The following is a 57,671-nucleotide window of genomic DNA, read 5'->3' on the forward strand; positions in this document are numbered from 1 at the left end:
GTCGCCTGATGGCGAAAAAATAGCTTTTGTGAGCGATCGCGAAAATGGAGCGAAAGATATTTTCGTCATGTCGTCGGATGGAGGTCCTGCACAAAGACTCACCACAAATTCGGCTTCCGAAAATTTGTTTACCTTTACTCCCGACGGTAAATATGTCGTATTTTCGGCACACTATCAAGATCCGGCCAAGAGTGCCATGTTTCCCACGGCGCGATTGACCGAATTATATAAAGTTTCGGTTGGAGGTGGCCGCCCTGAAATGATTGTTGCTTTTCCGGCAGACAAAATCAGTTTTCATCCATCCGGAAGAAAATTCCTTTATCAGGATATTAAGGGATTCGAGAACACTTGGCGAAAACACCACACTTCGGCGGTTACGCGCGATATCCTTCAGTACGATATCAGTTCGGGCAGCATTCAAAAACTGATAGATTGGCAAGGCGAAGATACTGATCCTGTTTATGGAAGCGATGGCAACACGTTTTATTTCTTGAGCGAGCGCAGCGGAACATTCAATGTGTTTAGTTCGTCGGTGTCCACTCCTTCTGCCGTTAAACAACTTACTCATTTCAATAATCATCCTGTGCGATTCCTTTCGGTTTCCGACAACGGTACACTTTGTTTTGGTTACGATGGCGAAATTTATAGGTTAACACCGGGTTCTGCCTCTCCGCAAAAGCTGCAGATCACCATCACGTCAGATGTCGACGAGCCTCCGCTCAAAAAACTCAGTTTTACGTCCGGAGCAACTTCGGCAGCTAATTCGCCGGATGGCAAGCAAATTGCTTTTACCGTCAGGGGCGATGTTTTTGTTACTTCGGCCGATTATGCTACCACCAAACAAATTTCACAATCGATTGCTGAAGAGGCCGATGTAGATTTTGGCGCCGATAATCGTTCGTTGGTATATTCGAGTTATCGCGATGGTCGGTGGAATGTGTATATTGCCCGAATCGCCCGTAAGGAAGAGCCCAATTTTCCGAATGCGACGCTTATTGACGAACAACCGCTTATCAAGAATGACGATTCGGAAAAGCAGCATCCCAAATTTTCTCCCGACGGAAAGGAAGTCGCTTTTGTTCAGGATCGTAAAAAGTTGATGGTATATAATCTCGAGTCGAAAAAAATTCGGCAAATCACCGACGGAACTTACCAGCAAGGAACCGACGGAAGTATAGATTACGAATGGTCGCCAGATGGCAAATGGTTTGTGATGGAATATGTTTCCAACAATCATTCGCCTTACACCAATATTGGTATTGTGAGTGCACAATCGGGTGGCGATATTTTTGATCTCACTCACAGCGGTTATACAAATCGAAATCCGCGATGGGTGATGGATGGTAACGCAATTCTTTTCAATTCGGAACAATACGGTATGCGTAATCATGCTTCTTGGGGTTCGATGGAAGATGTGATGATCGCTTTTGTCAATCGCGAAGCGTATAATAAGTTCAAAATGAGTAAGGAAGAGTACGAGCTCTTTACGGATGCCGAAAAGGAAGCCAAAAAAGCTTCGGAAAAAGAGGATGAAAAAGATAATGATTCGAAAAAGGCCAATGAAAAGCCCAAAGATATTGTCATGGAGTTCGAAAACATGGATCAGCGCATCGAACGTTTGACGCCTAATTCGTCGCGACTTGGCAGTGCCCTTATCAACAAGGATGCGACCAAACTTTATTACTTATCGGCTTTCGAAGACGATTATGATTTGTGGGTGCACGATTTGCGTGAGAAAACAACCAAACTGCTTTCAAAACTCAAAGGAGGTAATGCCTCGTTGAGTACCGATAAGGATCAAAAGATACTTTTTATTTTGGGAAGCAAGAAAATGCAGAAAATGGATTTTTCGGGCGAAAAATTAACGCCGATTGATTATAAAGCCGAAATGAAACTCGATCTGGACAAAGAACGAGAATTTATGTTCAATTATGTACAACGCGAAGAAAAGGAAAGGTTTTATAATGTCAACATGCACGGCGTGGATTGGGATAATCTAACGGCACACTATCGCAAATTTTTGCCCCATATCAACAACAATTACGATTTTTCGGAAATGTTGTCCGAATTGTTGGGCGAGCTCAATGTGTCGCACACCGGATCGGGTTATCGTGCTCCCGGAAGTGAAGATAAAACGGCAAATCTGGGACTTTTTGTAAGCAGTGACAATAACCTGAAGGGCTTAAAAATAGACGAAATACTCATCAATGGTCCCTTCGATACCTTTCTCTCGAAAGCCAAACCGGGTGATATTATCGAAAAAATAGACGGTCAGGAAATTCTTCCTCAGCAGGATTACTACCCTATGCTCGAAGGAAAGACCGGGAAAAACACGCTGATCTCACTTTATTCGCCTGCCACCGGCGAACGTTGGGATGAAGTCGTCAAGCCTATTTCATCCGCAGTGCAGGACAATCTGCTTTATGAACGCTGGGTGAAACAACGTGCCGACGAGGTGGATCGACTATCGAATGGCCGACTTGGATATGTGCATGTAGCCTCGATGGACGATGCAAGTTTCCGAAAAATTTATGCCGACGCGTTGGGCAAATATTATCAAAAAGAGGGCATCGTGATAGATATTCGTTACAACGGGGGAGGCCGATTGCACGAAGATTTGGAAGTATTTTTCAGTGGAAAGAAGTATCTTGATCAGGTGATACGCGATAAACAGTATTGCGAAATGCCCAGCCGCAGATGGAACAAGCCTTCTGTCATGCTCATCACCGAAGCCGATTATTCCAATGCTCACGGTACGCCCTGGGTATATAAACATCAAAATATCGGCAAACTGGTAGGCATGCCCGTCCCGGGAACCATGACTAGCGTAAATTGGGTAACACTGCAAGATCCGACACTTTATTTCGGTATTCCCGTTGTAGGTTATCGTACCGCACAAGGAACTTATCTCGAAAACAGTCAGCTCGAACCGGATGTCAAAGCGCCTCTCGATTTGAATAAGGTTGTCGGTGGCCAAGATACTCAACTTGAAGCCGCCGTTCGCGAATTACTGAAAGAGTTGTAGCTCGATCTGATAATAAAAAAAGTCCCTGCCAAATTTACAATCGGCAGGGGTTTTTATTTTGATATTTATGAAACTAAACATTTGGATAAAACTACAGCTGTATCGGAGTGCTCTGAACGATCTGTTTCAACTATTTTTCAATCAGTTGTTCGATGTAAATTCTGCTTTTTCGAGATTTGATGTATTGTTCCGCACTGTAAGCTTGGGAACGAGTTTGATATTCTTTCAAATAGACAAGATTCCACGGAATACCGGGTTTTGTATATGTGCTTCTACCGCTGTTGTGACGCTTCAATCGATCTTCCGGATTTCCGGTAGAACCCACGTAATATCTGTCCAATTTATTGGAATATAAAATATAAACGAAATACATGTGATGTTTTAAAATAAAAAAGGCCAAACACTTTACAGCGCTTGGTCTTCATTTTGTGGGCGTTAACGGATGGAGGGACGACATTCCGAGAATCGGAATTCGAACCGCCGCCTCCTCCGATGTATCGGAGTGCTCTGAACGATCTGTTTCAACTATTTTCAATCAGTTGTTCGATGTAAATTCTGCTTTTTCGAGATTTGATGTATTGTTCCGCACTGTAAGCTTGGGAACGAGTTTGATATTCTTTCAAATAAACAAGATTCCACGGAATACCCGGTTTCGTATATGTGCTTCTACCGCTGTTGTGACGCTTCAATCGATCTTCCAGATTTCCGGTAGAACCTACGTAATATCTGTCCAATTTATTGGAATATAAAATATAAACGAAATACATGTGATGTTTTAAAATAAAAAAGGCCAAACACTTTACAGCGCTTGGTCTTCATTTTGTGGGCGTTGACGGATGGAGGAACGACATTCCGAGAATCGGAATTCGAATCGCCGTCCCCTCCGATGTATCGGAGTGCTCTGAACGATCTGTTTTAACCATTTTCGATCAGTTGTTCGATGTAAATTCGGCTTTTTCGAGATTTGATGTATTGTTCCGCACTGTAAGCTTGGGAACGAGTTTGATATTCTTTCAAATAGACAAGATTCCACAGAATACCGGGTTTTGTATATGTGCTTCTACCGCTGTTGTGACGCTTCAATCGATCTTCCGGATTTCCGGTAGAACCCACGTAATACTTGTCCAATTTATTGGAATATAAAATATAAACGAAATACATGTGATGTTTTAAAATAAAAAAGGCCAAACACTTTACAGCGCTTGGTCTTCATTTTGTGGGCGTTGACGGATTCGAACCGCCGACCCTCTGCTTGTAAGGCAGATGCTCTGAACCAGCTGAGCTAAACGCCCGATTTATCTTTGCCTTTTGTTGCCCTCGCTTGGAGCATATTTTCCGGAAAAGCGATGCAAAGATAAGAGGTTTTTTTTTTCGATGCAAAAAAAATCAAATATTTTTCGTAAAATTTTTCAGAGACTATATTTATGATTAATTTTGTGGTTTGAAAAATGACTTGTATCGAACAGATTAACACGATTGAAGTAAAGTCATTCGAAATCGTTTACTATGTGAAGAATTTTTTTGGAAAATCGATTTTCTTCTTATCGTTTAATGTGCTTTTTTTAGATGAAACTTAACGAACTGAACGCTATATCTCCCATCGACGGCCGTTACAGAGAAAAAACCGACGAACTGTCGTCCTTTTTCTCTGAATTTGCGTTGATCAAATATCGGGTAATGGTAGAAGTGAAATACTTTATCGCCCTATACGAATTGAACCTGCCTCCATTGCAAGGGATGAACGAAGGAGATAAGACCCGATTGCACGAAATCATCGATAACTTCGACGAAAAAGATGCCCGGCGCATCAAGGATATCGAAAAGACGACCAATCACGACGTGAAAGCGGTAGAATATTTTCTGAAAGAAAAATTCGATACGTTGGGACTCTCTGCTTACAAGGAATTTATCCATTTTGGGCTCACTTCGCAGGATATCAACAATACGGCTTTCCCGATGATGTGGCGCGACGCACTTCAACAGGTTTATATTCCGCAACTCGAGGCTTTGGCTCAATTGCTCGAAAAATATGCCGAAGAGTGGAAAGATATTCCGATGCTGGCTCATACGCACGGACAGCCTGCATCACCCACCCGCTTGGGAAAGGAAATCGAGGTTTTTGCCTACCGCCTGCGAAATCAGATAGAGCCATTGAAGCACATTCCGGCAAAGGGAAAATTTGGAGGAGCAACGGGCAATTTTAATGCACATCACGTAGCTTATCCCGCTATCGACTGGGCAGCGTTTGCAAACAAATTTCTGGCCGAAAAACTGGATTTGAGTCGTGAAGCTTTTACCACACAAATATCCAACTACGATGCATTGTCCGCTTCGTGCGATGCTCTCAAGCGCATCAACACTATTCTTATCGACTTGTGTCGGGATATGTGGCAATACATTTCGATGGAATATTTCAAACAAAAAATCAAGGAAGGCGAAGTCGGTTCTTCGGCGATGCCTCACAAAGTGAATCCCATCGATTTTGAAAATGCCGAAGGCAATCTGGGAATGGCGAATGCCATGCTCGAACATCTGGCTGCCAAATTACCGGTGTCGCGCCTGCAACGCGACCTGACCGATTCAACCGTTATTCGCAATATTGGTATGCCTCTGGCTTATGGATTAATTGCGCTAAAAAGCACAACAAAAGGGCTCAATAAATTGTTATTAAACAGGGAAGCTATCGATCGCGACCTCGAAAACAATTGGGCGGTTGTTGCCGAAGGCATTCAAACGATTTTGCGGAGAGAAGGCTATCCCAAACCCTATGAAGCTTTGAAAGAACTGACGCGTACAAATCAACATGTTACCAAAGAGAGCATTTCGCAATTTATCGATACATTGAATGTTTCGGAAGATATTAAAAATGAATTGAAAGCTATTACGCCACAGAACTATACAGGAATTTAACGATAAATTCCGATTATTTTTTGAGTTTAAATATTAAAAAGGAAAAAGTTATTTATCACATCACAGCAGCAAATAATGCTGATTTATTGTTTTTAGGTTAAAGGAATTAATAACGCCGTGAGGTTTAAAAATTTTTGAGAAAAAAATGACAAACAACAACGAAGAACCGCGCCCAAGACGAATTTACAACAGCGCGAACAATGAGAGACACGTTTCTTCTAACAGACAAAATTACAACGACAGAAGAACACAAAACGACGGATCGGATGACAGTTATTCGAGCCGCGAAAGGGGATTTCGTCCATCTCCAAACGAATATCGTCCGAGATATTCGGGTGTCAACAACGAAAATGAAGAGGGAGCCAAAAAACGCCGCCCACGTGTCGGCGAAAGAATCAATCAGCCGGCAGGTCGCGATTATGCGAATAATAACAACCAAAACCGCTATTCAGGAAATGGAGGTTACCGCAATCAATCCACACAAGGGCAATACAAGAGTCAGGGGAATATTCCTCTCAAGAAAAAGAAAAAACCCTTCAAACAAATTAAGTATAAGGAAAACGCCGATCCCAATGCACCTATCCGTCTGAATAAATATTTGGCGAATGCCGGCGTATGCTCGCGACGCGAAGCCGACGAATTTATACAGGCAGGTGTGGTGAAAGTGAACGGACAGGTGGTTACGGAACTTGGAACCAAAATTACCCGTTCCGATGAAGTGATGTTTCATGATCAGCCGGTGAAGCTCGAAAGCAAGGTGTATGTGCTGCTCAACAAGCCCAAAGGGTTTGTGACCACAACCGACGATCCCGAAAATCGCAAAACCGTGATGGAGTTGGTGAAGAGTGCGTGCTCCGAAAGAATTTATCCGGTCGGCCGCCTCGACCGTTCAACCACCGGCGTACTGTTGCTCACAAATGATGGCGACTTGGCTTCGAAATTAACACATCCCAAATACGAAAAGCGTAAGATTTATCAGGTTTGGCTCGACAAACCGGTATCGATGGAGCACATGCAGGCTATAGCCGACGGCATCGAACTCGAGGATGGAGAAATTCATGCCGATGCCATCAGCTACGTTTCGGAAGAAGATCTCTCGCAGGTAGGTATCGAAATTCATTCCGGAAAAAACAGGGTTGTTCGACGCATTTTCGAGAAGCTCGGTTATCATGTTCTCAAACTCGATCGCGTATATTTTGCCGGATTAACCAAGAAAAATCTTGCTCGTGGCAAATGGCGCTACCTGACAGAAAAAGAAGTGAACATGCTCCGTATGGGAATTTTCGATTAAACTTTTGTTGCCAAGCCCGATAGTGATAGTCGGGCTTGGCACGCTATATTACACGATATGAAACAACTAAAAAGGACAAAGATTTCGGAAGCTCTAAAGCTCAACACATTCGGAAAAGAAATAAACGTTAAAGGTTGGGTGCGAACCCGCAGAGGAAACAAAAACGTGAGTTTTGTCGCTTTGAACGACGGATCGACCATTCAGAACATCCAAATTGTCATCGATAACGAAAAATTTGGCGAATCGTTTCTCAAACCGATTACTACCGGTGCATGCATCAACGTGAACGGACTGTTGGTGGAATCGCAGGGACAAGGTCAATCGGTGGAAATTCAAGCTGCCGAAATCGAAATTTTCGGTACGGCCGATCCTGCTTCCTATCCATTGCAGAAGAAAGGTCATTCCCTCGAGTTCCTTCGCGAAATTGCTTATTTGCGTCCACGCACAAACACGTTCGGTGCAGTTTTCAGAATTCGTCATCACATGGCCTATGCCATCCATAAATATTTTAACGATCGCGGATTTTATTATTTCCATACGCCACTTATTACTGCCTCCGATGCCGAAGGTGCCGGCGCCATGTTTGAGGTAACTACGCTCGATCTCAACAATCCGCCACGAACCGAGGATGGAAAAATAGATTATTCGCAAGATTTTTTCGGACGTCAGACCAATCTCACCGTTTCGGGACAATTGGAAGGCGAATTGGGAGCTATGGCTTTGGGGGCAATCTATACTTTTGGGCCTACTTTTCGTGCCGAAAATTCCAATACGCCACGACACCTGGCCGAATTTTGGATGATTGAACCCGAAGTAGCCTTCAACGACATCAACGATAATATGGATTTGGCAGAAGATTTTCTGAAATACCTCATCCGTTATGCGTTGGACAATTGCAGGGAAGACATCGAGTTTTTGGCCAAAATGTATGATAACGAACTGATCGATCGTCTGAATTTTGTGGTTGACAACAACTTTATCCGCCTCACCTATGCCGAAGGCATTAAGATATTGGAAGAATCGGGTGAAAAATTCGAATTTCCCGTTCATTGGGGAACCGATCTGCAATCGGAGCACGAACGCTACCTGGTGGAAAAACATTTTAAATGTCCGGTCATCCTGACCGATTATCCCAAAGAAATCAAATCGTTCTATATGAAACAGAACGATGACGGCAAGACAGTACGCGCTATGGATGTGCTGTTCCCGAAAATCGGTGAAATTATCGGTGGAAGCGAACGCGAAGCCGACTACGATAAATTGATGAATCGGGTCAAGGAATTGGGTATGAATGCCGAGCCGATCTGGTGGTATATCGAAACGCGCAAATTCGGTACAGCGCCTCATGCCGGATTCGGACTTGGATTCGAACGCCTGATGCTGTTTGTAACAGGAATGACCAATATTCGCGATGTGATTCCTTTCCCGCGCACACCCAACAATGCCGAATTTTGATTTCACAACTTTAATTTCGACAGAAAACAGAAAGCAACGCTACTGAATGAAAAATATACGCAACTTCTGCATTATCGCACACATCGATCATGGCAAGAGCACGCTGGCCGATCGTTTGCTGGAATATACGCACACGATTGACAGTAAGGATCTGAAGGATCAGGTGCTCGACAACATGGATCTGGAGCGCGAACGCGGAATTACGATCAAGAGCCATGCCATACAGATGGAGTACGAATTCGAAGGCGAAAAGTACATCCTGAATCTGATAGACACTCCGGGACACGTAGATTTTTCGTATGAGGTATCGCGTTCGATTGCCGCCTGCGAAGGTGCTCTGCTCGTTGTGGATGCAGCGCAGGGCATTCAGGCCCAAACCATCTCAAACGTGTATATGGCCATCGAACACGATTTGGAAATTATACCTGTTCTCAACAAGATAGATTTGGACAGTGCCATGCCCGACGAAGTGGAGGATCAGATTGTACAACTGTTGGGCTGCGATCGAAGCGAGATTATCCGCGCAAGCGGAAAAACCGGACAGGGTGTGGAGGAAATTCTTCAAACAATCGTTCGTCGTGTTCCACCTCCGGCAGGCGATCCCGATGCACCCCTGCAAGCACTGATTTTCGATTCGGTTTTCAATCCTTTCCGTGGAATCATCGCTTACTTCAAAATCGTTAACGGCAGCATTGGTAAAGGTGAATTGGTGAAATTTGTCGCAACCGGCAAAGAGTACGAAGCCGATGAGGTGGGGGTGCTCAAACTCGATATGCTCCCACGTGATCGTGTGGAATGCGGCGATGTGGGCTATATCATTTCGGGAATCAAAACCTCGAAAGAGGTAAAAGTGGGCGACACCATTACACACGTCAAACGTCCATGCGACAAAGCAATTTCCGGTTTCGAAGAAGTGAAACCCATGGTGTTTGCGGGCGTTTATCCCATCGAATCGGAAGATTTCGAAAACCTGCGTTCCTCCCTCGAAAAACTGCAGCTGAACGATGCCTCGCTGACCTTCCAGCCCGAATCGTCGGTGGCATTGGGCTTCGGCTTCAGATGCGGCTTTCTTGGATTGTTGCACATGGAAATCGTTCAGGAACGATTGGAACGCGAATTCAACATGGACGTAATCACCACCGTTCCAAACGTTTCGTACCGAGTTTACGACAAAAAAGGGAATATGAAGGAGGTGCACAATCCGGCCGGACTTCCCGATCCCACACTTATCGAGCGCATCGAAGAGCCGTTTATCCGCTCATCTATCATCACCAACACCGCGTATATCGGCCCTATCATGACACTTTGTCTCGGCAAACGCGGCGTTCTGATCAAACAGGAATATATTTCGGGCGATCGCGTCGAAATCATTTTCGATCTGCCGTTAGGCGAAATCGTGATCGATTTTTACGACAAACTCAAAAGCATTTCTAAAGGTTATGCTTCGTTCGACTATCACATGCACGATTTTCGTCCCTCGAAACTGGTGAAACTCGATATTCTGCTCAACGGCGAACCGGTAGATGCCCTTTCCACACTGACGCATATCGATAACGCCCAGACTTTCGGACGAAGGATGTGCGAAAAACTGAAGGAACTGATTCCCCGTCAACAATTCGATATAGCCATCCAAGCAGCCATCGGGGCAAAAATTATCGCTCGCGAAACGGTGAAGGCCGTCCGCAAGGATGTTACGGCAAAATGTTATGGTGGTGATATTTCGCGTAAGCGAAAATTGCTCGAAAAACAAAAGGAGGGCAAAAAGCGGATGAAGCAAATCGGCAACGTGGAGGTTCCTCAAAAGGCATTCCTTGCTGTTCTGAAACTTGACTAAGTAAATCGATTTATACAACGAAAGACGTTTTCATATCCGAAAACGTCTTTGTTGGTATACAGACATTTTTCATGTGGTTGAGGTCGATTTCTTTTGAGTGAGTTCACTATTGTTTATACATCTGTCATTATTTTGAATTACCCCGGATGTTTCTTACACATGAAGATTTACAGAAGCTGATGTTGATAATCTGTTCATTTCTTGTTTAAAAGTTGTTTATATCTATTTGCCGAAATATTTGTTTTTTAGTCGTCCTGTCTATTATATTTGCAAAACCAACATCGAACAAATATAAGTACAAGGAGTACAAAATATTTAGGAGTTCATTGACATTTTGTGCAGGATTTAAAAAAGAACACCCGTCCGTTTAATAAGTTAAGCGGTCTTGAGTAAAACAATTCTTGAGATGCTTCGAGTCTTTTTCAACGGAAATATCCTATTTTTGTTGTCATCGATAAGGCGGTGTTCAGAGGTATTATGAAAAAAGTCTTTGACGATTGCGATCACTCTATTTTATTTTTCCTATCCGAACCGACGGGATAGTAAAACAGAGCAACAAGTTGTTGTCGATAAATTTGTTCAGCAGGAAAGGATCGATGAGGATTTGAGTTTAAAAAACCAAAAATTGGAGAAGTCCGAATGTTTGGACTGATGTCTAACGCATCTGGTCTCAAACAAAGATTTGGTTATACGATAATTCTCGTTTATTCCTTGAGGGGTATTCGAACGGAAAAGTATTTTTTTCGTAGCAGGTAAACAGGAACAGATCGGAATGTGGGTTTTCGAACATAACTTGCAAGAATTGAGTGATAAAAAAAGAGTTTACTCTCTTATAATAAATCGATTATCAAGTTCGAGCAAGTGTGTCCGGCGAAAATCATTCTCCTGCAAAATATCCTTTTGCAACGAGAGCCATTTTGGTGAAACATGATTGTGCTGCTAAAATCGACCAGTCAGTTATTTTGCAGATAAACTGCAAAGTTGTTCCGTTGAAAGTTTTTCCGTTATCTCTCGTGTTTCTAAGTCGTGTGATGGTATGAATCATGTATCTTGTTGAAAGATATACTTATTCTGACCTTTGCGACCGAGTCTTGAATACCAGATTCTGCTTCACAAGTTGAATTTCCTTTTCAGACGAAAACTGTTAACCCAATTACAGTTTGACGTATGAGATTCAAATTACTTCTTAGGGTAACACGAACAGGCTCGAAACTGTTTTTGAGACGTTAAGAAGTTTTCATCTTCTGAAGTATCGACTCGAAAAAACGAGGTGTTGAAATTTTCATAATTTCAATATATCGTTAGAAACAAAATTTGCGAACAAATTACTCTCATTTCATATATACACTCGTCTTGTACAAGAATCTTTGAACTCCTTCCTATAAGCAAAAAGCCGGACTTTTTAATAAGTCCGGCTTTTTGCGTTTCAATAGAGGTTATCTATTTGTTTTATTGCAGAGATAAACTCATTTTGTTATCATCCGCTATTTTACGCATGTTTTGTATGGCATAACGCATTCGTCCCAAAGCGGTATTGATACTCACCCCTGTCAACTCTGCTATTTCCTTGAAACTCATATCGCGATAATATCGCATCTCGAGTACTTCTCGTTGCGAATCGGGAAGGTGGCCTACAAGTTTTTTTACGTCGGCAAGTGTTTGGCTTTTCACCATCATGCTTTCGACAGTTTCTTCAGAAAATTTCGGATTATTGAAGAGATCAATTTCGTAGCGATCGTGCGAGACAGTGTTCTCAACTTGCTCCTGCCTGAAATAATCAACAATCAGGTTGTGAGCAATCCGTGTGAGCCAGGCTTTGAATTTTCCTGAATCGGCATATCGCCCTTGCCTGATGGTGGTAATAGCCTTGACAAGCATATCCTGGAAAAGATCATTTGCAACTTCGCGATTGCGTACTGCACACAGGATATATCCATAAAGCGGCTGCTTATAGCGATTGAGGAGAATATCAAATGCCCTGTTGTTACCCGTAACATACAACGCTACCAATTGTTCGTCGGTCATTGACAACAATGAATTCATTACTTCATAAATTTAAAATGTTTATGTGCGTAATGTCAATTCAATAGGCAAATGATTTGATGAATGGTGAATGATAATTTATTGTTACTGCAAAGAAAAGGAAAATTTTCCAAATGAGTCAAAAAAATACGATTGAATTTTTGAACGTGAAGAAAAATTCCACAAATAAGATCTGATGTTTACGAAGATTGAGTTTTTTCCAATTCTTGCATGGCTTTGATCGTTTCGTCCATCAGATAATCTAATTCCCATCCAAGTGCTTGAGCACCTCGCAAAATAACTTCTCGCGAACATCCTGCGGCAAACTTTTTATCCTTGAATTTTTTCTTGAGCGATTGTGTAGTCAGATCGAGTGTGCTTTTGCTCGGTCGCATCAATATGGCCGCACCTATCAGACCTGTAAGTTCGTCGACAGCGTAAAGCACTTTCTCCATCGGATGCGAAGGGCGGACGTCTGTTTGTGTAAATCCGTATGCATGCGATACAATTGCTCTGATGATTTGAGGATCGAATCCCTCTTCGGTCAATATTTCGCGTACTTTGATGCAATGTTGTTCGGGAAATTGCTCAAAATCCAAATCGTGAAGCAATCCGACCAAGCCCCAGAAATCCACCTCCCGGTCGTATCCGAGAGTTTGTGCAAAATATCGCATCACGCCCTCAACTGTTTCTGCATGCTGAATGTGAAAGGGCTCACTATTATATTTTCTGAGCAAATCGAAAGCTTTTTCTCGAGAAATTGACGGATTTAACCGTCCCGAATTGTCTTCAGGCAAATATTCCAATAGGATAATCTCCATGCTGATTTTTTTTGATCTTTTTTGTTTTTGAATATCTTTCTGTAATGATCGGATTCTTCTTTATGGAGGTTAAAACCCAAAATCGTCAATGACGATTTCTTCTTTTTTCTCCTTTTTTACTTCGACTTTATTCTGCACATTTAACCCCTCCACAAAAATAGCCTTAAATGGTATTGCGGGGCATACATACTCGCAGCCTCCGCAGCCCACGCAAATGCTCTGATCGGTTTCGGGAATCGTTAAAACACCCTTGTAGGGAACCATGTGTACAGCTTGTGTGGGACAATGTTCTGAACATGCGCCACAATTCGTTTCGTCGTAATACACGATGCAATTTTCTTTGATGAATTGCACTTTACCCATTTGGGTTTGGTGCTTTGCATCCACATCAAGCTTAGTGATGGCTCCTGTCGGACACACATCTCCGCAAACCGTACAGTCGTAATTGCAGAAACCATGATCGAAATACATTTTTGGTTGCATCATACCCGATAGTCCATATTCGAGAAAAGCCGGTTTTAATACATGAGAAGGGCATTTGCTGATACAAAGATGACACGATATGCATTTGTCCTGCAAATGTTCGAAACTCAATGCTCCCGGAGGTGCAATGGGTGTCTCTCGTTTGATGTCTTTTTTGGGAAGTAGTTTACCTGCCGACTCCTGAGCCAATAGTTTTCCTGCAGCAATTCCGGTAATGAGGGTTGCGGAAAGAAATCTGCGTTTCGAGTCATCTACCGTTTGATTTCCTTTTTGATAATTGTAGGCAATCGAGGGTTCTGCAACTTTTTGTCTTTTTGGGCCAACCGGAGCAAATTTTAGTGCGTTTCGGTTGCAGGTTTCGATGCAGTTGAAGCAAGTAACGCAGCGGCTGTAGTCCACTTGTTTGTTTTTCGAATTTATGCACGATGCTTTGCATTTCATGGTGCATAGCCCGCACGAATTGCAGTTTTCGTCGATGAATTGAATTTTGAATATGGAAAACTTGCCGATAAATCCCAGAACAGTTCCTACCGGACATACCGTATTGCAGTATGTGCGACCGTTTCGCCAAGCCAAAAATCCGATTCCGATAAGCGTCAACAAGGAGATGACGGTTGAAAAAATTCCTAAGCCGTAAATACTTACTTTGTAGAATGTATAGTTCTCGAATTTCGAAAAAATCTCGGCCAAGAGGTTATTTCCGGCCAAATATGCAGGACGGAAAAGGTGTGTAACGATTCGACCATAGGCTCCGTAAGGATCGAGCAATCCGAGCAGGAAAGTGAATCCGAAAACAAACGAAACGATCACCGCACCCAAGATGCTCCATCGGAGAATGGTTTTGGCCTTGCTATAGGAGTAACGTTTTTTTCGTATGAGTTTTTTTGATAACCACGCAACCATATCCTGATAAATACCCATCAGACAGATGGACGAACAATAAATACGTCCAAATAAAAGCGTCAAACCAACAAGTGCTCCAACGATTGCTATATTGAGAGCGAGTAGTGCAGGAATGAATTGGACGTCGGCCATAAAACTCATTTGTTGAGGTAATATTCCGCCAAAATCCAAAAAATATAACGTTATCAATGAGCAAAGAATGATTGAAACTGTTACTCTGATTTTCTTCAACATGACGATTAATCTTTTTGGATTTCCAAAAATAAATGATTTCCTACCGACAGTCGATTAGAAATAGATTTCTTCATCGACTGTCGGATAAATTCTTTTGAGATAATCTTCTCGAATCGGAATCTTTAAACCCTAATTCTTCTGATATTCAAACTGTCCAAATTCGTTGTTCCGAGTCCGAGAGCCTGAGCATTGGTTATGTGTTTGACGCGCTCGAGAGGCATTTCGCGTACTTGATTGAAAAAGTTAACTGCAGCAGTGTCAACTGCAACGATATTTTGAGAAATAAACTGTCCTTTGGACAGTACCACATCTGCAGGTGATTTGCCTCTGGGGCCACTTGTTTTCATCAATCGATAAGCATCTACGATGTTGAGCACAGGACGCTTTTCGTAGGTACATGCGTCGGCAATGCATTGTTGCAGGTCGTTTGCATGGAAAAATCCTCGATCCCAAACGATGCCCATGTAATTTTTCATCGAAATGGTCATTTGCGCTCCGCCGTGATTTTTCAGAATGGGAACGTTAATCCATTTGTCGCTGTCAACGATTGCTTCGTGTATCTTGGCTGTTTTCAATTTTTTGCCCTTAGGCAACGAAACGGTTTTGTAATACGATTCCTGATGAGCCGGTACAACCTTGGCCCCTGCGGCTTTGGCCGCTGCTTCTATACCGCTGTTGGCGTAGCATTTGCGCCAGTCGTCGCAAGTGTGGTCAAAAACGGTTACTTCTTTGGCTCCGGCATCAAAACATTGCTTAATGATTTCGGCCACGAGTTTGGGGTTGGTGTCTGCAGCCATTTCAGGTGGTTGATCCCATCCGATATTGGGCTTAACACATACTTTATCTCCACGGCTGATGAAGTTCTTCATTCCTCCCAATTCTGCGATTGCTTTGCGGAACATAACTTCGGGTTCGCCACCAATCACGGCAACAAGATCGTATTTGGTGGCAGCATTGGCCGATTCGAAGCCTTGAGTAAGAATACTCATCGCATCCGCTTCTTTCATTGTAGTGAAGGCCGCTCCCGTCAGAGCTATTGCTTTAAGAAAATTCCGTCTATCCATGTTGTTCGTATTTTTGTATTGTTTGGTTATCAGATATGCTTTTATATAAGTTTTTTGTACTCTGAGTTTTCCGATTTTCGGTTTTATTCGGATTTTGCGCCATTTTTCAATTCGTCTTGACTGAAAATGGAAAAATCATATCTCGATTGAAACTCCTCCGAATGCGGTAATTCCCGGCATGGGATATCCGTCGTTGATTTCGTATGATTGATCGAGAAGGTTTTCACCCTTGACAAATAGCTTCATCCATTTTATCACTTGATAATGTGCTCGACAATTCCAGAGAACGAAGCTGTTTTTTCTCATTTCGGGCCGAATATTCGTGTAGAGATTGCCGATATATTGAATGCCTGTAGATATATTCCAGCGTCCGGTTGTGAAATTTCCGCTCATATAAATTTTGTGCTCGGGTGCAGCCAACAATTTGTATTTCATATTCAACAAACTGTAATTGGCCGAAAAATGCAGGTTACGGTTTGCTTCGTAGTGAATATCGAGTTCGACTCCCTTATTTTCCACTTTTCCTGAATTTACGTTGAGTGGTTTTCCTTCAACTACATCTACCTGAATCATATTGCTCCCTCTGATATAAAAGAGATTTAGACCAAACGAAAGTTGCTGTGATGGAAAAGATTGAAATAACGAAACTTCGTAGTTCATTAATCGTTCTGGTTTTAAATCGGGATTTTGTGTGGGAAACATATACATTTCGCGAATGGTTGGGTTTCGAAATCCTTTGTTGACAATTGCTTTAATAATAGTTGAAGAAGATGGCGAATAACTTGCTCCCAATTGCGGTATCCACTCCGAACCATTTATTTCATGATGATCGATCCTCAGACCGCCATTGAAAGTAAGTTTTTGATCGAAAGCCGCTTGTTGAATATCTATATAACCTGCCATATCATTCAAGCGAACGTCCACGATTTTGAAGTCAGGAGTTATTCCGTCGATATAACGATTGCGAGCCTTGCCTCCGAAACGTTGAAGGTCGAATCCTGCCGTGGTTTGGTTTCCTTCCGCAAACGAATAGGACTGCCTGATTGCGAATCCCATCATGTCGTCATTCGAATGAAACAGGTAAGTTTTAGGCTCTGCACCTTCAACGTAGCCATCGTTAATTTTGTGTTCGCCGAAATTATAATAAATTTTCACGACACCGGTGGTATTGACATATTTGTTCTCCACGGTGAAAGAGGCCATCCCGCGCGTAATATCGGCATCGTTGTCCTCCATGGGAGTTTGGAGTGTTCCCGGATTTGATGCGTTCGTATTCGAAAGATCAATATTGGCGAATGCGCGCCAATTATCCGAAAAATCGTATCCCGCTTTGGCTTGGCCACCGGTTTGATCGAACTCCATATTGGGGCGGTGTCCGTCGGTGCGGTTATAACTTAAATCGGCATTGGCAAAAAAACCGTTCTGTCGATAATTTGACGAAATGTTTGCACTAAGTGTATTGTAGCTTCCATACATTGTTTGAAACGAATTGCGAAGGCCGTTGTGATTCATTTGTCGAGTAACGATGTTGACTACACCACCCATAGCATTTGATCCGTAAAGTATCGAAGCAGGGCCTCTAATCACTTCCACGCGTTCGGTTGATGAAGAAAGATAGGTGTCGGCCAATGGGTGTCCCATGAGTCCCATGAATTGTGGGTGTCCGTCTATCAAAACCAAAACTCCGGATGTAGGTGTTCCTCCGATGCCGCGGATGGTTATGCCTCCCGCTGCCCCCGAAGCTACTCCAAAACCCATCACCCCACGTTGTGTAACAAACAGTCCGGGAACTTCTTCGCTGAGTATAGGTAATAGCGACGGTTGCTTGTGAGCATCGATTTGATTCTTCGATATTACGCTAATGCTCATTGGTGCATTTTGCAGATTGACTTTCGACAGGTTTCCCGTGACGATGATTTCGTCTAATCGGACGCTGTCGGCAACTTGTTGCGAAAACAACAAATGAGGCACTGTCAGCAACGTGATTATTTGCAGGACCAGTAGGATAGGACGAAAAACAATAGGAACTTTCATCACAATATGTCAATTAGTTGCGTTTTTAGATTGGTGCAAATAGGGTCCGGCGAAATAAAAAACGGGACCGTCTTTATCATCACAGAATCCATGGAAATCTGAAACAATCTTCGTTATAGAGGTAATAATCGGCTTTACCGTTCACGGCGAAAGTTTTTATGAGCTTAGCTTCATCTTTCAATAGGTTTATCGCATAATTCAGTGTGGCTCCTGTTTTCACACGATCTTCCACCAAAAGAATAGTTTTGTCCTTAAACGTGAAATCTATGGGCGAAATGAGTTTTGGACGGTCGTAACGCGGTTTTTGTTGAACATCGCGCAAATTTATTTTCAGAAGTTGAATGTCGATGTTCAGCCGCTGATTGAGCAATGCAGCAGGGATAATGCCGCCGTTGGCAATGGCAACAATCATATCAAACGTTTCGTGAAATTCTATTTCACGAAACCGTTGCATGACTTCATCGAATGATTTTCCTCCGCTCATCTCAGATTTAGCAGTAACGTGTTATCCGACTAAATCTTTTGCATCGATTTCAGCAGCAGGTATCCTCCAAAAAGTTGTATCAGTAATCCGGGAAATCCGATGCGAATGTCCTGTAATGCAACCGAAAGATTACCGTTCATTATCCATTCGATTCCGATACCGACGATTTGATAAGACAAAATAGCAAGAAAAATTCCCAATAATGATACCTGGCGGAAATGTTTGGCTAACAATCCGGCAGCTATAGCCAAGATAATCGACTTAATGATGATGATGGGCAAAACGGCTGAAGGTGGCATTCCGAAAATCAAATTGTTAGCTATAGGCGAAAGAATCGCTGTCAACATTCCGACGTGAATCCCGTACTTGTAGGCAGCAATAAGTGTGAAAAAGTAGATTGGAAGCAGAATAAAGCCGCCATTGGGTACCAGATGCGCTAATTGTGGGAAAACTAAATTTCCGACGACAAACAACGAAGCAAGAAGATAGGTTTTTGCGTTGCTTAAGTTGAATGAATAGAGTTTTGCAGTTGTTGTAGCCATGGTTTTACAAATTGTTGAAAATGGTTTGTGAAAATAATGTTTTGTTACAATACACAGGTAGCAAAGATACAAATAGTTCCAAATAATCAAACCTGCACTGAAAAAAAGAAAGATGCTTTTAAGAAAGATTAAAAAATGTCGTGGTTTTTGTGAAAATACGAGTGTTTGCCGCTAATGACTGAATTTTCGATTTACAAAGATGAATTTAAAGGTTATGGAATTACAGAAATTTTCCGTTTTTCGAAACAATTCACGTATATTTGCAGACTTACTGATGTGTGAAAAAATGGATGAATTGATCTTTTGAGAGAAGAGAAGTTGCGTTGGCGTTAGTTTCATAAAAACGGCAAATACTTAAAAACAATAAAAAAACATGAATCAACAATCTGAAAAACAACCTCAAAACGAACGATTAAGATCGCTGGATGCCCTTCGCGGGTTTGATATGTTTTGGATTATGGGTGCAGAAGAAGTGTTCATTCTGCTTGGCACATTAACCGGTATTCCTGCCCTCGAATGGTGGGCCAACCAAATGACACACGTGGAATGGCATGGCTTTCATGCCTACGATATGATTTTCCCTCTCTTCCTGTTTATTGCCGGAGTTTCTTTCCCTTTTTCTGCTAGAAAGCGATTGGCCGCGCAGGGTGGAAGGCAAGCACTGACGCGTCATGTTTTTCTACGCGGATTGCTGTTGGTGCTCATAGGCATCCTCTACAACAACGGACTAAGCTTCGATTTTGCCAATCTTCGCTACGCGAGTGTGTTGGGGCGAATAGGACTGGCATGGATGTTTGCAGCACTCATTTTTATGAATACGAAGAGTCAACGAACTCGTGCGATTTGGATGATCTGCATATTGATTTTTTACTGGTTGATTTTTGTGATTTTCAAAGCGCCCGATTTTGGGGATCCGGATCACTATTCCATGAAGGGAAATATTTCGAGCTATATTGACCGAATGCTTCTTCCGGGTCGTTTTTGTTGCTATGAGTTCGGAGACAACGAAGGAATTTTGCCTACTATTTCTGCTGTGGCAACAGGACTCTTGGGGATGCTTACCGGTGAATTTTTGATGAGTTCGGTAAAACCGATAAAGAAAGTAATGTATCTGACGATAGCGGCCATTGTGCTGATGATTGTGGGACAGGTGTGGAATTTGGTTTTTCCCATTAACAAAAATTTGTGGTCGAGTTCATTCGTTTGTTGGGTTGGTGGTTTGAGTATGTTGCTCCTGGCTATATTTTATCTGATTATTGATGTATGGAAATATCAGAAATGGACAACTTTTTTCGTTGTGATCGGCATGAATCCACTTACCATTTACTTGGCCAATCGTATTATCGGGTGGAACAACGCTACCGAATTTTTCTTCGCCGGAATAGGCAATCTTGTCCCATCCATGTGGGAGCCATTTGTTCATGCTGTGGGATACGTCACAATCGGATGGTTGTTCCTCTACTTTTTGTATAAAAAGAAAATTTTCCTGAAAATATAATATTGGTTTTATTTCAATAACTTCATATTCTCTGACGGGCAAAAGTTGAGACTTTTGTCCGTTCATCTTTTTTGTTCGAAAAATAACTGCATGAGCGAAGCACATTCGTCGGCCAAAATGCCTGAAACTACTTTGGTGCGGGGATGAAGTATTCTTGGGGAAACGGTGTGATAGCCGCGTTTCTCGTCCGAGGCGCCGAACACTATTTTTGAGATTTGTGCCCATCGCAGGGCTCCGGCACACATCGGACAAGGCTCGACTGTAACATACAACGTGCAGTCGGTAAGATATTTTCCACCCAACACTGAAGTGGCTGCAGTGATGGCTTGCATTTCGGCATGAGCCGTTACATCGTTAAGCGTTTCGGTGAGATTGTGTGCACGCGCAATAATGCGGTTTTTATTCACAATGACCGCACCTACAGGTATTTCGTCTTCGCTGAATGCAAGTTTAGCTTCGGCGAGGGCTTGTCTCATAAAATATTCGTCATCCAATATCATTGTGAGAAGTGATGTTTGTATTATTCAGTTTCGTAAATTTGAGAAAATTAACTGTGTTCAGATTTCTTACTCATCAGTGTCCTTTGCGATTTTGACAGAATCATTTCCGGACATGACAGTGTAAATTTTTCTCTCGTCAGCATCGATTTCTCTCTTGACAATCATAATCATAATTTCTTTCACCTCCTCATCTCGTTTTCACTGAAAAGAGTCGGATAATCCTGATCCATATTTTTGAAAATATAATTTAAAACCGTTTCTCGGAACCAACGCGAACGATTGGTGATTTTATATTTTCGCAAATAGAAATCGATCAGTTGATATTCGTCTTCGGTTAGCATGAACTCCGCTTTTTTTGTGCGGAGCTTTTGTTTCGATGATGATTTGAAATGTGCTGACTTGTTCATTTATCATAATTTAATTTATTGATGAGGCATTATTTGCTGTTTGCCAATACAAAAAAACAAAATATTTTAACGAAAACGAAGTGCATTAGACTTAAATTTGTATTTTTACGCATAAATTAAAATATTTCGTATGGCGCAACATAATGATCTTGGCAAAATGGGTGAAGAAGCTGCCGCACGACTGATGATAGAAAAAGGATATAATATTGTTGATCGTAACTGGACGTTTCACGGATACGAAATAGATATTGTTGCCGAAAATGAGGCATTTATCGTGTTTATGGAGGTGAAAACACGTACTTCCGTGCAGTGGGGCAATCCCGAAGATTTTGTGGGCACTGCGAGACAGAGACGTATGGTAGAGGCTGCCGATCATTATCTGATTGAGCATGTCATTGACAAACCTGCACGGTTCGATATTGTTGGTGTAGTTTGGAATCATGGAAAATTCGAAATAGAGCACATCGAGGATGCGTTTCTTCCTTTTCTGTAATTTCAACTTGTTTACTCTGATCGGATAGAAAATGAATATTGAAGATTTGTACGAATTTTGTTTGACAATCAAAGATGCAGAAGCTACTTTGCCCTTCGACGATGTGACGCTGGTGATGAAAGTGATGGGAAAAATGTTTGCAATGATTCCCTTAGATTCCGACAGATTATGTATTACACTCAAATGCGACCCCCGAAAAGCAGTGGCTCTGCGTGAAAAATATCGATGCGTTGAGCCTGCTTATCACATGAACAAAACTTACTGGAATTGCATTTATATAACCGGTGAAATGTCCGATGCAGAAGTGAAAAGCTGGATCTGCCATTCAGCGGATGAAGTTGTGAAAAAATTACCCAAAAAACAGCAATTAGAATATTATGGATCAACTAAGTAAAGACAGACTTACAGTTCGGCTCAACGAAGTCGATTCTACCAACAGTTATATGAAAGAGCTCGTAGAATCACAGCATCCCGAAGAAGGATCTCTCGTGATGGCCGATTATCAGACTGTTGGACGAGGTCAGGCAGGCAATACGTGGATTTCGTCTAAAGGAGACAATCTCTTATTCAGCCTTTTGATTTATCCGCGACAGGTACCGGCCAAAGAGCAGTTTGTTATTTCAAAAATGGCTTCTCTCGCAATCAAAAACACACTCGACCAGTTTGTCGATGATATACGAATCAAATGGCCGAATGATATTTACTGGAAAGACAAAAAAATTGCAGGAATACTTATCGAAAGTGATATTCAGGGCAATCAAATAGAGCATAGCATTATCGGAGCAGGCATCAATCTTAATCAGCGAGAATTTCCGCCTGAATTACCCAATCCGGTATCATTGAGGCAGATTACCGGAACGGAATATGATCGGGTGTATGTTCTCAACATATTTATGCGAGAGTTTTTTCTTTTATATCGCGAATTGCAGCGCGGAGAGCAGCAGATTATCGATGATGAATATATGCTCGATCTATATCGTGTCAACGGATATCATTTGTTTGAAGATGCCAACGGCCAATTTAAGGCGAAAATCGATCGTATCCTTCCATCCGGTCATCTCGTGCTCAGAACTTTCGAAACGGATGAAGAGCGCGTCTATGCATTTAAAGAGGTGAAATTCTTGGATGAGTGAATTTGAAAAATTTTTAGTATCGAATCGAAAAATGAAAAAATATAGCAGAATACTTCTTAAACTAAGCGGAGAATCGTTGGCAGGAGATAAAGAACAGGGAATTGACGAGAAACAACTCGAAGAATATGCTCGACAGTTGAAAGAAGTCGCACAGTCGGGTGTCGAAATCGGGGTTGTGATCGGTGGCGGAAATATTTTTAGAGGCCTTAGTGGTTCTAAAAAAGGATTTGATCGCATAAAAGGCGATCAGATGGGAATGCTAGCAACGGTCATCAATAGTCTGGCGTTGAGTTCGGCTCTTACTTCCATCGGACAGAATAACAGAGTGTTTACATCAATTCGCATGGAACCTGTAGGCGAACTTTATACTAAATGGAAAGCAATCGAAGCTATGCAAAATGGCGAAATTGCTATTCTTGCCGGCGGAACGGGCAATCCTATTTTTACAACTGACACTGCTTCGGCGTTGCGTGGAATTGAAATAGAAGCCGATGCCATGTTTAAGGGAACGCGTGTGGACGGTGTTTATACGGCTGATCCGGAAAAAGAACCTTCGGCCTTCAAATTCGACAGAATCTCGTTTGACGAGGTGTATGCTCGTGGATTGAAAGTGATGGATCTGACTGCTACAACATTGTGTAAGGACAACAATCTGCCGGTTGTTGTGTTTGATATGGACACTTATGGGAATCTGAAGAAAGTAATCGATGGAGAACCCATCGGTACGGTTGTTTATGTGTGAGTTTGGTGGTATTGTTTAAAATATTTTCACTATTTTTGCGGTAAAACATTTAAAATAGAAGCATATGGAAGTTTCTGACATCAAAAAGGACGCTGAAGAAAAAATGCAAATGGCGATTGAATTTCTCGAGGAGACTTTATCCAGGATTCGTGCAGGAAGAGCAAATCCTCACATTCTGGATGGTGTTCGTGTGGAATATTACGGCAGTAATGTTCCTCTTTCTAACGTCGCTACCATCACTACGCCTGATGCCAAAACAATTTTGGTGCAGCCTTGGGAGAAATCTATGCTGCGGACTGTGGAGAAAGCGATTATGGATTCGGATGTCGGTATAACGCCCGAAAACAATGGCGAAGTTATTCGACTTGGAATACCTCCTCTTACCGAAGAGCGACGCAGGCAATTAGTGAAACAAACCAAACAGGAAGCCGAAGAAACAAAGATAAGCATCCGTAACGCTCGACGTGAAGCGATTGATGAGGTAAAAAAAGCTGTGAAGGAAGGACTTCCCGAAGACGTTGGAAAAGATGCAGAAGCCGATCTTCAAAAACTTCACGACAAATACATCAAGAGAGTGGATGATATGTTTGCTGCTAAAGAGAAAGAAATACTTACCGTTTAAATGATTCTGCTTGAGTAAAAAAATCGAGTTACACTTTACTTACTGTCCGGCCATTGCCGTTGACACTTTACAAACATGAACGCCATGAAAGGTATTGTGATCAAAAACACGGGTAATACCTATCTGGTGCGTAGTGACGATGGCCAAGACGTTATATGCAGGGCTAAAGGGAATTTTCGTCTGAAAGGTATTCGCAGCACAAGTCCGATAGTTGTTGGAGATCGTGTGATTTTCGAAAAGAATTCGGATGAAACCGCATTTATTACAGAAATAGAAGATCGCAAGAATTATATCATCCGACGAGCCTCAAACTTGTCAAAGCATTCGCATATTCTTGCTGCGAATATCGATCAGGCTGCTTTGTGTATCACGGTAAGAGATCCCGAGACTACAACAATCTTCATCGATCGATTTCTGGTTACTGCCGAAGCTTACCGTGTCCCCGTATTACTTGTTTTCAACAAAGTAGATTTATGTGATGAAGATGATTTGGAATATCTTGAAGGACTGGTTCATCTTTATTCCGTTATAGGTTATTCGTCTATTTGTGTCTCGGCGATTACGGGTGAAGGATTGAGCGATTTGCGAAAATTAACGAGAGGAAAAATTACTTTGTTGGCAGGACATTCGGGTGTTGGAAAATCGAGTCTTGTAAATTCATTGATAAACAAGCCGCTACAGAAAGTGGGGAAAATTTCCGATTATCATCACAAAGGAACTCACACAACCACATTCTCGGAGATGATTGAGATAGACGGAGGTGGTTTTCTGATCGACACTCCGGGAATCAAAGGTTTTGGAACGGTTGACATGACTACACAAGAAGTGTCGCATTATTTTCCCGAAATATTCAGATTTGCTCAACAGTGTCGGTTTTATAATTGTCTTCATCTCAACGAACCGGATTGTGCCGTATTGAACGCCGTCGAAAATCATTTTATTAGCGAAAGTCGCTATCAATCTTATCTAAATATTCTGGAAGATGTGAATGAAGGAAAATACCGAACTTGACTGAAATGATATACGTTAGCAGTACAATTATACAGATTATTCAGATCGTTTATTTCTTAACGGTCGCCGGAGTAGTTGTGGTTTTAATTTCCGAAAACCGTAATCCTATAAAATCGGTAGCATGGATTATGGCTGTTGTGTTCTTGCCTGTTGTAGGAATAGTTTGGTATGTTATTTTTGGTCAAGATTTCACCAAGAGGCGTATCATTTCGAAACGAATGTACAGTAAGTTGAAAAAACGACCCCTCGACGAGATGCACCCCCCCGTTGAAGTTACTGTTCCGGATGAACATTCCGATCTTGTCAACCTCATCCGAAACATGGATTACAATCCTCTGCTTTCAGGCAACGAGGTGAAGATTTTTACTTCCGGAAAAGAAAAATTTGAGCATTTATTTGAAGACATAGCGCATGCAAAAAAACACATTCACGTGGAATACTATGTGCTTTCGGACGATGAAATCGGAAAACGCCTGCAGGACGCTCTTATCTGTAAAGCAAAGGAAGGCCTGGAGATTCGAATAATTTATGATAGTTTTGGTTCGAGAAAATCTGATAAAAAATATTACGAACATTTTCGGATGGCAGGCATCGAAACCGAACCGTTTTTAAAGTTGACTTTTCCAAGACTAACTTCACATATCAATTACCGAAACCACCGCAAGATAGTCATAATTGACGGCCAAATCGGCTACACGGGTGGAATGAATGTGGCGGACCGATATATAAACGGTTTTGAATGGGGATTGTGGCGCGATACACATGCACGTATCGAGGGTAAGGGAGTGCAAGGATTGCAATCTGTTTTTCTTCTCGATTGGTATTTTGTTTCTCAAACGCTTATCACTTCGAGAAAATATTTTCCAATGCTCGATGATTTCGGAAACAAGACGATGCAAATTGTGAGCAGCGGTCCGATGCGTACAGTGAAAGAAATCCCTGCCGCTATTCTGCAAGCCATTTACGATGCCCGCAAATCGATTTTCATCCAAACTCCTTATTTTCTGCCTACAGAGATGATGATCGAAGCGTTGAAGATTGCTGCAACACGTGGTGTCGATGTAAGGCTTATGATGTCCGAACGATCGGATATGTTTTTAGTGCAAATGACATCGTATTCTTATGTCAAGCAAATGTTAGAGTCAGGTATCAAAGTCTATTTCTACAAGAAGGGATTCTTGCATTCGAAAATGATGTTATTCGATGATTCGCTCACACTTATTGGTTCTGCCAATTTCGATGTAAGAAGTTTTGAACAGAATTTCGAAGTCGAGGCTTTTGTATATAGTTGCGATACCGGTAGTGAAGCGCGGGAAATATTCATCGAAGATCAGCGTGAGTGTGTGCAGCTATCGATGAAGGAATGGATGAAGCGACCTCGATGGAAACGTTTCTTGGAATCGTTATTTCGTTTATTCGCTCCGTTGTTGTAATTTATTTTTCTTCAAGAATCGAAATATGGAACGTATTTTTATCGTTGGATATATGGGCGTGGGAAAAACCACCATCGGAAGATTAATCGGTAAAAAACTTGGTTTGGAATTTATCGATCTCGACACCTATATTCAAAACAAATATCATACAACAATTCCTCATTTGTTTGAGTCCAAAGGTGAAGCCGGATTCCGACAAATTGAAAGAATTTCTTTATTAGAAGTTGCTCAATTCGAAAACATTGTAGTCGCTACGGGTGGAGGGGCGCCATGTTTCTTTGATAACATGCAGGTGATGAAGCATGCCGGAAAAACAGTATATATTAAATGCGATCCTGAAGAACTTGCCGAGCGATTGCTGGCTTCAAAAACCATTCGACCTATTATCAAAGGCAAAACAAGAGACGAATTGGTGCCCTTCATCGCTCAACATTTATCCGAAAGAGAACCTTTTTATTTGCAGTCGGACATTATTGTAAACACAGACAAACTTGTTACGAAAGAGCATGTTTCGATTATGGCCGATCGTGTTATTGAAAAACTAACAACTTTAACTACATAATCATGTATGAACCATTTAAGAGCACTTCGTTCTTCGTTCGCGAAATGCTGCAAACAATAGATAAAACGAGGGCATCGCTTGTCATCGGCATCCCAAAAGAAAATCAAATTGTTGAAAAACGATTAGCTTTAACTCCCGAAACTACCGCTTTATTGGTAGATGCCGGACATCGGGTACTCATTGAAAAAGGAGCGGGGCAGACGATCAATTATTCCGATCGATATTATGCCGAGTCGGGGGCCGAAATAGTGGAATCACATAGTGAAGCATTGCAGGCTGATCTTGTTTTGAAGATAGCACCTCCGACATTAGAAGAAATAAACATGATGAATCCTCGATCGGTTGTCTTCTCTTTTTTGCAATTGCATCGATTATCTCTGCCTCTTCTTGAATTAATGTCCGAGAAGCGAATAAATGCGATAGCCTACGATTTAATTTATGATAACACGGGCATTTCGCCTTTTGTCACGGCCATTTCCGAAATAGAGGGAGCTACTTCTATCACATTGGCCGCTGAATTGTTGAGTAATGCACATGGAGGAAAGGGTATATTGATGGGAGGTGTTCCGGGTGTTTCACCCACCGAAGTAGTTATAGCCGGCGCGGGTGTGGCAGGAACAATAGCTGCGCGAGCAGCATTAGCCTTGGGTGCTCAGGTAAAAGTGTTTGACGAAGACATAAACAAGTTGCGCACCATTCAGCATACTTTGGGGAGAACCTTATTTACATCTACACTACAGCCGAATGTATTACGAAACACGTTTCGTTCGGCGGATGTTGTGATAGGTGCATTTCAATATGTAAACAAAACGCATTTTTACCGTATCTCTTCTGATTTGATACGCGAAATGAAAACTGGTGCACTGATCATCGACTTGCGTATGGCGCAGGGCGGTTGTTTCGAAACCACTGCTGAAGCTTGTTTGCCCGGTTATCCCGTGATTTTCGAAAAATTCGGTGTTCTTCATTTTTGTGAAACGAGTCTTAGTTCGCGCGTGGCACGAACTGCCTCGATCGCGTTGAGTAATATTTTTTCTTCCTTATTTTCGGTGATGGCCGATTTGGGAGGAGTGGATCTGTTTGCCCGATTTGATCGTGGGTTTGCTTCAGGCTTCTATATGTATAATGGGAAAATGACTAATTCTTATGTGGCCAATCAATTTAATCTGCCCGTGAGCGATATAGGACTATTTTTGCCTAGATATTAAGTGAAAAAATGCTTTCTCGATTGACATCAAATCATTATTGATTCTGATTTAGTCGGATTCGTCGCATTGTGAAATAATACCAGGTTGCCGAAATCACACCTTTGAAAATGGATGTCAGAGAGATAGCCCACCATACCCCGGAAACTCCCATTCGTGTGGCTAAAAAAATGGCTAACGGAATGCGCAACGTATTGAATGATATGCTAATAATTGCTGGAGGATTAGTCCTTCCGAGCCCGTTGAACATCCCCTGAGTCGTGATTTCGAGCATCATGAAGAGTTGAGAGATACCTATAATAAACAAGTATTCTCCTCCGGCCTCATAAGCTGCCTTTTCGGGTATAAAAACCGAAAAAATCTCGCTCCCGAAAAACATGAATGACAAGGTGACTATCAACCCGAGTGTACCCATCATTTGCAGCGTGTGTTTATAAGCAATATTCATTCGTTTATTTTGGCCGGCTGCATAATTTTGAGCGACGAAACTTCCCAATGCAGTAGAAAATCCCTGTGATGTATTCCATGTTATTCCCTCGATTTGACCTCCGGTAGTTTGACTTGTTACTCCCAAATAGCCTCCGTAGATTGATGCAATCCGAGCCAAATTCATGTTGATAAATGAGAAATAGATATTCATAGCAGCAACGGGAAGGCCGAGTTTCAATATATTCAGTGTATATCGACGATGTAATCTGATAAAAAATGGAAAGTTTCCTAATAATCCGTTTTTTCTTCTGAGGTGGAAGACAAAGAGCGAAAATACCAATCCTTGTGAAATGCAGGTAGCTAAAGCTGCTCCAGAAGTCCCCATTTTGGGAAAAGGTCCAACTCCGAAAATAAGAAGAGGATCAAGTAATATATTCAATCCCAATCCGGCAATATTGAAATACATGGGAAGCGTACTGAGCCCCGAACCGACGTAAATACCCGAGAAATTTAATATTAAAAAAACGAAAGGCAATCCAAACGAAATAATTTTCAGATAACGCGCTGCTTCATTAGATATATCATCGTCCAAGTTAAAAAAAGAAACACTTAAATCGGGGGACAAGAAAAAAATCAATCCGAAAAATAATCCCATTATGATAGCAATGGTGGTAGTATGTGAGGCGTAGATGGCCGCTTGATCTAATCGTCGAGCTCCTATGGATTGACCGATTGAAACTTCAGCACTGACTTTGGAGACAAGGGCAACGGAATTCATCATCCACATTATCATACCAACTGCACCTACGGCTGCTACAGACCTACTGCCCAGCCGTCCGATCCAAATGAGATCTACCATGTTATATGTCATCTGTATAAAACTGATGGCCATCAAAGGAAGTGCCAACGTTAGAAGCTGACGGAATATATTCCCTTGCGTAAAATCGCGAATCTGTCGGGTGTCTGCTGTGCTTAACATTTCGTTTTTTTTACGAAAAAAAAAAGCAACCCCTTTTGGATTGCTTCCTGAATGAGAGCGGAAGACGGGACTCAAACCCGCGACCCTCAGCTTGGAAGGCTAATGCTCTATCGACTGAGCTACTTCCGCAAAATTGATTTAATGATTTACAGATGTGCCGATTTGTATATTAAATCATCTCATCATCAAATCGTTACATCATCAAATCAAATTAGTGGGCAGTGATGGATTCGAACCACCGAAGGCTACGCCAGCTGAGTTACAGTCAGCCCCATTTGGCCACTCTGGTAACTGCCCTTTTATTATGATGTAAACGAATTAGAACTCTCGATTGTTTAAGGCAATCATTTTTAATGCAGTTATGGCTGCTTCATCTCCTTTGTTTCCATGTCGTCCACCCGCACGGTCTTTGGCTTGTTCGAGAGTCGTAGTTGTAAGCAATCCGAATATTACCGGAACATCATATTTGATATTCAATTCGGTTGCTCCCTGCGTAACACTTTGGCAAACGTAAGTGAAGTGGGGCGTTTCGCCCTGAATAACACAGCCGAGCATAATGAGTGCATCGGGATGAATTTTTTCGATTAAAGTTTTGGCCCCGAAAGTCAATTCGAAACTGCCCGGAACCCGCTGGATCGATATGTCTTGAGAACTTACTCCGAATTTTAGCAGCGTATCATAAGCACCTTGAAGCAAATTCTCGGTGATATTACTATTCCATTCCGAAACAACAATTGCTATTTTTTTACCTTCACCGCGAGGTATGTAGCTGGAATCGTATTCCGATAAATTATGGAGGTCTGTTGCCATTTCTTGTACGGTTAGTTATTTTTATTATTCGCTTGAAGTTTTGCAGCTTCGATATATTTATCAGCTTCCATACCTTCAGGCGTATTTAGATAACGGTCTTTTATCTTAGTGAATGTTTCGATAGCTTTATCGAACTTTTTATCATTTAAATAAACTATGCCAATTTTCTTGTAAAAAATCGGACTTAACATTTGATCATCCGCTTTCGCGGCCGCTTTGGTATAATGAGCAATAGCTTCATCCGAATTACCCATATTCATGTAAACGTCACCGACGGCACCTTCGATAGCTGGACTTATGAGTAAATCCCCTCCCTTAAATTTTTTAAGATGTTCGAGTGCTTTCTCGTTGTTTCCAAGTCGTGCATAGCAAATACCGGCATAAGCGTGAGCCAAGTCTGCAGTTTTAGTTCCTTTATATTGAGTTATGACAGATTCAAAACCTATAAAATCGTTGCCATTGCCAAATAATGCGAGGGAATCCTGTCCGTTCTGGAAATATCGTTCACCTTTGAAAATCGCCGCTTGTGCCTTTAGGTTTTTAGGCTGCATGTATAAATAATTGTAAGCCAAAAAAGCTCCTACGATTACGACAAGCGCTGCTAATCCGATAAGAATTTGCTTTTGATTTTTTTCTAAAAATTGTTCGGATGACGTGAGCTTTTCTTCAATCGTCTCCAAATTTTTTTCGGTTTTGTCTTCGTTATGTTTTTTCGACATACTTATGAATGTTTCAATGTTCAATTTTGAGTTGCAAAAGTAATAGTTTTTACACGATAAATAAAATTTAATGGGGAATTTTTGTTACGATGCGTGATTCTATCCATTAATCTTTTCGTTATGTTTGTAGTCTAATTTTATAATATGGTATAATTTTTAGAAAATTCGATATGAGAAAAAATATTTTTATAGTGTCGATCATGCTTATGTTGTCGTTTTATTTAAGCGCTCAACAATCCTCTAATTCGATCTTTGCTAATGTTCCTGTAATGAACGGGCGAGTGATATTTCAGCAATTCATTCCGGCCGACAATTCTCTTTCTGCTGATCAAAAATATTCTCTTTTGACAAAATGGGCGAAAGATAACTACTCGGGCAACCGAATGGTTTCGGGTATTCGTTTCAACGAAAAAGAAAGAAGTGTTACTGTTAGTGCAAAAACGGAGCTTGTTTTGCCCACATCAATCAAAGAAGAAGATCGCAAGTTGATGATGAATTATCGGTTCGATGTCTCTGTTACGAACGGAGGTTTAATTCTTACCATACGCGATATAACATTTCAGAAAGTTACACTGACCAATAATCAAACGACATCGAAGGTTTTTTCGGCCGAAGAAACGATCACCGACGTGTCTATTGCTGCATCGGATGAAGAAAAAGAATTTCGAATTTCAACACGTAACGAAACGCTTGCCTTTGTAAATAGTTTATACGACTCCCTTTTCCAATTTTTTTCGAAAAAATCATAAAGCGGTTTTTAGTTACTTTCAGTTCAGCGGTTCGGTTTTGATACCAATTTTCCGATTTTTAAAGTATTGTCGTCAAATTTATTTTATAAATCGGGTTTTTCGGTTTGTTTTTTACTAATTTTGCCGGTATAAAAATCAAAAAGCTTTTAAAAAATAACTCATCCCGCTTTTAATCAGATGACTACAGCTGAAAATCGGACCCGAGATTACAGGTTCACTGTCGTTATACCTGTTTACAACGAAGAAGAAAATATCTTCGTTTTAGAAAAAAAAATACGATTATTTATACAAAAATCTATTTTTTCCACGTGCGTTCTTTTGGTAAACGATGGGTCTACCGATAACAGTTTGAAACTGATGAAAGAGGTATGCGAGAGAAATGATAATTTTTTTTATTTGAGTCTGGAACGAAATGGCGGACTTAGTGCAGCTCTCAAGGCAGGAATCGATTATACTTTTTCCGACTATTTAGGATATATGGATGCCGATTTACAAACCGATCCCGATGATTTTAATCTACTACTTCCCCACTTGAACACCTATGATATGGTAATAGGTATTCGAGCAAATCGGAAAGATTCTTTTTTTAAAAAACTACAATCAAAAATAGCCAATGGCTTTCGTAGAATGATGACTCATGACGGCGTTTCGGATACGGGATGTCCATTGAAAGTAATGTACACCGATGCAGCAAAAAAAATGCCTCTTTTCAAAGGAATGCATCGTTTTTTGCCGGCATTGATTCTTTTACAAAACGGTAAGGTGAAACAAATTCCTGTTCGTCATTATCCTCGTGTGGCAGGCAAATCGAAATATCATTTATGGAACCGATTGACAGGCCCCTTTATCGATTGTTTTGCATATCGATGGATGAAAAAAAGATACATTAACTATGCTGTGAGAGACAGCAATTTAATTTGATTTATGCAATCTACTCAGAGTTGGGTTTTTGGGGTTGGATTGTTGGCTCAGCTACTTTTTTCTGCCCGTGTTCTTTATCAATGGATTGTTACCGAAAAAGCACGAAAAGTACTTTCTCCTCCGGCGTTTTGGGTCTTAAGCATAATTGGTTCATATCTTCTTTTTATTTATGGGGTACTTAGGGATGATTTTTCCATAATTCTCGGGCAATTCATTTCATATTATGTTTATCTGTGGAATATTAATATGCAGGGACTTTGGAACAAAATAGTCGGTATCGTAAAAGTGTTGCTCTTGCTCACCCCAGTTGCTGCCGTTGCATACATGCTTCGTGATCCCTCGTCATTCGATCTTACTTTTTTTCACAACAAAGATATTCCTTTGTGGTTGCTTATTTTTGGTTCTATCGGTCAGATCATTTTTTCGTTGCGTTTTGTTTATCAATGGGTTTACGGTCTTATACATCATTGTTCGGTTCTTCCGCTTGGGTTTTGGGTTTGGAGCCTGATTGGATCTTTCATCATTATCGTGTATGCCTTCTTTAGGTTTGATCCAGTGCTCATACTGGGACAGTCTTTCGGATTCGTTGCCTATATCCGAAATATCATGATTGATATTCAAAGCAAAAAAATAAGTCACAATGAAGCATAAATATTTTTATCTGTTTTGGCTCGTTGCATTGTTGCCCATGATGATTATGCGGGATTTTACTCCCGATAATGAGTTGCGTTATCTTAGCATCGTCGATGAAGCTTTGCGTAATGGAACTCTTTTTGCCTTTACCAATCAAGGAGAAATTTATGCCGATAAACCGCCTTTGTATTTTTGGTTGATGATGATCGGCAAATCGATTTTGGGAGGTCATTATATGTGGTTTTACTCTTTGTTATCATTTGTACCTGCATTGATTACGATAATTGTGATGGATCGATGGATCGGAAACGAAAGCAGTGATAACAGCCAACAGCCCGTTCTTATGTTGATGACATGTGGACTGTTTGCCGGTCTTTCCTTCTTCATTCGCATGGATATGTTGATGGTAATGTTTATTACCTTGTCACTTTATACTTTTTATAAAATATATAAGGGGCAAAACAGCAAAATCGATACTTTTCTCTTTCCTCTCTATGTTTTTTTAGCGCTTTTTTCCAAAGGTCCGCTGGGCTTGTTGGTGCCGTTGGTCTCGACAACTCTATTTTTGCTTTATAAAAAGAAAATAAACACTTTTTGGAAATATTGGGGCTGGAAAAGTTTGATAATTTTGCTGGTTTGTTGTGGAATATGGTTTGCAGGCGTTTTTCTTGAAGGAGGAAGTGCTTATCTTAACAATCTTTTGTTTCATCAAACTGTGGATAGAGGTGTGAATTCCTTTCATCACAAAGAACCATTTTACTATTATTTTTTCACTATTTGGTATGCAATAGCTCCATGGTCTTTTTTGAGTATTGGCCTTTTCGTGGTGGCATTGATTAAAAAGAAAATCGAAACGGAGCTTGAACAGTTTTTCTCGATCATCATTCTCTCTACCTTTTTAATGCTTTCTTTTATCAGTTCCAAGCTAGATGTTTATTTGCTTCCGTTAATACCTTTTACCGTTTTCTTATCCATGCTTTTAATCAAAAAATTCGATCTTCGGAATAAATGGATAAGATTCGCATTAGCGTTGCCAGCAGCAATTTTTGTAGTCGTTTTGCCTGCTATTATTTATATAAGTCGTTTAGAAGAAACGGCTTTTCTCGGAACTATTTTTGTTTTCGCTGCAGGAGGAATATTGACATTGACGGGTTTGATCCTTTTGTATCTTTTGTATCGCAAAAAAGATACTTATAGGGCTATAACGACAATGTCTGTCGGTATTTTGTTGACCATCTTTGTGGCGGGGTTCTCGATGCCAGAGTTGAACCCCTATTTGGGATGGCGTGATTTGTGTGTAAAAGCTAAAACACTTGCTCGGGAAAATCGTATCTCCGATTACCGGGTATATGGTGTACGGCGCGCAGAAAATATGGATGTGTATTTAGGTACAGATATAAAGATAATAGAGAAAGATGTTCTTACCAAAAATACACTTGACGATCAAATCGTACTTCTTCCAGAAAGAAAATGGAAAAAAGACGCCGATTTGCGCCGAGTTGTCGATAGCCATGTCCATTATAAAGTAGGAGATTACACAATAGTCGTTTTTTAAAAATTTCAAAATGAAGATATTGGTTACAGGTGTAGCGGGATTTATCGGATCTTATATCGCGAATGCCTTATCGAAAGATAATCATGAAGTGATAGGCATTGACAACATTAATTCTTATTACGATGTAGGGCTGAAATATGCCCGTTTGAAAAATGCCGGAATAGATGAGGAAAAAATCAAGGACAATGAATTTGTGCAAAGCGAAAAGCATCCTTCCTATCGATTTCAATTGTTGGATATTACCGACAGGGAAAGACTTCAAACGCTTTTCGAGAACGAGAATTTTACGCATGTTGTCCATTTGGCCGCTCAGGCAGGAGTAAGGTATTCGCTGGAAAATCCGTACGCCTACATCGATTCCAATATTGTGGGGTTTATCAATGTATTGGAAGCCTGTCGGCATTATCCGGTAAATCATCTTGTTTTTGCCAGTTCGAGCAGTGTATATGGTGCCAATGCCAAGATACCCTATAGCGAATCGGATCGAACAGATTCGCCGGTAAGTCTGTATGCCGCAACAAAAAAAGCCGACGAGCTGATGGCCTTCACCTATAGCAAACTTTATGGAATTCCTGCAACCGGAATTCGTTTTTTCACGGTATATGGACCATGGGGGCGCCCCGATATGGCTCCCTCTCTGTTTATGTCGGCAATCTTGTCGGGAAAGCCAATCAAGGTATTCAACCACGGCAACATGGAACGCGATTTTACCTACATCGACGATATCGTACAAGGAACTTTAAAGATTATCCCTTCTCCACCACAACAGGCAATACCTTATGCCATTTATAATATGGGTTGCTCTGCTCCGGTGAAACTAATGGATTTTATCGAAACCATCGAAAAGGTGACCGGCAAAGCAGCCATAAAGGAAATGGCAGAAATGCAGCCGGGGGACGTGGTCAGCACTTATGCCGACACTTCACTGCTCGAAAAAGATTTCGGGTACAAGCCTTCCACATCGATTGAAACGGGAATTCATCGATTTTACGAATGGTTTGTGAGATACTATCAGTAATAATTTACGCAAATAGAACAGGGCCTTGTAAGAAAATAAGACTTTATTGCTGATCGTGTTCATATTTCGAACATGAATTTTGACATTTTAAGAGAAATATATTTCTTAAAAACTTTGGAAAGTATAATTATTATCATTAATTTTGCGCCCTGATTTGTGGTCAAATATCACCAGAACGATTAAGAAACAACAAAATACGATATAGCAATGGCTAAAATTTGTCAGATTACGGGGAAAAAAGCAATGGTTGGCAATAACGTTGCTCACTCCAACAAGAAGACCAAACGCAAATTCAATGTGAATTTGTTCAAGAAGAAATTTTACTGGGTCGAAGAAGACGCTTGGATTGTACTGAACGTATCGGCTTCGGGTTTGCGCACGATTAATAAAATCGGTTTGGATGCTGCTCTCAAGCAGGCTGCTGCCAAGGGATATCTGAACGCTTAATTTTTTATAGGAGACAGAAACAATGGCAAAGAAAGCAAAAGGAAACAGAGTGCAGGTGATTTTGGAATGCACCGAACACAAAGATAGTGGAATGCCCGGCACATCGAGGTATATTACCACAAAAAACAGAAAAAATACGACAGAGAGACTCGAATTGAGAAAATACAATCCGATTCTTAAGAGAGTTACGGTTCATAGAGAAATCAAGTAAAACAGGATTAAACCATGGCAAAGAAAGCAGTCGCCGGATTCCGCGACAAATCAACAACAACAGGACGTACCCATACCAAAGTAATTAAAATGGTGAAATCGCCCAAAACAGGAGCTTACACTTTTCACGAAGAAATGGTTCCGAACGACAGCGTAAAAGACTTTTTTGCGAAATAAATTTAGTTAAAAATATGTAAAAACTTCCCTGCATTTTCGTGTGGGGAAGTTTTTTATTCGCTATTTTGTAGCTTTGCATCAACAATCTTTTGTCGTAAAAAAAGGTTGCAAAAGTAGTATAAATAAAAATCATGGGATTATTTGATATATTTTCAAGAGGGAAAAAAGAGACGCTCGACAAAGGGTTGGAAAAAACGAAAGAAAGTTTTTTTTCGAAACTCAATCGAGCTGTTGCCGGCAAATCGAAAGTGGACGATGCCGTGCTCGATCAACTCGAAGAGATACTGGTAACTTCGGACGTGGGAGTAGATACCACTCTCAAAATTATTGATCGAATTGAAGAGCGTGTAGCACGCGATAAATACATTAATTCGGAAGAACTTACTCGAATTTTGCGCGAAGAAATTGCCGCATTGCTCATGGAGAACAGTTCAGACGATGTGGACGATTTTTCTGTTCCCGAGGGAAAAAAGCCATATGTTATCATGGTTGTGGGCGTGAATGGTGTCGGTAAAACAACTACCATCGGCAAACTGGCATATCAGTTCAAACAACGTGGATTGTCCGTTTATCTGGGAGCGGCCGATACTTTCCGGGCTGCAGCCGTAGAACAGTTGGTGATTTGGGGGGAAAGGGTAGGCGTGCCCGTCATCAAGCAGAAGATGGGATCGGATCCTGCATCGGTCGCCTTCGACACATTAAATTCAGCCAAAGCGAATAATGCTGATGTAGTGATTATCGATACCGCCGGTCGTTTGCACAACAAAATCAATTTGATGAACGAGTTGACTAAGATTAAAAACGTCATGAGCAAAGTTATTCCCGATGCTCCCCACGAAGTGCTTCTTATGCTCGACGGTTCTACAGGTCAGAATGCTTTTGAACAGGCAAAACAATTTACGGCAGCTACCGAAGTGACAGCATTGGCAATTACCAAGCTCGACGGAACAGCCAAAGGAGGTGTTGTAATCGGCATTTCCGATCAATTCAATATTCCTGTCAAATACATCGGTCTGGGCGAAGGAATGGAAGACTTACAGGTATTTCGTCGCAAAGATTTTGTCGATTCTCTTTTTGGCGAGTAGAAGTTTTTAGCATAGAGACAAGGAAATTTCGAATTCATGATAAAGAATAAAATAGACGTCATCACATTGGGATGTTCCAAAAATCTTGTCGATTCCGAAAGATTGATGCGACAGCTTGTTGCCAATGGCTACACCATCGAACACGATCCTCGGGAGCCGCGTGGCGAAATTGCCGTAATCAACACCTGCGGTTTCATTGGCGATGCCAAAGAGGAGTCCATCGGCACTATTCTGTCTTTTGCCGAAGCCAAAAAGAAGAATCAGCTTCGAAAACTTTTCGTGATGGGCTGTCTTTCTGAGAGATATCGCAAAGAACTCGAACAGGAAATTCCAGAAGTTGACAAGTTTTACGGAAAATTCGACTGGAATGCACTGATTTCGGATCTCGGTAAATCCTATCACAATGAGCTTTCGACAGATCGGATGATTTCTACGCCTCCTCATTATGCTTATCTTAAAATATCCGAAGGTTGTGATCGCACTTGTAGCTATTGCTCAATTCCTTTGATTACAGGTAAATACAAATCGCGTTCGATAGGCGATATCGAAGATGAAGTTCGACATTTGGTGGCTGATGGGGTTAAGGAGTTTCAACTGATTGCTCAGGATTTGACTTACTATGGTCTTGATTTGTACCAATCCATGAAGCTTCCCGAACTAGTCGAAAGAATTTCTGACATTGAAGGTGTGCAGTGGATACGCCTTCATTATGCCTATCCGGCTCATTTCCCCACCGATTTGCTGCGTGTGATGCGCGAACGCGATAATGTGTGCAATTATCTCGATATTGCCTTGCAGCACATCAGCGATCACATGTTGAAGTTGATGCGGCGCAATATTTCCAAACAGCAAACGATTGAACTTATCAAGCTATTTCGTGAGGAAGTTCCCGGCATACATTTGCGCACGACTATGATGGTTGGGCATCCCGGCGAAACGCAGGAGGATTTTGAAGAACTTTTGGATTTTGTGCAACAGAGCCGTTTCGAACGTTTAGGTGCTTTTCCTTATTCGCATGAAGAGGGCACTTATAGCGATCGGCACTATATCGATGATGTTCCTGCCGAAACAAAGCAGCAACGAATGGATGCCTTGATGGACGTGCAGGAAGAGATAGCTCTTTCGGTTAACAAATCGAAAGTAGGAAAAACAATGAAGGTGATCATCGATCGTGAGGAGCAAGATTATTTTATCGGTCGCACGGAATTTGATTCGCCCGAGGTGGATGGCGAAGTGTTAATCGAAAAAAATCAACCCTTGACGATTGGCCAATTTTACGATGTAAAGATTAAATCGGCTTTGCCGTTCGATCTTTTAGGAACAATAGCTTAACTTGAAAACCTTGAAGAAAAATGACAAACGATGATCTTGTTGCGCTTATCTCGGAACATTTGCAATGGCCATTTTCGAATGTTTCGGAGGTTCTCGATTGCATGGTTTCCATCATTGGTGAAAAATTAGCCGAAGGAGTTCCAGTATTTATCGATGCTTTCGGTAAATTTTCGATTTCGAAAAAGAATGAATATATATTAGTTCATTCCAAAACAGGAGAACGTTATCTGATGCCACCTGAAATCGATCCGGTTTTCTACTCCATAATCGGGGATAAGGAATTGTCAGAAGGCATAAATATACATGATTTGGCTAGGCTTATTGTTTCGCGAAACAAAACCACGATTGAGGGTGCATCTAACTTTCTGAACGAATTGTTTTCGATTATTCGTTCCGCTCGGCGTGTGGAGATTGATCGATGGGGAACATTTATGTTGCAGCATGAAAATCAGAACGATTCGACCGAAACTCACATTTTCATTCCCGATAAATCGTTGAAAGATTTGGTAAATAAACCTTTCGCAAATTTTGAACCGACATTGCTTAACGAAGGGTTTGAGCCCGATTTGATGACGATTTCGGATTCGGAAGAAGAAAAGGACGAAATTATCTTGTCCGAGTCGATCGAGGCTGTTTTGGAAGATCGGGTTATCGAAACACAGGAAAATGAAATCGCTTCTCCAATTATTGAGCGAGAAGAAACTGTTCATGAAATTGCCGAGTGCACGCCAACAGAAAAATCTGTTTATGAATCGCTTCATTCAAAGAAACTTGTCAAAAAGAAAAACTTATTTGTTCCCATAATGGGCGTTGTTGCCGTTGCGGCAGCAATTCTTTTTTTTTTCGTGCCAATCGAAAAACGAGAAAGGCAAGAATTGAAAATTGAGAAACGAATCGTTTCAAACGAAACAACAAAGCCCGCTGCCCAGCTTACGGAGGTTAAACCGGCAGATACCATCGAAAATCAATCTGTCGAAAAGCCGGTAAAGGTGATGTTGTCCGCGGGGAAAACCCTGCGCCAATTGGCGCTTGAGTATTTTGGAAGTAAAGAATTCTGGGTTTACATTTATCTCGAAAATCGCGATCGGATAAGCAATCCGAATATTGTTCCTGCAAATATTCAATTGACCCTTCCTCTTGCCTCGAAATACGATTTAAACGCTTCCAATCCCTCTGCGATTGCCAAAGCCAAGCAATTGGGAGACGAAATTATTTGCAGGTTTTAAAACAACAAACCTGATGTTTTGTCAAAACTTCAGGTTTGTCGCTTTTCACAAGGATTTATCTTTTTCTTTTTAATAACGCAGGAATTTCGCTCGGTTCTTTAGCGACAGGAACGCCGGCATCTTCGAAAGCGGCTATTTTTCCGGCAGCTGTTCCGGCTCCACTCGAAATAATTGCGCCGGCATGGCCCATTTGTTTACCGGGAGGCGCCGATTGTCCTGCAATGAATACTGCAACCGGTTTAGTGATGTGTTCCTTTATATATGCTGCAGCTCTTTCCTCAGCATCTCCTCCGATTTCACCAATCAAAGCGATCGAGTCGGTTTCGGGATCGTTTTCGAACATTTGCAGCAATTCTTGATAATAGAGTCCAACGACAGGATCTCCACCCACACCAACCGCAGAGGATTGCCCCATTCCGTTAGCAGTCAGATTGTAAACCACTTCGTAGGTAAGCGTACCGCTTCGACTGATAACTCCCGTTCCGCCTTGCCTGAAAATCATCGTCGGCATAATGCCGACCAGACTTTTGTCGGGTGAAATCAAGCCCGGACAGTTCGGCCCGATCAGACAAGCACCCTTTTCTTTGATGAAACGGAGAGCCGTAACCACATCCAACGTCGGAACTCCTTCGGTGATGCACACGATGAGTTTAATGTCAGCGTCGGCGGCTTCCATCATTGCATCTTTTGCAAAAGGAGCAGGAACAAAAATTACCGAAGTATTGGCTCCGGTTTCCTTTACGGCATCTTTCACCGTATTAAATACGGGGATCCCATCTACATTTTCTCCCGCTTTTCCGGGAGATGTCCCTCCGACAACCTTTGTGCCATAAGCTTTCATTTTTGAGGCGTGAAAACTCCCGTCGCGTCCGGTAATTCCCTGAACAATCAGTCGCGTATTTTTATCGATTAAAATGCTCATAAATGCTATGTTTTTGCTTTTTCGATTTTTAAAAAAAGCGGTAAAGTTGTAATGTTTTTTTTCTGAAAAATAAATAAAAATGCAATATCCGTGAAATATGTTATCGAGCAAGTTCCACCGCTTTTCGGGTAGCTTCGCCCATAGTTTCGGCAACGAAGAAATCCGTACCCTCCAAAAGAGCTCGACCTTCTTTTTCGTTAGTGCCCGTCAAGCGGATAACGATAGGAATATCGGTTGTAATAATCTTAAAAGCTTCGAGAATGCCTCTGGCTACATCGTCGCAACGAGTAATTCCTCCGAAAATATTAATCAATACCACTTTGACGTTTTTGTCACTAAGAAGCAGTTTCATGGCTTCGATTACCTTAGTGGGATTGGAACTGCCTCCGATATCGAGAAAGTTGGCCGGTTTGCCGCCATAAAGCTGAATAATGTCCATCGTGGCCATTGCAAGTCCGGCACCATTCACCATGCAACCAATATTGCCGCCGATGTTTACGTAGCTAAATCCTTTGCTTTTGGCATTCTGTTCCTTTTTTTCGTCTTCAGTCGGTTCGAAAAGCGATGCGATTTGAGGATGACGATAAAGCGCGTTGTCATCGAAGGTCATTTTGGCATCAATGGCCATAATATTGCCTTCGTCGGTAAGAACGAGCGGATTGATTTCGGCAAGAGAGGCATCGTTTTCAACGAACAGTTTATAGAGTTTCCGGAAAATCGGGATAGCCTGTTTCACCTGATTCATATTGTCGAAAAGTTTGAAAGCAGCTTCGCGCGCCAAATAATCGGGCACACCAACAAGTGGATCGATAATGATCTTGTGAATTTTTTCGGGAGTTGTGCGTGCCACTTCTTCTATATCCATTCCACCTGCTTTGCTAAGCATGAGTATCGTGGATTTTGAAACCCGATCGACTATGTAACTTACGTAATACTCGGAAGCGATATTCACAGCCTGACCAACGAGAATACGATCGACTTTCAATCCTTTGATCGTCATCCCTAAAATAGCGGCTGCATGCTTGCGGAGTTCGTCTTCGTTGTTTGCAAGTTTCACGCCACCGGCTTTGCCTCTTCCTCCGGTGAGTACTTGAGCCTTGACAATAGCTCGAGGTGAACCAATCTCCCTGTAGGCTTTAACGGCTTCATCCACATTTTTGCAGACATAACTTTTATCTACAGGAAGTCCGTAAGACGCAAAAATTTCTTTCGCCTGATATTCATGAATTTTCATGGGCTTTTGAATGTGATAATTATTATGATGAAATTTTTAAACTGCGATTTTTAAACAAAGATATTTATTCTTTTGAAGAAACTCCAAATTTCATGATTTTGTTATACAACGTATATCTCTGAAAAATGTTTAAAAAAACGATAATCTTTTGATTTTACCTGTTTGATAAGTTTTATGCGATTTTTATGGCTACTTTTGCACAAGCAATCGAAAATAAATTATTGCATGAGCGACGTTTCAGAAATACTTATCCGCCGTCGGAGCATCCGAAAATTTGCCGACGAAAAAATTTCTTCTGAAGAAACCGAATTAATTTTGAGAGCTGCCTTGTTGTCGCCTACTTCTAAGAACAGTCGTTCGTGGGAGTTTGTTGTGATTGAAGATAAAGAAATGCTCGAAAAATTGTCGAAATGCAAACCCAACTCAGCTTCGTTTTTGACAGGGGTAGCATTGGCCGTGATCGTGTTGGGTAACCCGATATTGAGTGATGTATGGATTGAAGATGCTTCCATCGCTTCTACTTCCATGCTTCTTCAGGCCGAAGATCTCAACATTGGTGCATGTTGGATACAGGTTCGTGAACGAAATTATTCCGAAACAATTACTTCCGCCGATTACATCAATGACTTGTTGAATATTCCCGCACCTTTGGAACCTCTTTGTATCCTTGCTTTCGGTAGAAAAGAAAAACCCCGCACGCCGCATGACATTGACGATTTGCCTTGGGAAAAAGTACATATCGGAAGTTATCGTTCATAAAATTCTTTTTGATTTTGACAGATGAACTGATTATCATATCGACAAAACAATGAAGATCGTTTTTATCGGATCGGGAAATGTGGCTACTCATTTGGCTATTGCGGCAAAGCAGAAAGGCCATTGTATTTTGCAGGTTTATAGCCGATCTGCTGAAAATGCTCGACTTCTTGCCGAAAAAGTTAACGCTTCATATTCCGATACTCTATCGCAAATCAATCCATCGGCAGACATTTATATTTTTTCGGTAAAGGATGACGCGTTGGATCAGGTATTGGCCGAAATGCCTGAAACGGAAGGGATTTGGATACACACTGCCGGCAGCATTCCGATGAATATTTTTCGGCCTTATCATGATCGGTATGGCGTATTATATCCGTTGCAGACATTCAGTAAAAAACGTGAAATCGATTTCGAGAAGATTCCGCTGTTTATTGAAGCCAATGATTCAAAAGTTTGCGAGCAACTTCAAGAGTTTGCCTGCGGTTTATCTCCCATTGTACACTATATTGAAAGCGAAAAACGTCGATATCTGCATTTGGCCGCAGTTTTTGCATGCAATTTTGTCAATCACATGTATGCAACGGCTGCCCAATTGCTTGAAAAAAATCAAATTCCTTTTGATGTACTGTTACCGCTCATCGACGAAACAGCAGCCAAAGTCCATCAATTACATCCGCGTGAAGCACAAACCGGCCCTGCGATTCGTTTTGACGAACAAGTGATGAATGCACACATCGATCTGATTGACGACGCGTTGACCAGAGAACTCTATCGACTCATCAGCCAAAGCATTCGTAAATATTCTTCAAGACAATGATAAATTATGATCTTTCGAAAATCAGAGCATTCGTTTTTGACGTCGATGGCGTTTTGTCTCGACAAACTATCGGATTATCCTCCGAAGGCGAACCTTTGCGGACTGTAAATATTCGTGATGGGTATGCTATAAATGTAGCTGTTAAAGCCGGTTTTGGAGTTGCTGTCATAACGGGTGGAAACAGCATGTCAGTCAGAGTTCGCTGTGAGGCGCTCGGCGTGAAAGACATTTATATGCAATCATCCATCAAAATGATTGACTTGGCTGATTATATGGATAGAACGGGATTTCGTCGTGACCAAATTGCATACATTGGCGACGATATTCCCGATTACCACGTAATGATGGAAGTCGGGTTGCCGATAGCACCTGCAGATGCCGATCACGAAATCAAACGAATAGCCAAATACATATCTCCATTCAAAGGTGGTGAGGGTGTTGCCCGCGACGTTATAGAACAGACACTCCGAACACAAGGATTATGGATGAATGATGCGATATTTGAATGGTAAGTATAAAAAAGAAAAGAATTATGATTTGAACGAATTTCAAAGATATTCGTTATAAATTGAAACATTTGTAGGCAATCTACCGGAAAAGTCGATTATTTTTATGGGAAATTGTTATAAATCAAATAGAAGTGCCATCATCGGAAACTGTCTCCGATCGAAGAATTAACATTTAAAAATTGAAATCTAATCTCTATCAATGTATATTTGCAATAGAGTATTGATAAAAAACCAACAATAAATGGCAAAAGTCAAAGGGTACGTCGTGGTAAACACCGAACGCTGCAAGGGATGTAATCTTTGCGTTGTTTCATGCCCCACCGATGTATTGGAACTACAACCTCGCGAAGTGAACAATAAAGGTTACCACTTCGTTTATATGAAAAATCCGGATGAATGTATTGGATGTGCTAATTGTGGACTTGTGTGTCCCGACGGGTGTCTTACCGTATATCGTAAAAAAATTGGATAAATAAGACGCCCATTATATTATTATGAATAAATCGTTTTAGAACGTAGTCAAGCAAAATCAAATTTATGTCTCAAGAAATATCGTTAATGAAGGGTAACGAAGCCATTGCTCACGCGGCTATTCGCTATGGAGTAGATGGCTATTTTGGATATCCCATTACCCCTCAATCCGAAATCATCGAAACTCTCATGGATGCAGCTCCGTGGAAAACAACAGGTATGGTTGTGTTGCAGGCAGAAAGCGAAACAGCGTCCATAAACATGGTATATGGTGGTGCATCGTGTGGAAAATATGTGATGACTTCATCCTCGAGTCCCGGCATAAGTCTCATGCAGGAAGGCATTTCCTATTTGGCAGGGGCCGAACTCCCTTGTCTCCTTGTCAATGTGCAACGAGGCGGACCTGGTCTTGGAACCATTCAGCCTTCGCAAGCCGATTATTTTCAAACGGTGAAAGGTGGAGGTCACGGCGATTATCGCCTCATAACACTTGCTCCCAATTCTGTGCAGGAAATGGCCGATTTTGTATCTCTTGGTTTCGAGTTGGCTTTCAAATATCGCAATCCCGCCATGATACTGACCGATGGCGTCATTGGTCAGATGATGGAAAAAGTACGTTTACCGGAATACCGGCGCCGGCGAACCGAACAAGAAATTCGCAAACAGTGTCCTTGGGCAACCCTCGGTAAAACTCCTGACAGGGAACCGAATATCATTACTTCACTTGAGCTTGATCCGGAAATACAAGAACAAAATAATATTCGGTTTCAAAACAAATACAGGGAAGTAGAAAAGAACGAGGTTAGATACGAAGAAATTAAGTGCGATGATGCCGATTATATTTTCGTAGCTTTTGGCTCAGCTTCCCGCATTTGTCAGCGAGCAATCGATCTTGCTCGTGAGGAAGGATACAAAGTGGGCATGATTCGCCCGATTACTCTTTGGCCATATCCCTATGATATTATTAATCGTTATGCTGATAAGGTGAAAGGTTTTCTCACTGTTGAGATGAATGCCGGACAAATGGTCGAAGACGTTCGCTTGGCCGTAAACGGCAAAACAAAGGTCGAATACTTTGGACGCATGGGCGGTATAGTTCCCGGCCCGGATGAAGCGTTAGCGGCTCTAAAGGAAAAAATTATAAACGCATAATTTGCGACGATGACTCCTCGCGTTCACAAAATCTTTTTGATTTTATTCTTAATTGCTTTCGCAGCCACGATTATCATTTATTTTGTCTCCGACAAAAATATGCGATATACCTGGTATGCGGGAGGATCAGCACTAGTGCTCTATTTTTTTTATCGATTTTCTAAACAATAACAATTATGGATGCAAACAATATCATAAGTCCCGAAAATTTGGTTTATGCGAAACCATTATTGATGAATGAAGTTCCAATGCATTACTGCCCGGGATGTTCTCATGGTGTTGTGCACAAACTCATAGCCGAAGTCATACAAGAAATGGGATTACAAGATAAATCTATCGGCATTGCTCCGGTGGGATGTGCCGTCATGGCCTACAAATATCTCGACATTGACTGGCAGGAAGCTGCACATGGACGTGCTCCGGCACTGGCGACGGCAGTTAAAAGACTTTGCCCCGACAAACTCGTTTTCACCTATCAGGGCGATGGTGATCTTGCAGCAATTGGTACCGGTGAAACCCTCCACGCAGCTAATCGTGGTGAAAATATAGCTATCATTTTCATCAATAACGGCATTTATGGGATGACCGGTGGACAGATGGCTCCGACGACTCTCGATCACATGAAAACATCTACCAGTCCCGAAGGCCGTGACGTACACACAACAGGGAATCCGCTAAAGATTCTTGATTTGCTTGCCTTGTTGGATGGGGTGTGTCTGGCAACGCGCCAGAGTGTTCACACGGCTGCAGCTGTGAGAAAAGCCAAAAATAAGATTCGTCTTGCATTTGAAAATTCAATGCAGAATAAAGGACTATCCATTGTCGAAATCGTATCGACATGTAATGCCGGTTGGAAAATGACCCCGGCCGAAGCCAATGATTGGATGGTCGAAAATATGTTTCCCGTTTATCCTCTTGGTGATTTGAAGAATATCTAAACACAAACTAAAAAACATGTTGCAGGAAATTTTAATTTCAGGCTTTGGCGGACAGGGTGTATTGTCTATGGGTAAGATTCTCGCATATTCGGGGATAATGGAAGATAAGGAAGTTTCGTGGATGCCCGCTTATGGTCCCGAACAGCGCGGAGGGACTGCCAACGTAACGGTAATCATTTCCGATCAACCGATTAGTTCGCCGATTGTCAGCCAATTTGATGTGGCAATCGTGCTTAATCAGCCTTCGCTCGACAAATTTGAGGACAAGGTAAAGCCCGGGGGTATTCTTATTTACGACGGATACGGTATTCATCAACCTCCCACCCGAAAGGATATCGATGTGTATAAAATCGATGCGATGGACGAATCGATGAAGATGTCGAATACAAAAGTATTTAATATGATCGTTTTGGGCGGATTACTCAAGGTGTCGCCCATGGTGAAACTCGAAAATGTGATGAAAGGCCTAAAAAAATCGCTTCCGGAACGTTATCACAATACCCTTCCACTTAACGAGCAGGCCATTTTGCGAGGCATGGAGATTATTCAGTTGGAAAGAAAAGCAGAATAATCTTTGAGTAATTGTGCTCAAATTGATTATTCTAATCAGAGGCCGGTTTGATTTTTATCAGACCGGCTTCGCTATTTTGATGAGTTGGCGTGATTGCGATAGAAATGCTTTTTGCGTGGCACTTTATTGGTGCTTTCACTGTTTTTCTCGGTTGCTTGCGGTTTGGATGTGGCTGAAGTTGTTTTTACCTTCTTCTTGTTTCTCGATGAACCTTGTTTTCCGCTTTTTCGCTCTTTCGCCGGATTATATTCGGGAGCTGTTCCTATTTCGCTTGGCAATGGAATTTTGTATATGTCTTTTTGAAGAAAACTTTCAATCCGGTGAAAGCGAAACTGTTCTTTTGGCGAAACCAGCGTGATAGCCATTCCTGAATCACCCGCGCGAGCCGTGCGGCCAATGCGGTGCACGTAATCTTCAACTTCGTAGGGAACGTCGTAGTTGATCACCAGCGAGATGTCGTCAATATCGATTCCGCGCGCTACGATATCGGTTGCCACTAAAGTGTTGACGCGTTCGTTTCGAAATTCGTGCATGATATGGTCGCGTTGTGCCTGATCGAGATCGGAATGCATTTCGCCTGCCGACAATCCCATTTTTCGAAGCATTCGGTAAATTTCTTTCACTTTTGACTTTGACCCCGAAAATAGGATTACTTTTTTTGGATTTTTTGATCCAAACAGGTGTTTGATGATTGCCGGTTTTTGTTCTTCATAACACACATAAGCGGACTGCAGGATGGTTTCGGGCGGACGTGAAATGGCAATGGTGATTTCCTTCGGATTACGCAGGATGGTTTTTGCCATTTGTTGAATTTTGGGCGGCATAGTAGCCGAAAACATGATGGTTTGACGATCTTTTGGCAGCAGTTTTTCGATTTTCATGATATCGTCGTAGAAGCCCATATCGAGCATGCGGTCGGCTTCGTCGAGGATGAAATATTTAACGCCCGAAAAGTCAATTTTATAAAGATTGATGTGTGAAAGCAGTCGGCCGGGAGTAGCAATCACTACATCAGCTCCGCTGACGAGTCCACGCTTCTGAACATCCCATGCATCTCCGTCATTGCCACCGTAAACGGCAACCGACGAAAAAGGCGTAAAATACGAAAAGCCTTCCATCTGTTGATCAATTTGCTGAGCCAGTTCGCGGGTAGGAGCCATGATAATGGCGTTTATCTTATGTTCGTCGTGCGGTTCGGTTTGCAGATTGTTGAGCAGGGGCAGTAAAAAAGCAGCAGTTTTACCTGTGCCTGTTTGTGCGCATGCAATCACGTCGCATTTGTCGAGAATCACCGGAATGGCTTGTTCCTGAATGGGTGTAGTTTCTGTAAAATTCATCGCTTCGAGTCCTTGTTGCAGGGCTTCGCACAATGGAAGTTCGGTAAATAACATGCTCAGATTTTTTTTTGTTTAGAAAACAAAGTTACGATTATTTCCCGTTTTTTTGATGATCTGGCCGAGTAAAAAACGCACAAGTTGTTTTGCTTTATGGAAAATAGTACTATCTTTGCATCCGCAAATTCGCAGCAAATTGGAGAGATGGCAGAGTGGTCGATCGCGGCGGTCTTGAAAACCGTTGAACTGAGAGGTTCCGGGGGTTCGAATCCCTCTCTCTCCGCAATAAATCTTAAATATTAAATACTTATAAAAATACGCACGAAAAACGTACTCTCGTAACACTCTACACCCATTTTAATTTTTTACTCGCTTACACTTTTTTTCGGAATAAATTGTGAACAAGTTTGATATTGTTTGCCCAAAAGTGGCATAACAAGGTGACTGAAAACGACTTCATCCCTGCAATTCCATTGGAGTTTCAGTATCCGTATATGGATATCATAAGGAGATTCTGAAATCTTTTAAAAATAGCAGGGAAAATATTTCAGCAGAAAGCTTCAATGTGTAGATTGAAAGTATAGTACTTTATTGAGGAGAAATGATGTATAGTTATTTCCATCTTGAGTATGAACAATAATTTCTCAAAATAGCTGTGAGATGTTTAGATGTATTTTGATATGATTGTGTTAAAAATACACTTATGTCCAATTATCCACTTTATTTAATCATTTGTCCACCATTGTTCACTTATTTAATCTAAAATTTGCATCCGTGAAGTGAAAATTTAGATTGAATTTTATTTCAAATGCTGTGCGGAATTTTTATTAATTTTTTAAATCCTTAAAAGTATTATGCAAACAAAAAAATTACTTATTTATTTGTTTATGCTGTTTGTATCGGCAGTGTCCAGTCTGGAAATGATGGCACAAAATACCGTAACAGGCAAAGTGTCGGATGCGGCGGGAGATCCGTTGATCGGAGTAAATGTTCTCGAAAAAGGAAGTTCGAATGGAACCGTTACTGATGTCAATGGTAAATTTACTTTGAATGTTCCTCAGGGGGCTACACTTGTTTTCAGCTATATCGGCTACAAAACGCAAGAGCTGGTTGTGAGTGGAAATAACTTAGATGTGGTATTGTACGAAGACACAGAATTGTTGGACGAGGTTGTGGTTGTCGGTTACGGAACCCAATCGAAACGTAACATTTCGGGAGCAATCAGTAGCGTGAAAGCCGAAGATATTGTTCGATCCAATTCCACAACATTGAGTGGGGCACTTGCAGGAAAGGTGCAGGGTATAACCACCAGAGCAGTAGATGCTCGACCGGGTAGAGGAATCAATTTGCAGATAAGAAACTTGGGCAATCCTTTATATGTAATCGATGGAATTGCTTACAGTGGAATTACGGGGTCTGATGCGTTCGGTTTGTCGCAGGGTTCAGGTGAAAACATATTCAATAATCTTTCTCTCGAAGATATAGAAAGCATTTCAATTCTTAAAGATGCATCTGCAGCTGTGTACGGGTTACGTGCTTCAAATGGGGTGGTCCTTGTTACGACAAAGAAAGGGAGTAAAGGTGAAGATGTGAAGATAAACGTTAATGGATATTATGGAGTCCAGAATTTTACCCGTTATCCGAAACCTGCCAACGCATATCAGTTTGTTAGAGCCAGATTGGAGTCGGAGCAAAATTATGGGCGTGACCCAAGCAGCCTCTACAGTCCCGAAGAATTAGCTAAGTGGAAAGCGGGTAGCGAACCCGGGTACAAGAGTTATGATTACCTCGATATTGTAACTCGCAACAATGTTCCCCAATATTATGTAAATGCAAATGTTTCGGGAGGTACCAAGCGGTCATCGTATTACCTGTCAGTAGGAAATACAGATCAACAGGCTATTTTGCCCGATTTTTATTACAACAGATCAAATGTACAAGCCAATATCGAAGCCAATTTGGCTACAGGTCTTTCTGTTGGCACACAAATATCCGCAATTCTTGAAAAAACACATAATGTGGGTGTTCCCGGATTGGATGACTATTTTAATCCACTATTGAGCGTTTTCTCTATGTGGCCGATCGAAAGCCCGTATGCAAATGATAATCCCAATTATATTCACCAGACACATAATGTCAATGTAAACCCGGCAACATATAAAGACGATGTAACCGGCTGGATTGATATTTATCAACGAACGACTAACGTAAATTTATATGCTAAATATGATTTTAAATTCGGATTATCGTTAAAGGGTACATATTCATATAATTATCGAAACGATGATTTTGACGGTTTCGAATATACGTATGATGCTTATAAATATGATCCAGAAACTGATACCTATTACACACAGCCCGGGTGGGGAAACCAAAATCCGTGGCGCGAGAAACACAAACGCAATGTTGTCCAGCGTTTTCAACAGATTCAGGCTAACTACAACAAAACGTTCAACGATCATTCCCTTTCGGCAGTTCTTGCTTACGAAAGATCGGATTATGATAATACTTATTTTGTTGTGCATACTGTGCCGTCAAATAATTATATCGAAAAAATGTATCTCTACGAGCAGGATTATCTTGGTGACGATTGGAGTTATCAGGCTCGAGCCGGATTTATCGGAAGAGTTAACTACAACTACAAGGAAAGGTATATGTTGGAATTGCTTGGACGATATGACGGGTCATATCTTTATTACAAAGACAGTCGTTTCGGTTTTTTCCCGGGTTTTTCTGCTGCATGGCGTATTTCCGATGAACCTTTTTTCGAACCCTTAAAGAGTTCTGTAAATGACTTAAAAATCAGAGGGTCATATGGGGTAACAGGGAGTGAAATGGGTGTGAATGCCTTCGACTATCTTGGAGGTTTTAATTATGGCTGGGGTAGCTCGGTATTTGATGGAAAATTTGTAAATGGATTGCAACCGAGAGGGCTACCTATTAGAAATCTGTCGTGGGTAAAAAATAATTCCACGAACATAGGGGTAGATTTTTCCTTAATGCAATATAAACTTACCGGAAGTATAGATTTGTTTGAAAGAAGACGTACAGGTTTGCCGGCAGCACGCTACGACGTGAAATTGCCATCTGAGATAGGATACAGTCTCCCGAATGAAAATCTGGAATCTGACGCCCATCGAGGAGTAGAGGGGTTAATTTCGTATCAGGATGAAGTTGGTGAATTCAAATATAAAGTGGCTGCTAACGCATCTCTTGCACGTCGCAGATGGTTGTCGTCATACAAACCACGATTTGGTAATTCGTGGAATGAATATCGCAATTCTATTGAAGACCGATGGACAGGAATTACTTGGGGTTACCAGATAATAGGAAGATTTGAATCGATGGAGGATATTGCAACTTATCCGATTAACAACGATGGACGTGGAAATACCGACATGCTCCCGGGCGATTTCAAATATAAGGACGTTAACAATGATGGCATCATTAATTATATGGATGAACGTCCAATCGGGTATGCTCTTGGAGAACAGCCTTATATGAGTTATGGATTAAATTTCGGATTCAATTGGAAGAGCTGGTCGCTTACTGCCGATTTTGCCGGTGCAACAATGCAAAGTTATCGAAGAAACTGGGAGCTAAAATTCCCTTTCCAAAATAACGGAAGTGCACCACATTATATGTTTGAAGATCGTTGGCATCGCGAAGATCCGTATGACCCTAATAGTCAGTGGATAGCCGGAACTTATCCTGCTATCAGGCAAAATCTACGTGGCGATCATCCCATCTATTATACCAATGATTTTTGGGTGACGAATGTAAGTTATTTCCGATTGAAAAACATAGAACTGGGATACGTAATTCCGAAGAATCTCAGCAACAAAATAGGATCATCCAATATCAGACTTTATATAAATGCATCAAATTTGTTTTCGTTTGACAACGTACGCAAATTCGAGATCGATCCGGAAATTGCGTCTGAAAACGGGCTCGTATATCCGTTACAGAAATTAACCATGTTCGGTTTTAATTTAACATTTTAACGAGTAAAATTATGAAAAGAAATATTTTATACATCGTTCTTTCAATTTTTCTTTCGACCACGATGATTGGATGCAGCAACGATTGGTTCGAAAGAAATCCGAAGGATATCATTATGGAAGAACAGGTTTGGAACGATCCAAAACAAATCGACGGACTTCTTGCAAACTATTATAATCGACTTCCCATTTTCACAGGATTGGAAGGAACTTGGCGTGACATGGCCCTGTTCGACGATGCTATGTGGTCAGGATATATGGGCGAAGAATTTCGAAATCAATTGGCATCTTACTGGCCATCATTTGCAGAATTATGGAACTATAATCTGATTCGCGACATCAATCTTGCAATTGAAGGAATTGATACTTACAGTGAGAAACTGACGGATGCTCAGAAAGAAGCTTACAAAGCTGAGTTTAGATTTATTAGAGCTTACAATTATTTTGAATTGGTGAAAAGAATGGGCGGTGTTCCTTTAATTACCAATCAGCTCATATATGATTTTAGTGGCGACCCCTCGAAGTTACAGCTGCCACGTGCCAAGGAAAGCGAAGTGTATGAGTTTATAGCTGACGAGATGGATGCCATAAAAGATCAGTTGGGTAATGCCGGAAGCCAAACACGAGCCAACAAATACACAGCATTGGCACTTAAGAGTCGTGCCATGCTTTATGCTGCCTCGCTTGCAAAATACAATAATTTGATGCCTGTTCCCATTACCACCAAGGGCGGAGAAGTTGGAATACCTGCTGACAAAGCCGATGAATATTATCAGAAATCCTTGGATGCTTCTATCGAAATAATTAAGTCGGGCAAATACGAATTGTATAAAAAGAATCCCGATCTCGGTGAGAATTTTTATGAAATTTTCGATAAAAAATCGAATAATCCCGAAGTCATTTGGGCAAAGGATTATCTTACATCAGCCGACAAACGGCACTGGTTTGCGTATGATAATATAGCTCGTGGCCTTCGAGAAGATAATCTTGGTTCATCATGCATAACTCCGGTTTTAAATCTTGTAGAAAGCTATCCGTATTTAGATGGATCAAAGGGTATACTGAAAAATCGTACCGCAGATAATTCTGATTATATTTATTATGAAACATTGGACGGAATTTATGCCAACAAAGATAAACGGTTATATGGAACTGTTTTATATTCAGGAACTACGTTCAAGGGACTTCCTGTTGGCATACAAGCCGGTGTAAAAGTATGGAATGGCGCCGGATATACAACGATTGAAGGAGAAGATATTGGAACGACTTATTCTGACGGCAAAATACTCATTGGCAACTCTGGTCCGCATCGTTCGATGCAGGAAGTGTCTAATTCGGGGTTTTATTTGAGAAAATACATTCAATCCGGTGCAGGAACCAGTACGCGTGGTATCCGAAGCGATAATTGGTGGGTTTATTTCAGATTAGGTGAAATATACTTGAATGCAGCCGAAGCTGCACTTGAATTGGGCAAAGCAGGTGATGCAAAAGACTACGTGAATGAACTACGCGAACGGGCCGGATATCCTGAAAACAGTCTCGAATCAATTGATATGGAAACTCTTATGAATGAGAGACGCATAGAACTTGCATTTGAAGATCATCGCTATTTCGACATGAAACGTTGGAGAAAAGCTCATATCGTTTGGAACGGTGACAGAGACAATCCTGATGCTATGCTCTATGCCCTTTATCCATACCGAGTTGTAGGCGGACCACATGATGGAATGTATGTTTTTGACAAAATGGTGGCTCCCCGATTTTTAACACCTCGATATTTTCAGTTGTCGAATTATTATACTTTTATTCCCCAATACGTAAGAGACAATAATCCGAAAATTGTTCCTAATCCTTTCCAATAAGTTGATTTTTAAGAAAATAATTAAAGATATGAAAGTAAAACTATTTTTAATCTCCTCCATCATTGCTTTTTCTATATTTTTTGTAAGTTGCGAAAAAGACAATTTCGATGAACCGGCTTCGATTTTGTCAGGAAGAATTATTTATAATAATGAGCCTGTCGGTGTAAGATCGAATGCATTAGAATTGGAACTTTGGCAACACGGGTATGCCAATTTTACAAAGATTCCGGTATTTATCAAACAAGATGGTACATTTTCGGCCGTACTTTTCGATGGTAAGTACAAGCTTGTAAGGATGAATGGTGCACCTTGGGAGAACAATACTGATTCTATAGACGTGGAAGTACGAGGAAATACAATTGTGGATGTTCCTGTTGTGCCTTATTTTTCACTGAGTAACGTATCTTTTCAAAAAAACGGATCTCAGGTAACTGCCACATTTACCGTGAACCAAGTGAGCTCACAACGTAATCTGAAAAAAGTATATCTTTTTCTCGGAAAAACGATTATCACCGATAATGGCTATAATATAGCCCGTATTTCTAAAGATGCTGCTTCCATTACCTTAGGTGAACCCACGACGCTTTCAGTTGAAATTCCATCAGCAAACTCAAGTAGTATGATTTTTGCAAGGGTTGGCATCGAAACCGACGGAATAGGGCAATTGCTCTATTCGGAATCGAAAAAAATAGACTGAAAATAAACGGAATGTTTTCAATTACGCGCAAGATATGTCAATGGCTGATTCCTTTCGTTTCAGCCTTGACTCTTGCGCAATGCGAGAAATCTCCTTTGGAAAATCCTACCGAAGACAACAATAGTGAAACTATGCAGTATGTTCTACCTTATTATCCCGATGATTATTCGTCGATAGCATCGTGGTCAAACCGAAACCGCTGGAACCTGGCCAACGTTCACGATCCTTCGGTTGCGTATTACAAGGGGTATTATTATATGTACGGCACTGATGCTTCGTATGGTAATGCACACGAAGGACACGGCCACTTTCAGGGCAAACGCTCAACCGATTTGGTGAATTGGGAATGGGTTGCCGGACCTTTTTATGATGCGCCAACCTGGGTTGCCGACTCGCTCAACGCCATTCGATCGCGCATGGGGCTCGAGGCCATTCCCGAAGATGACATACAATACGGTTACTGGGCGCCGGTTGTACGTAGGGTTAACGTTGGAGGACAGGAGATCTTGCGCATGTATTACAGTATTGTCATCGATAACTACATCAAAACAGAGAAATCCAACACTCAGACCAATTTTGATGGAAGCTGGACAGAACGTGCCTTTATAGGCATGTGTGAGTCGACCGATCCTGCCGGTGCCGTTTGGACCGACAAGGGATTCGTGACCACCTCCTCGTCCGATCGAGGTCTGAATTATAATCGCTCGAGTTTATCGGATTGGAATGCCTATTTTTACTACAACGCCATTGATCCTACCTATATTGTAACGCCCGAAGGGAAGCATTACCTCATTCATGGATCGTGGCACAGCGGTTTCGCGCTGTTGGAAGTGGATGCTATAACCGGAAAACCGCTCAACAAGCTCGGTGAACCTTATGCTGACAGTGTGGCTGAACTGACAGCCCGATATGGTAAGAGAATCGGCACACGTCGGGCATCGTCGCGCTGGCAAGCCAGTGAAGCTCCCGAAATCATATACAAAGATGGTTACTACTATTTGTTTATGGCTTACGATGCGCTTGACGTGCCTTACAATACGCGAGTGGTGAGAAGCGAAAACATCGACGGGCCATACTACGATATCAACGGCCGCAACTTTACCAACGGTGAAGGCGATTGCTATCCGATTGTAACCCACCCGTATAAATTTAATCTCGGTTACGGATGGGTAGGTATATCGCACTGTGCGATTTTTAAAAAGGAAAATACCGATGAGTGGTTTTATATGTCTCAAGGACGATTGCCTGTCAATGTGGGCGGCAACCCTTATTCCAATGCCATTATGATGGGGCATGTACGCCGCATCGTATGGTGTCCGGCTTCTCCAAACGAACCCGACAACCTATGGCCGATAACACTGCCCGAACGTTATGCTGCCGTACCCGACTACGGTACCATAACCAAA

55 protein-coding genes and 4 tRNA genes (2 of these 59 running past the window's edge) are annotated in these 57,671 nt (G+C 41.5%); 38 read left to right on the forward strand and 21 right to left on the reverse strand.

Annotated features, from left to right (window positions below; all coding sequences use genetic code 11):
• Positions 1-3,025, forward strand: the 3' portion of a protein-coding gene (locus EJN84_RS03125; RefSeq protein WP_129594066.1) for a S41 family peptidase. Its footprint begins 206 nt before the window's first position; the window shows 3,025 of its 3,231 coding nt (coding positions 207-3,231); its start codon lies off the left edge, out of view; it ends in the stop codon at positions 3,023-3,025.
• Between the two features lie 130 nt (positions 3,026-3,155).
• On the opposite strand, the gene EJN84_RS03130 is transcribed toward EJN84_RS03125, so the two are convergent.
• The 4 genes from EJN84_RS03130 to EJN84_RS03145 all read right to left on the reverse strand — a co-directional run bounded on the left by EJN84_RS03130 (position 3,156) and on the right by EJN84_RS03145 (position 4,317).
• Positions 3,156-3,398: a GIY-YIG nuclease family protein gene (locus EJN84_RS03130; protein ID WP_129594067.1), complete on the reverse strand. Its 243-nt coding sequence runs from the start codon at positions 3,396-3,398 to the stop codon at positions 3,156-3,158.
• A 148-nt stretch (positions 3,399-3,546) separates the two neighbouring features.
• Complete coding sequence (locus EJN84_RS03135) at positions 3,547-3,792, reverse strand: GIY-YIG nuclease family protein (protein WP_129594068.1); 246 nt, start codon at positions 3,790-3,792, stop codon at positions 3,547-3,549.
• 148 nt (positions 3,793-3,940) lie between these two features.
• Complete coding sequence (locus EJN84_RS03140; RefSeq protein ID WP_129594069.1) at positions 3,941-4,186, reverse strand: GIY-YIG nuclease family protein; 246 nt, start codon at positions 4,184-4,186, stop codon at positions 3,941-3,943.
• A 56-nt stretch (positions 4,187-4,242) separates the two neighbouring features.
• Positions 4,243-4,317, reverse strand: a tRNA-Val gene (locus tag EJN84_RS03145).
• 274 nt (positions 4,318-4,591) lie between these two features.
• Between EJN84_RS03145 and purB the strand changes: the two genes are divergently transcribed.
• The 4 genes from purB (at position 4,592) to lepA (ending at position 10,515) form a co-directional block, all read left to right on the forward strand.
• Positions 4,592-5,935: an adenylosuccinate lyase gene (purB, locus tag EJN84_RS03150; RefSeq protein ID WP_129594070.1), complete on the forward strand. Its 1,344-nt coding sequence runs from the start codon at positions 4,592-4,594 to the stop codon at positions 5,933-5,935.
• Positions 5,936-6,080: 145 nt separating this feature from the next.
• Positions 6,081-7,226, forward strand: coding sequence for a pseudouridine synthase (locus EJN84_RS03155; RefSeq protein WP_101487354.1), 1,146 nt, complete (start codon positions 6,081-6,083; stop codon positions 7,224-7,226).
• A 57-nt stretch (positions 7,227-7,283) separates the two neighbouring features.
• Positions 7,284-8,681 (forward strand): asparagine--tRNA ligase, encoded by a 1,398-nt coding sequence (gene asnS, locus EJN84_RS03160; RefSeq protein WP_101487353.1) that lies wholly within the window; start codon positions 7,284-7,286, stop codon positions 8,679-8,681.
• A gap of 46 nt (positions 8,682-8,727) precedes the next feature.
• Positions 8,728-10,515 (forward strand): translation elongation factor 4, encoded by a 1,788-nt coding sequence (gene lepA, locus EJN84_RS03165; protein WP_129594071.1) that lies wholly within the window; start codon positions 8,728-8,730, stop codon positions 10,513-10,515.
• A 1,449-nt stretch (positions 10,516-11,964) separates the two neighbouring features.
• On the opposite strand, the gene EJN84_RS03170 is transcribed toward lepA, so the two are convergent.
• The 7 genes from EJN84_RS03170 to EJN84_RS03200 form a co-directional block, all read right to left on the reverse strand.
• Positions 11,965-12,558, reverse strand: a complete 594-nt coding sequence (locus tag EJN84_RS03170; protein WP_129594072.1) for a sigma-70 family RNA polymerase sigma factor — start codon at positions 12,556-12,558, stop codon at positions 11,965-11,967.
• A 179-nt stretch (positions 12,559-12,737) separates the two neighbouring features.
• Positions 12,738-13,358 (reverse strand): hydrolase, encoded by a 621-nt coding sequence (locus EJN84_RS03175; RefSeq protein ID WP_129594073.1) that lies wholly within the window; start codon positions 13,356-13,358, stop codon positions 12,738-12,740.
• A gap of 69 nt (positions 13,359-13,427) precedes the next feature.
• A complete protein-coding gene (locus EJN84_RS03180; protein WP_129594074.1) occupies positions 13,428-14,978 on the reverse strand; it encodes a 4Fe-4S binding protein in 1,551 nt (516 codons plus the stop codon).
• 122 nt (positions 14,979-15,100) lie between these two features.
• Complete coding sequence (locus tag EJN84_RS03185; protein ID WP_129594075.1) at positions 15,101-16,042, reverse strand: DUF362 domain-containing protein; 942 nt, start codon at positions 16,040-16,042, stop codon at positions 15,101-15,103.
• Positions 16,043-16,177: 135 nt separating this feature from the next.
• Positions 16,178-18,076, reverse strand: coding sequence for a TonB-dependent receptor plug domain-containing protein (locus EJN84_RS03190; RefSeq protein ID WP_129594076.1), 1,899 nt, complete (start codon positions 18,074-18,076; stop codon positions 16,178-16,180).
• Between the two features lie 79 nt (positions 18,077-18,155).
• Positions 18,156-18,560 carry a phosphoribosyltransferase gene (locus tag EJN84_RS03195; RefSeq protein ID WP_129594077.1) on the reverse strand — a complete coding sequence of 135 codons (405 nt, stop codon included), beginning with the start codon at positions 18,558-18,560 and terminating at the stop codon, positions 18,156-18,158.
• A gap of 29 nt (positions 18,561-18,589) precedes the next feature.
• Complete coding sequence (locus EJN84_RS03200) at positions 18,590-19,102, reverse strand: ECF transporter S component (RefSeq protein ID WP_129594078.1); 513 nt, start codon at positions 19,100-19,102, stop codon at positions 18,590-18,592.
• A 373-nt stretch (positions 19,103-19,475) separates the two neighbouring features.
• Between EJN84_RS03200 and EJN84_RS03205 the strand changes: the two genes are divergently transcribed.
• Entirely contained in the window at positions 19,476-20,600 is a 1,125-nt protein-coding gene (locus EJN84_RS03205; protein WP_129594079.1) for an acyltransferase family protein, read from the forward strand.
• Positions 20,601-20,662: 62 nt separating this feature from the next.
• Here the strand turns inward: EJN84_RS03205 and EJN84_RS03210 are convergent, their stop codons facing one another.
• A complete protein-coding gene (locus EJN84_RS03210; RefSeq protein ID WP_165004057.1) occupies positions 20,663-21,097 on the reverse strand; it encodes a nucleoside deaminase in 435 nt (144 codons plus the stop codon).
• A 182-nt stretch (positions 21,098-21,279) separates the two neighbouring features.
• Entirely contained in the window at positions 21,280-21,507 is a 228-nt protein-coding gene (locus EJN84_RS03215) for a hypothetical protein (RefSeq protein WP_129594081.1), read from the reverse strand.
• Positions 21,508-21,637: 130 nt separating this feature from the next.
• Between EJN84_RS03215 and EJN84_RS03220 the strand changes: the two genes are divergently transcribed.
• The 9 genes from EJN84_RS03220 to EJN84_RS03260 all read left to right on the forward strand — a co-directional run bounded on the left by EJN84_RS03220 (position 21,638) and on the right by EJN84_RS03260 (position 28,711).
• The gene (locus EJN84_RS03220) at positions 21,638-22,000 is read left to right on the forward strand and encodes a YraN family protein (protein WP_129594082.1); all 363 of its coding nucleotides are present in this window, start codon (positions 21,638-21,640) and stop codon (positions 21,998-22,000) included.
• A 31-nt stretch (positions 22,001-22,031) separates the two neighbouring features.
• Positions 22,032-22,394, forward strand: coding sequence for an MmcQ/YjbR family DNA-binding protein (locus tag EJN84_RS03225; RefSeq protein WP_129594083.1), 363 nt, complete (start codon positions 22,032-22,034; stop codon positions 22,392-22,394).
• Positions 22,378-23,133, forward strand: coding sequence for a biotin--[acetyl-CoA-carboxylase] ligase (locus EJN84_RS03230; protein ID WP_129594084.1), 756 nt, complete (start codon positions 22,378-22,380; stop codon positions 23,131-23,133). The genes EJN84_RS03225 and EJN84_RS03230 overlap by 17 nt, the downstream gene beginning before the upstream one ends.
• A gap of 31 nt (positions 23,134-23,164) precedes the next feature.
• Complete coding sequence (gene pyrH / locus EJN84_RS03235; RefSeq protein ID WP_129594085.1) at positions 23,165-23,875, forward strand: UMP kinase; 711 nt, start codon at positions 23,165-23,167, stop codon at positions 23,873-23,875.
• Positions 23,876-23,939: 64 nt separating this feature from the next.
• Complete coding sequence (gene frr / locus EJN84_RS03240) at positions 23,940-24,497, forward strand: ribosome recycling factor (RefSeq protein WP_129594086.1); 558 nt, start codon at positions 23,940-23,942, stop codon at positions 24,495-24,497.
• 84 nt (positions 24,498-24,581) lie between these two features.
• The gene (gene rsgA, locus EJN84_RS03245) at positions 24,582-25,508 is read left to right on the forward strand and encodes a ribosome small subunit-dependent GTPase A (RefSeq protein ID WP_129594184.1); all 927 of its coding nucleotides are present in this window, start codon (positions 24,582-24,584) and stop codon (positions 25,506-25,508) included.
• A gap of 5 nt (positions 25,509-25,513) precedes the next feature.
• The gene (gene cls / locus EJN84_RS03250; protein ID WP_129594087.1) at positions 25,514-26,941 is read left to right on the forward strand and encodes a cardiolipin synthase; all 1,428 of its coding nucleotides are present in this window, start codon (positions 25,514-25,516) and stop codon (positions 26,939-26,941) included.
• A gap of 25 nt (positions 26,942-26,966) precedes the next feature.
• Positions 26,967-27,503 (forward strand): shikimate kinase, encoded by a 537-nt coding sequence (locus tag EJN84_RS03255; RefSeq protein WP_129594088.1) that lies wholly within the window; start codon positions 26,967-26,969, stop codon positions 27,501-27,503.
• A 2-nt stretch (positions 27,504-27,505) separates the two neighbouring features.
• Positions 27,506-28,711, forward strand: a complete 1,206-nt coding sequence (locus tag EJN84_RS03260; RefSeq protein WP_129594089.1) for an alanine dehydrogenase — start codon at positions 27,506-27,508, stop codon at positions 28,709-28,711.
• Positions 28,712-28,745: 34 nt separating this feature from the next.
• Here the strand turns inward: EJN84_RS03260 and EJN84_RS03265 are convergent, their stop codons facing one another.
• From EJN84_RS03265 to EJN84_RS03285, 5 genes are all read right to left on the reverse strand, one after another.
• Positions 28,746-30,116, reverse strand: coding sequence for an MATE family efflux transporter (locus tag EJN84_RS03265; RefSeq protein ID WP_129594090.1), 1,371 nt, complete (start codon positions 30,114-30,116; stop codon positions 28,746-28,748).
• Between the two features lie 56 nt (positions 30,117-30,172).
• Positions 30,173-30,245: transfer RNA gene (locus tag EJN84_RS03270), tRNA-Gly, on the reverse strand.
• Between the two features lie 86 nt (positions 30,246-30,331).
• Positions 30,332-30,413: transfer RNA gene (locus tag EJN84_RS03275), tRNA-Tyr, on the reverse strand.
• Positions 30,414-30,434: 21 nt separating this feature from the next.
• Positions 30,435-30,926, reverse strand: coding sequence for a 6,7-dimethyl-8-ribityllumazine synthase (ribH, locus tag EJN84_RS03280; protein WP_129594091.1), 492 nt, complete (start codon positions 30,924-30,926; stop codon positions 30,435-30,437).
• 11 nt (positions 30,927-30,937) lie between these two features.
• Positions 30,938-31,606, reverse strand: a complete 669-nt coding sequence (locus EJN84_RS03285; RefSeq protein WP_238943910.1) for a tetratricopeptide repeat protein — start codon at positions 31,604-31,606, stop codon at positions 30,938-30,940.
• 209 nt (positions 31,607-31,815) lie between these two features.
• Between EJN84_RS03285 and EJN84_RS03290 the strand changes: the two genes are divergently transcribed.
• The 11 genes from EJN84_RS03290 to EJN84_RS03340 all read left to right on the forward strand — a co-directional run bounded on the left by EJN84_RS03290 (position 31,816) and on the right by EJN84_RS03340 (position 40,998).
• Positions 31,816-32,394, forward strand: a complete 579-nt coding sequence (locus EJN84_RS03290) for a DUF4468 domain-containing protein (protein WP_129594093.1) — start codon at positions 31,816-31,818, stop codon at positions 32,392-32,394.
• Between the two features lie 177 nt (positions 32,395-32,571).
• Positions 32,572-33,315, forward strand: a complete 744-nt coding sequence (locus tag EJN84_RS03295; protein WP_129594094.1) for a glycosyltransferase family 2 protein — start codon at positions 32,572-32,574, stop codon at positions 33,313-33,315.
• Positions 33,316-33,318: 3 nt separating this feature from the next.
• Positions 33,319-33,966: a lipid-A-disaccharide synthase N-terminal domain-containing protein gene (locus EJN84_RS03300; protein WP_129594095.1), complete on the forward strand. Its 648-nt coding sequence runs from the start codon at positions 33,319-33,321 to the stop codon at positions 33,964-33,966.
• Positions 33,956-35,503 carry an ArnT family glycosyltransferase gene (locus EJN84_RS03305; RefSeq protein WP_129594096.1) on the forward strand — a complete coding sequence of 516 codons (1,548 nt, stop codon included), beginning with the start codon at positions 33,956-33,958 and terminating at the stop codon, positions 35,501-35,503. The genes EJN84_RS03300 and EJN84_RS03305 overlap by 11 nt, the downstream gene beginning before the upstream one ends.
• A 10-nt stretch (positions 35,504-35,513) precedes the next feature.
• Entirely contained in the window at positions 35,514-36,521 is a 1,008-nt protein-coding gene (locus tag EJN84_RS03310) for an NAD-dependent epimerase/dehydratase family protein (protein WP_129594097.1), read from the forward strand.
• A 207-nt stretch (positions 36,522-36,728) separates the two neighbouring features.
• Positions 36,729-36,968, forward strand: a complete 240-nt coding sequence (rpmB, locus tag EJN84_RS03315; protein ID WP_129594098.1) for a 50S ribosomal protein L28 — start codon at positions 36,729-36,731, stop codon at positions 36,966-36,968.
• Between the two features lie 22 nt (positions 36,969-36,990).
• Positions 36,991-37,179 (forward strand): 50S ribosomal protein L33, encoded by a 189-nt coding sequence (rpmG, locus tag EJN84_RS03320; RefSeq protein WP_129594099.1) that lies wholly within the window; start codon positions 36,991-36,993, stop codon positions 37,177-37,179.
• 14 nt (positions 37,180-37,193) lie between these two features.
• A complete protein-coding gene (locus EJN84_RS03325) occupies positions 37,194-37,355 on the forward strand; it encodes a DUF4295 domain-containing protein (protein ID WP_129594100.1) in 162 nt (53 codons plus the stop codon).
• 131 nt (positions 37,356-37,486) lie between these two features.
• On the forward strand, positions 37,487-38,440 hold the full coding sequence (ftsY, locus tag EJN84_RS03330; RefSeq protein WP_129594101.1) for a signal recognition particle-docking protein FtsY: 954 nt from the start codon (positions 37,487-37,489) through the stop codon (positions 38,438-38,440).
• Positions 38,441-38,476: 36 nt separating this feature from the next.
• Positions 38,477-39,772 (forward strand): 30S ribosomal protein S12 methylthiotransferase RimO, encoded by a 1,296-nt coding sequence (rimO, locus tag EJN84_RS03335; protein ID WP_129594102.1) that lies wholly within the window; start codon positions 38,477-38,479, stop codon positions 39,770-39,772.
• 20 nt (positions 39,773-39,792) lie between these two features.
• Positions 39,793-40,998, forward strand: coding sequence for an HU family DNA-binding protein (locus tag EJN84_RS03340; protein WP_129594103.1), 1,206 nt, complete (start codon positions 39,793-39,795; stop codon positions 40,996-40,998).
• 55 nt (positions 40,999-41,053) lie between these two features.
• Here EJN84_RS03340 and sucD read toward each other — a convergent pair whose 3' ends face one another.
• The gene (sucD, locus tag EJN84_RS03345) at positions 41,054-41,920 is read right to left on the reverse strand and encodes a succinate--CoA ligase subunit alpha (protein WP_129594104.1); all 867 of its coding nucleotides are present in this window, start codon (positions 41,918-41,920) and stop codon (positions 41,054-41,056) included.
• Between the two features lie 100 nt (positions 41,921-42,020).
• Positions 42,021-43,154, reverse strand: coding sequence for an ADP-forming succinate--CoA ligase subunit beta (gene sucC / locus EJN84_RS03350; RefSeq protein WP_101487322.1), 1,134 nt, complete (start codon positions 43,152-43,154; stop codon positions 42,021-42,023).
• Between the two features lie 225 nt (positions 43,155-43,379).
• On the opposite strand from sucC, the gene EJN84_RS03355 reads away from it, so the two are divergent.
• The 7 genes from EJN84_RS03355 (at position 43,380) to EJN84_RS03385 (ending at position 48,371) form a co-directional block, all read left to right on the forward strand.
• Complete coding sequence (locus EJN84_RS03355) at positions 43,380-43,913, forward strand: nitroreductase family protein (protein WP_129594105.1); 534 nt, start codon at positions 43,380-43,382, stop codon at positions 43,911-43,913.
• Between the two features lie 49 nt (positions 43,914-43,962).
• A complete protein-coding gene (locus EJN84_RS03360) occupies positions 43,963-44,730 on the forward strand; it encodes a Rossmann-like and DUF2520 domain-containing protein (protein WP_129594106.1) in 768 nt (255 codons plus the stop codon).
• Positions 44,727-45,242: a KdsC family phosphatase gene (locus tag EJN84_RS03365; protein WP_129594107.1), complete on the forward strand. Its 516-nt coding sequence runs from the start codon at positions 44,727-44,729 to the stop codon at positions 45,240-45,242. The genes EJN84_RS03360 and EJN84_RS03365 overlap by 4 nt, the downstream gene beginning before the upstream one ends.
• A 238-nt stretch (positions 45,243-45,480) precedes the next feature.
• Positions 45,481-45,711 (forward strand): 4Fe-4S dicluster domain-containing protein, encoded by a 231-nt coding sequence (locus tag EJN84_RS03370; RefSeq protein WP_101487318.1) that lies wholly within the window; start codon positions 45,481-45,483, stop codon positions 45,709-45,711.
• Between the two features lie 65 nt (positions 45,712-45,776).
• Positions 45,777-46,862: a 3-methyl-2-oxobutanoate dehydrogenase subunit VorB gene (locus tag EJN84_RS03375; protein ID WP_129594108.1), complete on the forward strand. Its 1,086-nt coding sequence runs from the start codon at positions 45,777-45,779 to the stop codon at positions 46,860-46,862.
• Positions 46,863-47,038: 176 nt separating this feature from the next.
• Positions 47,039-47,800 (forward strand): thiamine pyrophosphate-dependent enzyme, encoded by a 762-nt coding sequence (locus EJN84_RS03380; RefSeq protein ID WP_129594109.1) that lies wholly within the window; start codon positions 47,039-47,041, stop codon positions 47,798-47,800.
• 16 nt (positions 47,801-47,816) lie between these two features.
• On the forward strand, positions 47,817-48,371 hold the full coding sequence (locus EJN84_RS03385) for a 2-oxoacid:acceptor oxidoreductase family protein (protein ID WP_129594110.1): 555 nt from the start codon (positions 47,817-47,819) through the stop codon (positions 48,369-48,371).
• A gap of 71 nt (positions 48,372-48,442) precedes the next feature.
• Here EJN84_RS03385 and EJN84_RS03390 read toward each other — a convergent pair whose 3' ends face one another.
• Positions 48,443-49,762, reverse strand: coding sequence for a DEAD/DEAH box helicase (locus EJN84_RS03390; protein WP_129594111.1), 1,320 nt, complete (start codon positions 49,760-49,762; stop codon positions 48,443-48,445).
• A gap of 141 nt (positions 49,763-49,903) precedes the next feature.
• On the opposite strand from EJN84_RS03390, the gene EJN84_RS03395 reads away from it, so the two are divergent.
• From EJN84_RS03395 to EJN84_RS03415, 5 genes are all read left to right on the forward strand, one after another.
• Positions 49,904-49,988: transfer RNA gene (locus EJN84_RS03395), tRNA-Ser, on the forward strand.
• Between the two features lie 571 nt (positions 49,989-50,559).
• Positions 50,560-53,709 carry a SusC/RagA family TonB-linked outer membrane protein gene (locus EJN84_RS03400; RefSeq protein WP_129594112.1) on the forward strand — a complete coding sequence of 1,050 codons (3,150 nt, stop codon included), beginning with the start codon at positions 50,560-50,562 and terminating at the stop codon, positions 53,707-53,709.
• An 11-nt stretch (positions 53,710-53,720) separates the two neighbouring features.
• A complete protein-coding gene (locus EJN84_RS03405; RefSeq protein WP_129594113.1) occupies positions 53,721-55,568 on the forward strand; it encodes a RagB/SusD family nutrient uptake outer membrane protein in 1,848 nt (615 codons plus the stop codon).
• Between the two features lie 28 nt (positions 55,569-55,596).
• Positions 55,597-56,265: a DUF3823 domain-containing protein gene (locus EJN84_RS03410; protein ID WP_238943911.1), complete on the forward strand. Its 669-nt coding sequence runs from the start codon at positions 55,597-55,599 to the stop codon at positions 56,263-56,265.
• A gap of 11 nt (positions 56,266-56,276) precedes the next feature.
• Positions 56,277-57,671, forward strand: partial view of an arabinan endo-1,5-alpha-L-arabinosidase gene (locus EJN84_RS03415; RefSeq protein ID WP_129594114.1) — the 5' portion only. It continues 282 nt past the right edge of the window; only the first 1,395 of its 1,677 coding nucleotides appear in the window; the start codon lies at positions 56,277-56,279; its stop codon lies beyond the right edge, outside the window.

It is taken from the genome of Seramator thermalis (genome assembly GCF_004138125.1).
GTDB lineage: Bacteria > Bacteroidota > Bacteroidia > Bacteroidales > Dysgonomonadaceae > Seramator > Seramator thermalis.

Excerpts from the sequence above, each read along its gene's own strand:
- EJN84_RS03190 (WP_129594076.1), bottom strand. The coding sequence starts at position 18,076 with ATGAAAGTTCCTATTGTTTTTCGTCCTATCCTACTGGTCCTGCAAATA.
- EJN84_RS03170 (WP_129594072.1), bottom strand. The coding sequence starts at position 12,558 with ATGAATTCATTGTTGTCAATGACCGACGAACAATTGGTAGCGTTGTAT.
- EJN84_RS03265 (WP_129594090.1), bottom strand. The coding sequence starts at position 30,116 with ATGTTAAGCACAGCAGACACCCGACAGATTCGCGATTTTACGCAAGGG.
- EJN84_RS03365 (WP_129594107.1), top strand. The coding sequence starts at position 44,727 with ATGATAAATTATGATCTTTCGAAAATCAGAGCATTCGTTTTTGACGTC.
- EJN84_RS03175 (WP_129594073.1), bottom strand. The coding sequence starts at position 13,358 with ATGGAGATTATCCTATTGGAATATTTGCCTGAAGACAATTCGGGACGG.
- EJN84_RS03140 (WP_129594069.1), bottom strand. The coding sequence starts at position 4,186 with ATGTATTTCGTTTATATTTTATATTCCAATAAATTGGACAAGTATTAC.
- rpmG (WP_129594099.1), top strand. The coding sequence starts at position 36,991 with ATGGCAAAGAAAGCAAAAGGAAACAGAGTGCAGGTGATTTTGGAATGC.
- EJN84_RS03230 (WP_129594084.1), top strand. The coding sequence starts at position 22,378 with ATGGATCAACTAAGTAAAGACAGACTTACAGTTCGGCTCAACGAAGTC.
- EJN84_RS03225 (WP_129594083.1), top strand. The coding sequence starts at position 22,032 with ATGAATATTGAAGATTTGTACGAATTTTGTTTGACAATCAAAGATGCA.
- rpmB (WP_129594098.1), top strand. The coding sequence starts at position 36,729 with ATGGCTAAAATTTGTCAGATTACGGGGAAAAAAGCAATGGTTGGCAAT.
- EJN84_RS03195 (WP_129594077.1), bottom strand. The coding sequence starts at position 18,560 with ATGAGCGGAGGAAAATCATTCGATGAAGTCATGCAACGGTTTCGTGAA.
- EJN84_RS03380 (WP_129594109.1), top strand. The coding sequence starts at position 47,039 with ATGGATGCAAACAATATCATAAGTCCCGAAAATTTGGTTTATGCGAAA.
- EJN84_RS03200 (WP_129594078.1), bottom strand. The coding sequence starts at position 19,102 with ATGGCTACAACAACTGCAAAACTCTATTCATTCAACTTAAGCAACGCA.
- EJN84_RS03370 (WP_101487318.1), top strand. The coding sequence starts at position 45,481 with ATGGCAAAAGTCAAAGGGTACGTCGTGGTAAACACCGAACGCTGCAAG.
- sucD (WP_129594104.1), bottom strand. The coding sequence starts at position 41,920 with ATGAGCATTTTAATCGATAAAAATACGCGACTGATTGTTCAGGGAATT.
- ftsY (WP_129594101.1), top strand. The coding sequence starts at position 37,487 with ATGGGATTATTTGATATATTTTCAAGAGGGAAAAAAGAGACGCTCGAC.
- EJN84_RS03390 (WP_129594111.1), bottom strand. The coding sequence starts at position 49,762 with ATGTTATTTACCGAACTTCCATTGTGCGAAGCCCTGCAACAAGGACTC.
- EJN84_RS03155 (WP_101487354.1), top strand. The coding sequence starts at position 6,081 with ATGACAAACAACAACGAAGAACCGCGCCCAAGACGAATTTACAACAGC.
- EJN84_RS03255 (WP_129594088.1), top strand. The coding sequence starts at position 26,967 with ATGGAACGTATTTTTATCGTTGGATATATGGGCGTGGGAAAAACCACC.
- rsgA (WP_129594184.1), top strand. The coding sequence starts at position 24,582 with ATGAAAGGTATTGTGATCAAAAACACGGGTAATACCTATCTGGTGCGT.
- EJN84_RS03295 (WP_129594094.1), top strand. The coding sequence starts at position 32,572 with ATGACTACAGCTGAAAATCGGACCCGAGATTACAGGTTCACTGTCGTT.
- EJN84_RS03355 (WP_129594105.1), top strand. The coding sequence starts at position 43,380 with ATGAGCGACGTTTCAGAAATACTTATCCGCCGTCGGAGCATCCGAAAA.
- EJN84_RS03340 (WP_129594103.1), top strand. The coding sequence starts at position 39,793 with ATGACAAACGATGATCTTGTTGCGCTTATCTCGGAACATTTGCAATGG.
- lepA (WP_129594071.1), top strand. The coding sequence starts at position 8,728 with ATGAAAAATATACGCAACTTCTGCATTATCGCACACATCGATCATGGC.
- frr (WP_129594086.1), top strand. The coding sequence starts at position 23,940 with ATGGAAGTTTCTGACATCAAAAAGGACGCTGAAGAAAAAATGCAAATG.
- pyrH (WP_129594085.1), top strand. The coding sequence starts at position 23,165 with ATGAAAAAATATAGCAGAATACTTCTTAAACTAAGCGGAGAATCGTTG.
- EJN84_RS03135 (WP_129594068.1), bottom strand. The coding sequence starts at position 3,792 with ATGTATTTCGTTTATATTTTATATTCCAATAAATTGGACAGATATTAC.
- EJN84_RS03180 (WP_129594074.1), bottom strand. The coding sequence starts at position 14,978 with ATGTTGAAGAAAATCAGAGTAACAGTTTCAATCATTCTTTGCTCATTG.
- EJN84_RS03205 (WP_129594079.1), top strand. The coding sequence starts at position 19,476 with ATGAATCAACAATCTGAAAAACAACCTCAAAACGAACGATTAAGATCG.
- sucC (WP_101487322.1), bottom strand. The coding sequence starts at position 43,154 with ATGAAAATTCATGAATATCAGGCGAAAGAAATTTTTGCGTCTTACGGA.
- EJN84_RS03130 (WP_129594067.1), bottom strand. The coding sequence starts at position 3,398 with ATGTATTTCGTTTATATTTTATATTCCAATAAATTGGACAGATATTAC.
- EJN84_RS03385 (WP_129594110.1), top strand. The coding sequence starts at position 47,817 with ATGTTGCAGGAAATTTTAATTTCAGGCTTTGGCGGACAGGGTGTATTG.
- EJN84_RS03300 (WP_129594095.1), top strand. The coding sequence starts at position 33,319 with ATGCAATCTACTCAGAGTTGGGTTTTTGGGGTTGGATTGTTGGCTCAG.
- EJN84_RS03220 (WP_129594082.1), top strand. The coding sequence starts at position 21,638 with ATGGCGCAACATAATGATCTTGGCAAAATGGGTGAAGAAGCTGCCGCA.
- purB (WP_129594070.1), top strand. The coding sequence starts at position 4,592 with ATGAAACTTAACGAACTGAACGCTATATCTCCCATCGACGGCCGTTAC.
- EJN84_RS03360 (WP_129594106.1), top strand. The coding sequence starts at position 43,963 with ATGAAGATCGTTTTTATCGGATCGGGAAATGTGGCTACTCATTTGGCT.
- ribH (WP_129594091.1), bottom strand. The coding sequence starts at position 30,926 with ATGGCAACAGACCTCCATAATTTATCGGAATACGATTCCAGCTACATA.
- rimO (WP_129594102.1), top strand. The coding sequence starts at position 38,477 with ATGATAAAGAATAAAATAGACGTCATCACATTGGGATGTTCCAAAAAT.
- EJN84_RS03325 (WP_129594100.1), top strand. The coding sequence starts at position 37,194 with ATGGCAAAGAAAGCAGTCGCCGGATTCCGCGACAAATCAACAACAACA.
- EJN84_RS03215 (WP_129594081.1), bottom strand. The coding sequence starts at position 21,507 with ATGAACAAGTCAGCACATTTCAAATCATCATCGAAACAAAAGCTCCGC.
- EJN84_RS03260 (WP_129594089.1), top strand. The coding sequence starts at position 27,506 with ATGTATGAACCATTTAAGAGCACTTCGTTCTTCGTTCGCGAAATGCTG.
- EJN84_RS03400 (WP_129594112.1), top strand. The coding sequence starts at position 50,560 with ATGCAAACAAAAAAATTACTTATTTATTTGTTTATGCTGTTTGTATCG.
- EJN84_RS03405 (WP_129594113.1), top strand. The coding sequence starts at position 53,721 with ATGAAAAGAAATATTTTATACATCGTTCTTTCAATTTTTCTTTCGACC.
- EJN84_RS03290 (WP_129594093.1), top strand. The coding sequence starts at position 31,816 with ATGAGAAAAAATATTTTTATAGTGTCGATCATGCTTATGTTGTCGTTT.
- cls (WP_129594087.1), top strand. The coding sequence starts at position 25,514 with ATGATATACGTTAGCAGTACAATTATACAGATTATTCAGATCGTTTAT.
- EJN84_RS03410 (WP_238943911.1), top strand. The coding sequence starts at position 55,597 with ATGAAAGTAAAACTATTTTTAATCTCCTCCATCATTGCTTTTTCTATA.
- EJN84_RS03185 (WP_129594075.1), bottom strand. The coding sequence starts at position 16,042 with ATGGATAGACGGAATTTTCTTAAAGCAATAGCTCTGACGGGAGCGGCC.
- EJN84_RS03305 (WP_129594096.1), top strand. The coding sequence starts at position 33,956 with ATGAAGCATAAATATTTTTATCTGTTTTGGCTCGTTGCATTGTTGCCC.
- asnS (WP_101487353.1), top strand. The coding sequence starts at position 7,284 with ATGAAACAACTAAAAAGGACAAAGATTTCGGAAGCTCTAAAGCTCAAC.
- EJN84_RS03375 (WP_129594108.1), top strand. The coding sequence starts at position 45,777 with ATGTCTCAAGAAATATCGTTAATGAAGGGTAACGAAGCCATTGCTCAC.
- EJN84_RS03310 (WP_129594097.1), top strand. The coding sequence starts at position 35,514 with ATGAAGATATTGGTTACAGGTGTAGCGGGATTTATCGGATCTTATATC.